This window comes from Streptomyces sp. T39 (assembly GCF_008042045.1).
Taxonomy (GTDB): Bacteria; Actinomycetota; Actinomycetes; order Streptomycetales; family Streptomycetaceae; genus Streptomyces.
Genome location: NZ_RDBP01000044.1, coordinates 40,416 through 96,065, shown reverse-complemented (window position 1 = coordinate 96,065; position 55,650 = coordinate 40,416). Strand labels below are relative to the sequence as shown.

Sequence of the window (55,650 nt, the reverse complement as noted above, 5' to 3'; positions counted from 1 at the left end):
TTCGGCCCGTCGGTGCCGCGCTCGAACCCCTGGGACGGCTGTTGCTGAGTCACGTCTTCGAGGCTAACCGCCCGGCCCGCCGCCGCGGCCGCCGCCCCCGGGCCCCGCACCTTGCTCCAGGCGGGTTGAATCCGCCGGGTCCCCGTGTCGGTTGTACGTACGGGGCGACGGCCGTGCCGGTGCGTTCGGTGGCCAGCAGACCCCCCAGGACCGCGGCGCCGGAGAGCGCGGCGGCGACACGCAGCACGGAGCGGCGCGGAACGAGCAGCTGATCCTTTTTCATGGCCCACTGCTCGCACGGCCGTCGCCCCGTACGTACAACCGACACGGGGACCCGGCGGATTCAACCCGCCTGGAGCAAGGTGCGGGGCCCGGGGGCGGCGGCCGCGGCGGCGGGCCGGGCGGTTAGCCTCGAAGACGTGACTCAGCAACAGCCGTCCCAGGGGTTCGAGCGCGGCACCGACGGGCCGAAGGTCATCGTCGCCGGTCTGGACGGGTCGGACTCGTCGCTGCGGGCCGCCGCCTACGCGAGCGGGCTCGCCCGTCGTCAGGGGGCGCTGCTGGCGATCGTGTACGTCCAGCCGGTGATGCCGGCGGGCGCGGCGCTCGGGATGCCGGTGGCCGGCACCACCGAGGAGATCGCCGAGGGGCTGGCCGCCGAGATCCGGACCGCGGCCGAGCGCCTGCGGGGCATCTGGGACGTCCGCTGGGAGTTCCACACCTTCCGCGGCGACCCGTACACGGGGCTGGTCACCGCGGCCGACGAGCTGAAGGCGGACGCCGTGGTGGTGGGCGCGTCGGAGTCGGCGGGCCACCGGATCATCGGGTCGGTCGCGGTCCGTCTCGTCAAGGCGGGCCGCTGGCCGGTGACGGTCGTCCCGTGACCGGCGGGCTCAGCGGCCCATGACCAGGCCGTCCTCCGCGGCGCCGCGGCCGAGCACGGCCGTGGTGACGGCGGCGAGCGCGGTGCGGTGCTCCGCCCGGGCCGAGCCGCGGGCGATGACGTCTGGGAGGTTGACGACCCGGCCGGCGGCGGTGTCCATCCACTGCGGGATGTACTCGGCGCGGGTGACCTCCCAGCGCGCGCCGGGCTTCGCCGGGGGCGAGAACGTGAAGCGCGCGATCGACCCCTGGTTGCCCCGGGGATCCTGCGCGCCCTCGTAGTTGATCATCGCGCCGGCGATCTGGTCGCCCATGCCGTAGACCACCCAGGTGCCGCCCACCTTCTCGTACGCCTGAGGCACATGGGCATGGGTGCCGAGGACGAGATCGATGTCGGGGCGGCCGCCGGTGGCGGAGGCGGTGAGGGCGCGGCCGAGGGCGAGCTGCTGTTCGTCGGGCGCGGTCTGCCACTCGGTGCCCCAGTGGAGGCTGACCACGACGACGTCGGCCCCTGCGCGCCGGGCGGCGCGCGCGTCGTCGAGGATCCGCTGTTCGTCGATGAGCGCGACGCTCCAGGGGCGGTCCTCGGGCAGGGGGATGTCGTTGGTCCCGTAGGTGTAGGCGAGCTGGGCCACCTCGGCGCCGCCCGCCGAGAGCAGGGCGGGCCGGCCGGCCTCCTTCTCGGTGCGGGCCGAACCGGCGTGGGCGATGCCTGCCCGGTCGAGGGCGTCGAGGGTGCGGGCGATGCCGGGGGCGCCGTCGTCGAGGGTGTGGTTGGAGGCGGTGGAGCAGGAGTCGTAGCCGGTGGCCGCGAGGGCCTCGGCGATCTCGGGCGGGGACTTGAAGGAGGGGTAGCCGCTGTAGTCGCCGTTCTCGCCGTACACGGTCTCCATGTGGCAGATGGCCAGGTCGGCGCGGGAGACGACGGGGGCGACCCCGGCGAGCATGGGGCGGAAGTCGTAGCCGGTGGCGCCCGCGTCGGCGGCCGCCTGCCGGATCACCGACTCGTGCGGGAGGACGTCGCCGCTGGCGACCAGGGTGAAGGGGCGCTCGGCGGCACCCGCGCCGCTCGCGGCCGAGGGGGCCTGCCCCGAGGGGGGCGCCTGCCGGGGCGGGCTCTGCTCCGCGGCGCAGCCGGCGGCGCAGGCCACGGCCGCGAGGGCCGCGCACACGAGGGCCGGGCGGCCGGGCCGCCGTCCGTGCCGGGTCAGTGGGGTCCAGGACATCGCGAACAGCCTCCGAATTATCGTATTTACCGCATATCGGACTGCTGACGACACAGGGGAGGCCGGGCCGAGTCAAGCGACGCAGCCGCCACGTCGCTGCAACGGCCCCTCGCACCAGCCGCACGGGCGCGGGCCCGCCCCCGAGGGCGGCGCCGGGGCGCTGCCGCCCGCCGCACGGCCACCGTCCGCCACCCCGGCCGACCGTTCACCGCACCACTCGCCGCCCGGTGCGACCGTTCACCGACGACCCCGGTACGGCGTCTGTCGCCGCGCCGCCCGATGCGTTCGGATACGCCACGTGACGGCGACCTGTGGATGAAGGGGTGTTGGCAATGGCGACGGCGACCGCGACCACCGACGAGAGGGCCATGGCGGAACTCCAGCGCGAGCACGGGCCCGCGCTGCTGAGCTTCCTGCTCGGCCTCACGTACGGGGACCAGCAGCGCGCCGAGGACCTCCTCCAGGAGACGCTGGTACGCGCGTGGCAGCACCCCGAGGCGTTCGACGGGCCGTACGAGTCGATGCGCCCGTGGCTGTTCACCGTCGGACGCCGCCTCGCCATCGACGCCCGCCGCTCCCGGCTCGCCCGCCCCGCCGAGATAGGCGACGGCGTCCTCGCCACCACGCCCGACCCCTCGGACCGCACCGAGAGCGCGGTCGCCGCGATGGACGTCAGGGCCGCCGTCGGCTCCCTCAGCCCCGAGCACCGCGCCGTACTGGTCAAGATCTACTTCCACGGGATGAGCGTCAACGAGGCCGCCGAGGCGCTGGGCATCCCGCCGGGCACCGTGAAGTCGCGCTCCCACTACGCGCTGCGGGCCCTCGCCCGCTGCCTGCCCGGCTACAGCAGGCGGCCCGTCACAGCAGCCACGCGGACCACGCTCGTGCGCGACTCCCCCTCGGGACACGGCCGCGGGGCCTCCGTATGCCGAACGTCACGCCGTAGTTGAGCCAATACGGGCTCCCGGCCGTGAGGGACGGAGGAGGCTCGTGAACGAGACCCGGAGAACCGACGTCGAGGGTGAGGGGACGGCATGCGGCCCGAGAGCACCGGAGGGGCGGGGCTGGCCGTCCCCATGGCCTGGCTGTGCGCCGAGTACACGGCCGACGTGATACTGCGCACCGGCGGCCTGGTGTCCCCCGGGTCCCTGGAGTTCCGGGCCGGACACCGCGCTCTCGCCCTCACCGTCCACCTGTGCGACGGCGCCGCCGCCGGCACCTTCGCCGCCGGCGGCGCGCCGGACACCGACCACTGGCTGTCCCTCACCGCGTACGGCCACCCCTGGCCCGAGTGGGTCGAGGAACGGCTCGCCGCCCGCGCCGCACGCGAACGGCACGGCGGCCCCGACCCCGACCTCGCGCTCGCGACGACGACCTGGCACTGGCTGCGGACGACCGAGGTGTACGCCGCAGACCTCGGGGACCTCGAACCCTGGCACCCCTCCCGCCCTCCCGCCGCCACGGTCGACGAGGCCAGCAAGGTGTGGACACCGGCCTGGGAGCTGGGCCTCCCCCTCGGCCATCTGGCGGTCCACCTGTGGTGAGCGCGCCGGGCGGGCGGCTCAGCCCACGACGCGCCGGCCGGACGACGAGTGCACGCCCGCGCGGTACTTGGGAATCCTGACGGTGATCTTCATCCCGGCCCCGACGGCCGTCTCGATCACCAGCCCGTGGTCGTCCCCGTACACCTGACGCAGCCGCTCGTCGACGTTGAGCAGCCCGATGCCCGACGCCGTGGTCCCGCGGCCCGCCAGGATCGCGCGCAGCGCCTCGGGGTCCATGCCGACGCCGTCGTCCTCGATGGTCACCACCGCCTCGGCGCCCGCGTCACGGGCGGCGATGGTGACCCGGCACTCGGTGCGGGAGTCCTCCAGACCGTGCTTGACGGCGTTCTCGACCAGCGGCTGGAGGCACAGGAAGGGCAGCGTCACCGGCAGCACCTCCGGAGCCACCTGCAGCGTGACCTGGAGCCGGTCGCCGAAACGCGCCCCGGCCAGGGCCAGGTACTGCTCGATGCAGCGCAGCTCGTCCGCGAGATGCGTGAACTCGCCGTGCCGGCGGAACGAGTACCGGGTGAAGTCGGCGAACTCCAGCAGCAGTTCCCGGGCGCGCTCCGGATCGGTGCGCACGAACGACGCGATGGCCGCCAGCGAGTTGAAGATGAAGTGCGGCGAGATCTGGGCCCGCAGGGCGCGGATCTCGGCCTCGATCAGGCGGGTGCGCGAACGGTCCAGCTCGGCCAGCTCCAGTTGCACCGAGACCCACCGGGCGACCTCGGTAGCCGCCCGCACCAGGACCGCCGACTCCCGCGAACCGTAGGCGACCAGCGTGCCGAGCACCCCTTCCTCCCCGCTCAGCGGGGCGATGACGAACCAGCGCAGCGGACACTCCAGGTCGGCGCACTCCGAGCGCACGCTCTGGCTGCGGCCGGAGGCGAGCACCTCGGCGACCCGCAGCATCACCTGCTCCCGGTGGTGGTCACCGCCCGGCCCGTCCCAGGCCAGCACGCGAGCGCGGTCGGTCAGGCACAGCGCCTCGGTGCCCAGCAGCGACCGCAGCCTGCGGGCCGCCTTGCGGGCCGTGTCCTCGGTGAGCCCCGCCCGCAGCGGCGGCGCCGCCAGGGACGCCGTGTGCAGCGTGTGGAAGGTCGCCCGCTCCACCGGTGTGCCGAGATCCAGGTCCGCCTTCGCACCGCGCCGGGCGGAGACCCTGCCGCACACGAACCCGACGGCGAGCAGCACCGCGCCCGCCGCCGCGAGCGCCGCCGCCTCCGTACCCGTCATCGCTCCACCCCTTCCGTCTGCTGCCTGCCGGCGAGGTCCTCGGGAAGATGCAGCCGGGCGAGGATCGCAGCGGCGCCGGGGGGTATGTGCCGGGCTGTCGCCAGCGACACGGCCACCATGGTCGAGAAGCCGAGCGGCACCGACCACACCGCGGGCCACGCCATCAGGGTGTGCGCCCAGCCCCCGGGCGGCAGCCCCGCCCGGGTCGCCATCACGGCCGTCAGCGCGGCCCCGCCGCCCACCACCAGTCCGGCCGCGGCGCCGGGCGGCGTCAGCCGCCGCCACCAGATGCCGAGCACCAGCAACGGGCAGAACGACGACGCCGACACGGCGAACGCGAGCCCGACGGCGTCGGCGACCGGCACATTGCTCGTCACCACGGACAGGCACAGCGGCACGGCCACGGCCACCAGCGTCGCCAGGCGGAAGTGCCGCACCCCGCGGGACGGCAGCACGTCCTGGGTGATCACCCCCGCCACGGACATGGTCAGCCCCGAGGCCGTCGACAGGAAGGCCGCGAACGCCCCGCCCGCCAGCAGCGCGCCCAGCAGTTCCCCGGCCAGTCCCCCGATCACCCGCTCGGGCAGCACCAGGACGGCCGCGTCCGCGGCGCCGGTGAGCGCGAGCTCCGGCGCGTACACCCGGCCCAGCGCGCCGTACACCGGCGGCAGCAGGTAGAACGCGCCGATCAGCCCCAGCACCATGAGCGTGGTCCGCCGGGCCGCGCGTCCGTTGGGACTGGTGTAGAAGCGGACCGCGACATGGGGCAGCCCCATCGTGCCGAGGAACGTCGCGAGGATCAGCCCGTACGTCGCGTACAGCTGGTAGCCGTCCCGGCCGCCCGACAACGGCTGCGACCAGCTGACCGGGTCGGTGCCCGACACCGTCCGCTCCGGCACCGGCGCCCCCTTGGGCAGGCCGAGCTCCGTGCCCGCCTCGATCCGGTGGGTGCCTTCGCCGAGGGTGAGGCGCTCGCCGCGGTGCCGCTCGCCGTCGACCGTGCCGGAGACCGTCACGGTCAGCGGGGCGTCGAGATCGACCCGCACGGTGTCGCCGACCCGGATGTCGGTGTGCTCGCGCAGCACGGCGGGCGCGTCGAAGCGGGCGCGCGGTGCGTCGTCCCCCGCCCACGCGGCCACCAGGAAGAGCGCGGGCACCAGCAGCGCCGTCAGCTTCAGCCAGTACTGGAACGCCTGGACGAAGGTGATGCTGCGCATCCCGCCCGCCGCGACCGCCCCGGTGACGACGACCGCGACGACCAGGGACCCCAGCCAGTCCGGCGCACCGGTCATGATCTCCAGCGTCAGTCCGGCGCCCTGGAGCTGGGGCAGGAGATAGAGCCAGCCGATCCCGACGACGAAGAGGCTCGCCAGCCGGCGCACCACCGCGGACTCCAGACGGGCCTCGGCGAAGTCGGAGAGCGTGTAGGCCCCGGAACGGCGCAGCGGGGCGGCGACGAGGACCAGCAGGACGAGATAGCCGGCCGTGTACCCCACGGGGTACCAGAGCATGTCCGGCCCTTGGAGCAGCAGCAGGCCGGCGATACCGAGGAAGGAGGCGGCGGACAGGTACTCGCCGCTGATGGCCGCCGCGTTCAGCCCCGGCCCCACGGTCCGGGAGGCCACGTAGAAGTCCGAGGTGGTGCGGGATATGCGCAGCCCCAGCGCGCCGATCAGGACGGTGGCGAGGACCACGACGGTGACGGCGGTCACCGCGTAGGTCTGGTTCACGTGTCAGCGGCCTTCGACGAGCCGGGTGAAGTCGCGTTCGTTGCGCTCGGCCCGGCGCACGTACCAGCGGGCCGTCAGCCACATCACCGGATACGCCCCGAAACCGAGCGCCGCCCAGACGAAGGGGGCCGGCGACCCGGGGGAACCGCCCAGCGCGGCGGGCAGGGCGAACAGCAGCGGCAGCGAGCCGACGAACAGCGCCAGGGTGCCCAGCGCGTAGAGCGCCGCGCGCAGCTGGCTGCGCATGAGGGACCGCACGTACGTGGCGCCCAGCGTGGTCTGCTCGGTGATCTCGGAGCGCGCGGGCGCGTACCCCGGCGGACGGCGGGTGCCGCGGGGCACACCGGTGACCACCTCGCGGCGCGGGGTTTGCTCTGCAGACATCGGCGTCCGCTCCAGCGTCTGTCGGAGGACGGGGACGGGGGCGTCGGGGACGGCCCAGGGAGGGGAGTCTACGCAGCGGTGATCAGCCGACGGTAGAGACGGAGGGCGCCGGATCGTGCCCGCCCGGGTGCGGTCAGGGGCCGCTGGGCCGGGCGCAGTCGCTGAGCGCGATCTCCAGTTCGACGTACGACTCCTCGGCCCGCCGGAACGCGACCTCCAGCGCGGCCTCCGCGCGCGGGCCGGCGAGGCCGCGGGCGGACTCACGGATGTCCTCCAGCACATCGGCCCAGCGGCCCGCCGCGCTGCGGGCGGCCGCCAGCAGCGTCTCCAGCTCGACCGGGCCCTGCGGTCTGGCCGAGGGGAGACCGCGCAGCTCGTCGAGGAGTGCTTCGATGTCGGACATCAGGCCCCCTTCCCCGGAACGGTCCGGCGCGCTCCGGAGTGATCAAGGTTAGGCCCCCGGCAGCCGCCGCGGCCCGCGGTCCCGGCCCCTGCTCGCCCAGCGGCGCACTCCGTCGCCGTGCGGCGCCCCCGGCACGACGAACGGGCGCGGTGAGGGGGTGAACGGTCACCCGCGCCGGTGCCGCTCCGGCGTGACCCGTTCCCGGCGGAGGTACGTCGCCCGCGGGCCGGCCGTGGGCCGAGGCACGGCCTGCGGCCGCGCTCTCGCCCGCCGGACGGGCTGACCAGGGGCATCGGGGCCGGTCACGGGCACATGCCCGGTTCGCTGCCGCCCCACCCGCCCGCGCGGAAGCGGGCCGCGCGGCGTCAGGAGGTCCGGGGCTGCATCAGGAGGTCGCGGAGCTGGCGGGCGTGGCGGCGGCTCACCGCCAGCTCCGCCGCGCCCACGCGGACACTGGTGGCCCCCGCGTCCAGGCGCAGCTCGTCGATGCGGCCGAGGGCGACCAGGTGGCTCCGGTGGATGCGGACGAAGCCGCGCGACGCCCACCGCTCCTCCAGCGTGGAGAGCGGGATGCGCACCAGGTGGGAGCCGTCGGCCGTGTGCAGGCGCGCGTAGTCGCCCTGGGCCTCGACATAGGTGATGTCGTCCACGGGAACGAAGCGGGTGACCCCGCCGAGCTCGACGGGTATCTGCTCGCCGGCCGGCCCGGGCACCACCGCCGGTCCCGCCGCCCGGTCCGCCGCCGTCCGCCCCGGCTCGGCGGTCCCCGGGGCCGGCTGTCCGGCGGCCCCCCGGGCCGCCTGGCCGCCCGCGTGCTGGGCGACCACCAGTTCGCGCGCCCGGCGGACCGCCTCGGCCAGGCGCTCGCGGCGGACCGGCTTGAGCACGTAGTCGACGGCCTTGAGGTCGAAGGCCTGGACGGCGAACCCCTCGTGCGCGGTGACGAAGACGATCTGCGGCGGTCTGGCGAACCCGGCGAGCAGGCGGGCGACGTCCAGCCCGGTGAGCCCGGCCATGTGGATGTCGAGGAAGACGACGTCGATCCCGTCGTCGCCCTCCGGGTCGGCGTCGATCGCCCGTCCGATGCGGCGCAGTGCCTCGGTGGCGTCGGTCGCGCCCTCGGCGCTGCGGATCCGCGAGTCGGCCCGCAGCAGGTAGAGCAGTTCCTCGAGGGCCGGTTTCTCGTCGTCGACAGCCAGTACGCGCAGCATGCTGCGGAGTGTAGAGGCGCCTGCGCGGACAGGCCACGGCCCGGCCGGCGTCCCGGTTTGCGATCGCGTCCGAAGCGTGACCCGCGGGTTGAGCAGAGCGCGTCCGCGCCGCGTATAGCAGGGTGACCGCCCGTAACACCAGGAATCGAGGACCCCCGATGAGCAGCCAGCAGCCGCACCGTGATGTGGCCGCCTATGCGCTGGGCGTCCTGGAACCGGGTGACGCGCTCCGTTTCGAGGAGCATCTGGGCGAGTGCGCGCGCTGCACGGCGCACCTGTCGGACTTCACGGGGGTGGCCCGCGCCGTGGCGGAGCTCGCGGGGCCCGGCCGTACCGAGGCGCTGCCCTCCGCGGGCCTGCTGGAGGGGCTGACGCAGGGGGTCCGCGCCCGGCGGCGGCGCGACGGCAGGCGGCGGCTGCGGCTCGCCGCCGTGGCGGCCGTACTGGTCGTGGGGACCCCGGTCGCCGTGGTGGCGGCCCGGGACCCGGCCCCTGTCGCCGTGCAGCGGGTGGTGGCGAAGGATCCGGTGTCCGGGGTGCGTGCGTCGGTGGCGCTGGAGGACCACAACTGGGGCACGGAGGTGGCGATGCGGCTGACGGCACTGCCGGGTCCGCGCGTCTGCCGTCTCGTTGCGATCGGCAAGGACGGGGCGGAGCATCCGGTGCTCAGCTGGTGGGTGCCGGACGGCGGCTACGGTGTGGCCGACGGCCCGGGACGGGCGGGCCCGCTCGACGTCACGGGCGGCACCGACCTGCACCCCGCCGAGATCGGCCGGTGGGAGGTACGGGGCGAGAACGGCGAGCGGCTCCTGTCGATCGGCGGCTGACCCGGCGCAGGACCGGACGGCTCACTTCAGCAGCCGCGAGAGCCTGCGGTCGGCCAGCGGCTTGCCGCCGGTCTGGCAGGTCGGGCAGTACTGGAGCGAGGAGTCGCTGAAGGACACCTCGCGCACGGTGTCACCGCACACGGGACAGGGCAGGCCGGCGCGGCCGTGCACCCGCAGCCCGCTCTTCTTCTCGGACTTGAGGCGTCCGGCGGCGAGGCCGCGGGAGCGTTCGACGGCGTCGCTCAGCGTGGTCCGCAGGGCTTCGTGAAGGACGTCCATGTCGTGCTCGTCGAGGTTCTGGACCGGTTTGAAGGGGGACATCCGGGCGGCGTGCAGGATCTCGTCGCTGTAGGCGTTGCCGATGCCGGCGATCAGCTTCTGGTCCCGCAGGGCGCCCTTGATCTGCCGCCGTTCGCCCTTCAGCACGGCGGCCAGCGCCGCCCGGTCGAAGCCGTCGGCGAGCGGGTCGGGCCCCAGGGCGGCGATCTGCGGCACGTCGGCGGGGTCGTGCACGAGGTGGACGGCGAGCCGTTTGGTGGTGCCCGCCTCGGTCAGGTCGAAGCCGGCGCCGTCGGCGAGGACCGTGCGCAGGGCCAGCGGCCCCTTGCCGGGGCGCGGGGGCGCGGCGGGAACCTCGTCCGTCCACCGCAGCCAGCCGGCGCGGGCGAGGTGGACGGTGAGATGGAGCCCGGCCGCGCCGATGTCGAGCCACTTGCCGTGGCGTTCGACGGCGGTGACCCGGGCGCCCTCCAGGGCGCTCAGCGGCGGGTCGTAGGTCTTGAGCACGCTGATGGCCACGGGCGTCACGCGGGCGATCTCCCGGCCGGTGAGCCGGTCGTCGAGGAACTCGCGGAGTGCTTCCACCTCGGGCAGTTCTGGCATGGCTCCACCTTGCCGCACCGGACCGCCGGTCGCGAAGCGGCGGCCGGGCACGGCACGGGACCGGGGGCTCAGTCCCTGCCGAGCAGGTCGTCGAGTGCGGCGAGTTCCTCGCTCAGGGCCGTCGCGAGGCGGCCGACGTCGGGCACGGCCGCGCCGTCCGCGACCAGTCCCGCGTGGACCCGCCCGCCGTACGTCGAGAGGGCGACGGCCAGCGACTGGCCGCGGGCGAGGGGCGCCATCGGGTAGAGCTCGCGCAGCGGCCGGCCGCCGAGGGAGAGTGCGGCGCGCGGCAGCGGGACGCTGGTGACCAGGATGTCGAAGAGCATCCGGGCGGCGCCGCCGGCGAGCGGCGCCCCGAAGCGGTGGGCCAGGGGCGGGAGCTGGTCGGCGAGCAGGGCCACGGCGCCGGCGCCCCGGGCGGGGCCGGCGGCCTTGTTGCGGTCCATCGCCGTCCGCACGGCGGCCAGCCGCAGGCGGGGGTCGGGTTCGGCGACGGGGAGTTCGAGCAGGTACGCGGAGAGCCTGTTGCCGGAGCCCGCCGGCTGCCCCGGGCGGCGGCGGGACACGGGGACGAGGGCGCGCGGCCCGCCGGCGGGCAGCAGGTCGCCGCGTTCGCCCATCCAGCGCCCGAGGGCTCCCGCGACCACGGCCAGCAGGACGTCGTTGGCGGTGCCGCCGGCCGCGCGGCGCACCCGGTGCACCGTGTCGAGCGGCAGCACGGCGGTGGCGAGCCTCCGGGTGCCGCTCGGCGCGGCGGTGAGCGCGGGAAGCCCCCGGGGGTCCAGGCGGCCGGCCCTGACGATCGAGGCGCCGACGCCGACGGCCCGGCCCATCTCCTCGATCCGGGACTGTGCGAAGCCGAACAGCCGGCGTGCCCCGGCCTGCCAGGAGTCGCCCGGGGCGGGGCGGGGGCGGCGCGTCGCGACGGCCCGGGCGTCGGCGATCTCGTCGAAGATCCCGGCTCCGATGGCGACGGCCCGCATGCCGTCCGCGAGTGCGTGGTGGAGCTTGACGAGCACCGCGCACCGCGCGTCGTCGGCGGAGCGCAGCAGATACATCTCCCAGGGCGGACGTCCCCGTTCGAGGGGCCGTTCCATCAGCTCGCCCGCCGCGTCGGTGACGGCCCGGCCGAAGTCGTCGCCGTCGAGCCGGACCTCCCGCACGTGCCGCCGGACGTCGAAGTCCTGGGCCGTGGTCCAGGCGGATCCGCCGATGGGCAGCAGCACGTCGGCCACCCGCACGCGCAGCCGGGGGATCGCGGCGGCGCGGGCGGCCAGCAGGTCCGTGAGGTCGTCGTGGCCGCCGCCCGCGGGCCCGGGGCCGAAGACGGCGAGGGCGCCCAGGTGCATCGGGTGCCCGGCCGACTCCAGGTGCCAGAACGCCAGATCGAGCGGGGCGAGTAGCTCAGGGCTCACGGGGTCCTCATGTCTCCTGGAAGCCGGGACTCCGCAGTCAATCGCCTGCGATCGGTCACGGTCAAGCACGAATCATGCACATACGGTCAACATCGTGTTTCGGTCAGCGTGCGCTCCGGTCCGGGACGGCGAAGTCGCACCACACGCTCTTGCCGCTCCCCCGCGACTCGACGCCCCAGGCGTCCGAGAGCCGGTCCACCAGCAGCAGCCCGCGGCCGGAGACGCCGTCCTCCCCGGCGTCCCTGCGCCGGGGCAGGGCACTGGAGCGGTCCTCCACCTCGACCTTGAGCCGCCGCCGGGCACCGGTGAGGACCCGCACGGTCACCACGGCTCCCCCGTCGGTGTGCATCAGCGCGTTGGTGATCATCTCGTCGGCGACCAGTTCGATCTCGTCGGCGCGTCCTCCGGCGCCCCAGGCGCGCACCGCGGCCCGCACCATGTGCCGTGCCGAGCGCAGGCCCTCCGGGTCGTTCTGTGCGACGTGCTGCCGGAGCCGGCCGCCCGCCTGCGGGGCGAGGGCGCCCTTGCGGCGCAGGAGCAGCAGGGCCACGTCGTCGTCGCCGCCCCGGTCGTCGACGACCTCGCAGAGGTGGTCGGCCAGCAGCTGGAGATCGCGCGGACCGTCGTGCACGAGCGAGGTGAGCAGCTGCATCCCGTCGTCGAGATCGGCGCCGGGCTGCTCCACGAGTCCGTCCGTGTACAGGAGCAGCGTCTGCCCGGGGTCGAGTTCGAGGGTGCTGACCGGGTACTCCAGCCGGCCGAACTCCGCCGAGAGCCCGAGCGGCAGTCCGCCGGGCACCGGCAGCCTGCGGCAGCTGCCGTCGTGGTCCCTGATCAGCGGGTCGACATGACCGGCACGGACGATCTGCACCACCCCCGTGGTCAGGTCGGCCTCCGCGTAGGTGCAGGTGGCGAAGCGGTCGGTGTCCAGCTCGTCGAGGAAGACCGAGGCCCTGGCCATCACGGTCGCGGGCGTGTGCCCCTCGGCGGCGTAGGCCCGCAGCACGATGCGCAGCTGCCCCATGACGGCCGCCGCGTGGGTGTCGTGGCCCTGGACGTCACCGATGACGGCGCCGACCCGTCCGCTGGGCAGCGGGATGACGTCGTACCAGTCGCCGCCGATGTCGCGGCCGAAGCGCGCGGAGCGGTAGCGCACGGCGATCTGCGAACCGGGCACGTCGGGGATGCGGCGCGGCAGCATCGCCTGCTGGAGCCCCTCGGCCAGGTCGTGCTCCTGTTCGTAGAGGACCGCCCGCGCGAGGCTCTGCGCGATGCTGCTGCCGAGCGCGACGAGCACATTGCGCTCGTCGGCGGTGAACCCGTGCTTGTCCCGGTACAGCAGTCCCAGCGCGCCGATGGGCCTGGCCTGCGCGATCAGCGGGAGATACGCGGCGGAGGAGATGCCCAGCCCGCTGATGTGCGGCCACAGCACGGGGTAGGAGTCGGCGAAGTCCTGGGCCGACTCGATGAACCGGGGCGCGAGGGTGCGGACCACCTCGCTCATCGGGTACTGCTCGTCGACGCGGGTGTAGCGGGTGCCGGGTACGAAGGAGCCCTCGGGGCCCTCGGCGACCAGGTGGATCCGGCCCGATTCGAGCAGTCCCATGACGAGGCTGGCCGCACCGAGCAGCTTCAGGCCGCGGGCGCCCTTGAGCAGTTCGATGATGTCCTCGACGGTCCTGGCGTGCGCGAGGGCGGCCGTGGTGGACTCCACGACGCTCGTCTGCCGGCGGCGCTCGTCGTCGACGTCCATCCGGGCGGCGGCGTCCTCCAGCTCCTGGGTGGCGTCGCGCACGATGCCGATGATGCGCACGGGGCGGCCGCCCTCGTCGCGCTGGACGTTCCCCTGGGTGTGCGTCCAGCGCAGGGTGCCGTCGCGCCGGCGGATGCGGAAGTAGGCGCCGTAGTGCTCGACCCCCCGCTTGAGGGCCTGGGCCACCATGGTGTCCAGCCGCACGCCTTCGTCCGGCGGCACCCGCACGCCGAGCGTGGCGGGGCGGCCGTCGTACTCGTCGGGACGCAGGTCGAAGACGTCGAGGCCGAGCGCGTCCATGTGCATGAGTCCGCTGGTGAGGTCCCAGTCGAAGCAGCCCATGCGATTGAGGGTCAGACTCGTGTCCGCGTGCGCCGGCCAGTCGTCGGGAAGCGACAGGGCACCCGCTGCCCGCTCAGCCATGGGGCCACTCTGCCATCATTCACCGCATCCCACGACCGGATGGCGCCCGGCCCCGTCAGCCCTGGTAGGGGTCGGGTGCCATCCGGTCGTGGGATGCGGTGAATGATGGCAGAGTGGCCCCAAGTGGCCCCAGGCAGCGGGTGCCCTGTCGCTTCCCGACGACTGGCCGGCGCACGCGGACACGAGTCTGACCCTCAATCGCATGGGCTGCTTCGACTGGGACCTCACCAGCGGACTCATGCACATGGATGCACATGGAACGCGCCGCCGTGCCGCGGCGGGCCGCGATACTGGGAGGGATGGAGTGGTTCGGCGACAACGCCTACTGGCTGAGCCGGCTGGTGTTCCAGCGGGCTCTCGCCGTCGTGTACGTGATCGCGTTCGTGTCGGCCGCGCTCCAGTTCCGGGCGCTCATCGGCGCCCGGGGCATGCTCCCGGTGCCGGACCATCTGCGCCGGGTGCCGGCCCGGACGGCGCCGACGCTGTTCCGGCTCCACTACTCGGACCGTTTCTTCGCCTCCGTCGCCTGGACCGGCGCGCTGCTGTCGGCCGCCCTGGCGGCGGGGGCAGCGGACCATGTTCCGCTCGCCGTGGCGATGGCGTGGTGGGCGGTTCCGTGGGCGCTGTACCTGTCGATCGTCAACGTGGGGCAGACCTGGTACGGCTTCGGCTGGGAGTCCCTGCTGCTGGAGACCGGCTTCCTCGCGATCCTGCTCGGCAACGAGCGCACCGCTCCCCCGGTGATCGTGCTGTGGCTGCTGCGCTGGGTGCTGTTCCGGGTCGAGTTCGGTGCGGGGCTGATCAAGATCCGCGGCGATGCCTGCTGGCGGGACCTGACGTGCCTGTACTACCACCACGAGACCCAGCCGATGCCGGGGCCGCTGAGCTGGTGGTTCCACCATCTGCCCCGGCCCGCGCACCGGGCGGAGACGGCCGCCAACCATGTGGTGCAGCTGCTGGTGCCGGTGCTGCTGTTCACCCCGCAGCCGGTGGCGGGCGCCGCCGCGGGGCTGATCGTCGTGACGCAGCTGTGGCTGGTGCTCTCGGGGAACTTCGCCTGGCTGAACTGGCTGACGATCGTGCTCGCGCTGTCCGCCGTCGACGCGTCGCCCCTCGTTCGTCCGCCGGACCTCCCCGGCGCGCCGCTCTGGTACGTGGTCCTCGTGTCGGCCGTCGCGGCCGGGCTGCTGGCGCTCGGTTACCGGCCGGCGCGCAATCTGTTCTCCCGGCGCCAGGCGATGAACCGGTCCTACGACCCGTTCCATCTGGTGAACGCCTACGGTGCGTTCGGCAGCGTCGGACGGGTCAGGTACGAGCTGGTGGTGGAGGGCACCGACGACGCGGTCGCCCACGAGGGCACCGTGTGGCGGGAGTACGGCTTCCGGGGCAAGCCGGGCGACGTGCGCAGGCTGCCGCGTCAGTACGCCCCGTACCACCTGCGTCTCGACTGGATGATGTGGTTCGCCGCCCTCTCCCCCGCGTACGCCCGCTCCTGGTTCCTGCCGTTCGTGGAGCGGCTGCTGGAGGGGGACCGGGACACGCTGCGGCTGCTCGCGCACAACCCCTTCCCCGGCGCCCCTCCCGCCCAGGTGCGGGCCCGGCTGTACCACTACCGGTTCACGACGAGGGCCGAGCGCCGGGCCACGGGCGCCTGGTGGCACCGGACACCGGTACGTGACTTCCTGGCGCCGACCCGGCTGCGCTGACGCCGGGGGCACACGGCGCCGTGCCCCCGCCCGGGGTGGGCGGGGGCACGGCGTCACAGCCCATATCAGCCGGTGCGGGAGGTCCGCCGTGGCGGGGCCGCACCTCGCACGTCAGTCGATGCCGGGCAGGATGTGCGGCTCGGCGAGGTCCTCCTCGTATCCGGCCAGTCGAATCGGGGCCGAACGGGCCCAGACCTCGAGGTTGCGAATCTCATCGGCCCTGCGGGGGCGTTCGCCGCCGCGATCGGACGGCCGCGTTTCGTGCTTCACCTCTGGTGTCACCGCGCACTCCTCTGTGTCGCGTAACAGGGACGGGGGTCGGTTGGGTCGCGGTGGCGCCGTCAACTCGGGCGGGACCGCGGCCGGGTACGGACCTGTCCCAGGGCGGCCGGAGGGGACCGAGTAGGTCCCTGGAGGCCGTCCATTCACCCCAGCGTAACCATATGAGCGGGCCCATGCTCGATGGGGCCCGGAATTCAGCCCAATTCAGGCCAACGACCCCCTCCAAATGGACAACGGCCGGCGCGCCTGCTGGCGCACCGGCCGAAAATACCTCAAGAAGGGTGAAGTTGTCCTCATATGCCGGATTCCGAATCCGGCGGAGGGTCACCAGTTGGCGGGGGCGTAGTCCTTGAGGAAGCATCCGAACAGGTCCTCGCCCGACTCGCCCCGCACCACCGGGTCGTAGACCCGGGCGGCGCCGTCCACGAGGTCGAGCGGGGCGTGGAAGCCCTCCTCCGCCAGGCGCATCTTGTCGGGGTGCGGCCGCTCGTCGGTGATCCACCCGGTGTCCACGGCCGTCATCAGGATGCCGTCCTTTTCGAACATCTCCTGGGCGCTGGTGCGGGTCAGCATGTTCAGCGCCGCCTTGGCCATGTTGGTGTGCGGGTGGCCCGCTCCCTTGTAGCCGCGGCTGAAGACGCCCTCCATCGCGGAGACGTTCACCACGTACTTGCGACGGCCCGCGGCCGCGGCCATGGCCGGGCGCAACCTGCTGATCAGGATGAACGGCGCGGTGGAGTTGCAGAGCTGCACCTCCAGGAGCTCCACCGGGTCGACCTCCGAGACCGTCTGGATCCAGCTGTTGGTGTCGTGCAGGTCGGGTACCAGCCCGCCCGCGTCGATCGCGGTGCCCGCGGCGATGCGCTCCAGCGAAGCGGAGCCGCTGACGAGGGCGAGGTCGGTGATCTCCTGGGCGCGCAGCCCTTCACCCGCGGACGACGGGAGGGCGGCCACGGAGTCCACTGCGCCGCTGCCGAAGGTGCCGATGACCTGGGCGGGCGGGAGCTCGCCCGCGGGCAGCGGGGCGGACTCGGCGGCGACCAGCTCGCTGTACGCCTGGGGCGAGCGGCGCACGGTCTGGGCGGCGTTGTTGATCAGGATGTCGAGCGGACCCTCGGCGGCCACCGAGTCCGCCAGGGCGACGACCTGGGCGGGGTCGCGCAGGTCGATGCCGACGATCTTGAGGCGGTGGATCCAGTCGCCGCTGTCGGGCATCGCCTTGAAACGGCGGATGGCGTCGTTCGGGAACCGGGTGGTGATGGTGGTGTGCGCGCCGTCGCGCAGCAGCCGCAGCGCGATGTACATGCCGATCTTGGCACGGCCGCCGGTGAGGAGCGCCCGCTTGCCCGTCAGGTCGGCACGGGCGTCGCGCCGGGCGCGGTTCTCGGCCGCGCAGGGCTGGCACAGCTGGTGGTAGAAGGCGTCGACCTCGACGTAGCGGGTCTTGCAGATGTAGCAGGAGCGGGGGCGCCGCAGTATCCCCGCGATCTCCCCGGCGACCGAGGAGGAGGGCAGCAGACCCTGCGTCTCGTCGTCGATGCGCTCCGCGGAGCCGGTCGCGGTGGCCTCGGTGACCGCGCGGTCGTGCGCGGTCTTGGCGGCCCGCCGCTCCTGCCGCCGCCGCTGCTTGACCGTGCGGTACACACCGGCGGTCGCCCTGCGCACGGCGATCGCGTCGGGGTGGTCGATCTCCAGCTTGTCGAGCTCGTCGAGCACGCTGAGGCAGACGGCGAGACGCTCGGGGTCGATGCCCGGGCCGTAGGCCACGGGACTGTCGTCGGTCAGGGTCATCGCCGTCTTGTTCCTCGATCACTCGAATGCGCGGTTTCAAAAGCGCGATTTTACCGAGGGAGGGGGTGCGGACCAAATGACGTCGGTCACTGCGGGGACGGGATCATGAGCCCTCGGCGGTGCTGGCCGAAAGCAGCGGGCCGAACGGACGGCAATTGGTGTAGACCTATGGCGGCTACGGAGGGGCGGCAACCGCTTGTCGCCCTGTGCCGCACGGAACGTCACAGGACCCGCCGCCACCTGGGCCGAGAAGTCGCCCCTTCCCTTCATCGGCACGATGCATGCGTTTCACGCCAGCTTTCACGGAGCCCTCACATACCGGCCCGCCGACAGCCCACTATGTGTCCCGGCAGAGCCACTGCACAGGGGAGTAGGGCATGCCGGATGGGGGTCCGGCATGCCCTACCGGGGCGGGCGCGGGCAGCGCTCGGGGGGATGACCGGCGGGCCGTCCGCCGTGCGGACGGCGCACGACGGACGGCCCGCTTCCGCCCTCCCGGCCCCAGGTCGGCCGCAGACCGGCCGGAGAGCCGCCACGGCCCTCGGGTGTCGCCCCCCGCACCGCGGCAGATCGCCGCGACTCCCCGGGCGGCGCCCTCCCTCGCTCCCGGCCGCAGACCGCCGCGGCAGACGGGCCGCCCCTGCCGCCGGCGGCAGGGGCGGCGGCGCACCCGGCCGCCCCTCCGCACCGACCCCAGACCGCCGCGGCGCATCGGGCTGCTCCGCCCCTCGCACCGGCGGCAGCGCTGCCGCGACACCCCGGGCACCCTTCTTCGCACCGGCGACAGCCCGCCGCGGCACATCCGACCGCCCTCCCTCGCACCGGCCGCAGGGTCGCAGCGGCGCCCCGGGCCCTGCCCCGCGGCGGCAGGGGCGCGGCGACGCACCCGGCCGCCCCTCCCGCACCGACCTCGCCGCGCGTCTTCGCGCGGCGACGCGGCGACGCGCGGCAAGCTCGGGCAAATCGGATACTGGGTGAGGAAAGATGCGCGTCGTGCCGTCCGCCCCTCCCCCGGGCGCCGATGCGCCCGACCGGAAGAGGGACCTGAGGCGTACTCCCGTACTACCGCAGCAGTACGGACAAGTGCCTGCTCAAGAACGACGACGCGAACGCAGAAGGGGGACAGGGTGGTCACATGAGTTCCCTCGCGCTGTCCGTGCTCCTGTCACTGGTCTCCGCGGTCGCCTACGCGGCCGGGGCGATCCTCCAGGAGCAGGTGGCGACCACGACGCCGTCCCGTCCCTACGCCCCGCTGCACCACACGGGCTGGTGGATCGCCGTGGGGCTCAACAGCGTGGGCGCCGTGCTGCACGTGGTCGCCCTCGCCTACGGACCGCTGAGCCTGGTCCAGCCGCTGGGAGCCCTCACCATCGTCTTCGCGCTGCCGATGGCCGCGGTCTTCGTGCGCCGCAGGGCGGGCGCCACCGCCTGGCGCGGCGCGGTCATGGCCACCGCCGGGCTCGCCGGACTGCTGGCGCTGACCGGGGGCAACGGCTCCCACTCGCTCGGCACCGGCGAGCGGGGCGTCCTCGCGGCCGCGACGCTCGGCGTCGTGGCCCTCCTCTTCCTGACGGCGCAGGGCGTCCACCGGCCGATTCTGCGCAGCGTGCTGCTGGCGGGCGGGGCGGGCGTCGCCTTCGGCATCGCCTCGGTCTTCACCAAGACGGTGGCCGTCGACTGGCAGTGGGACCTGCCGTTCGGGCAGTGGCCGGCCATGTCGGTGATCGCGGTGCTGGCCGTCGCGGGTCTGCTGCTCTCCCAGGCGTCCTACCGCGGCTCCGGGCTGGCGGCCCCGCTCGCCACGGTGACCGTGGTCAACCCGGTGGTGGCGGCCGCGGTCGGGATCACGCTCTTCGGCGAGGACTTCCGTTACGGCGTGACGGGGACGGTCCTGGCACTCGGATGCGGCGCCCTCGCGGCGGGCGGCCTGGTGCTGCTCACCGTCGAACGCCTCGGCTCCGACGGGGACACGCCCCGCGAGGACGCCCCGGACGTCCGCTCAGACGCCCGGGGCGGCACCACCCCCGGAGGGCTGGTGGCCGCCCAGCGTGTCCGCCGCGGCACGTCAGATCGACACACCGCCGGACCGGAGGTAGGCGAGCGGGTCGATGTCGGAGCCGTACCCCGGCCCGGTCCGGATCTCGAAGTGCAGATGCGGGCCCGTGCTGTTGCCGGTGGATCCTGAACGGGCGATGCGCTGCCCCGGCGACACCTGCTGGCCCGCGCGCACGTTCAGGGCCGAGAGATGGGCGTACTGGCTGTAGCGGCCGTCGTGGTGCCGGATGACGACCTCGTAGCCGTACGCGCCGGCCCAGCCGGCCGAGACGACCTTGCCGGAGGCGACGGCCTTCACGGAGGTCCCGGTGGGGACCGGGAAGTCGACGCCGGTGTGGTAACCGCTGGACCAGGAACTGCCCGCCTTGCGGTAGGCGGTGGAGGGGCCGGAGGAGACGGGGGCGCTGAAGCCGGATCTCTTCTCCTCCGTGCGCGTCTTCGTCTGCTGGGTCTTCGGCTTCGGCTTGGGCTTGGGGGCCGCCTCGGTGTCGGGCTTCGGGGCCTGCCGCTTCGGCTCGGCCTCGGGCTTCGGCTGGGGCTTCGGCGCCTGCTGCTTCGGCTTCGCCGCGGGCTTGGGGGCGGGTTTGCCGGCCGCGGGGCGGCCGGTGTCCGGCCGGGCCGCCGTGGCGGGGGCGCGCAGCACCAGACGCTGGCCGGGGAAGATGAGATCCGGGTCGTCGCCGACGGTCTCGCGGTTCTGCTGGTAGAGCCGCTGCCAGCCGCCGTCCACGCCCTGCCGCTCGGCGATGCCCGACAGCGAGTCGCCACGCGCGACGGTGTACCCCTCGCGCTGGGTGGGCACCGTGGTCGGGGACGCCTGGGGCCGGGCCGCCGGGCGCTGGGCGGTGTGGGAGGCGGGCACGACACCGGGCGCGTCGCCGCCGCGCGCGAGACCGGCTCGCTGCGAGCACGAGGGCCACGCCCGGGGGCCCTGGCCCTCCAGGACCTTCTCCGCGACGGCGATCTGCTGGTCCTTCGTGGCGAGGTCGGCGCGCGGGGCGTACCGGGTGCCGCCGTAGGCCTCCCACGTGGACTGGCTGAACTGGAGCCCGCCGTAGTACCCGTTGCCGGTGTTGACCGACCAGTTCCCGGTCGACTCGCAGGCGGCGACCTTCTCCCAGGTGTCGACGGACGCCGCGTCCGCGGTGCCGGCTCCGACCAGCGGCAGGGCCATGCCCGCTCCGCCGGCCGTGACCGTGAGTGACGCCCTGTTGAGGCGACTCGGCTGATATCGACGGTGTCGACCGGTTCCGGCCATGTTGCTCCCCCACCACCTGTAGGTCACGCATTGCAGGTCATGCCGCAAGCGGCCAACGTAGGGCGCGAGCACGCAGGGTGACAAGGGCTCACGCCCAGAGTGACCGGATCCCGCCCTCCCAGCCGGGTGCGGGGGGCGCACTCGGCGGCCTGCGGCTGCCGCCGCGGCTGAGGAAATCGGACAGCGGCAGCGTCGCCGCTCCCACCGTCACCGCGTCCGGGCCGAGTCTGCCCAGCTCGATCGTGGTGCGGGAGACGGCGTGGCGCAGCGCGTACGCCTCGGCGTGACGGCGTACGCCGGGGAGCAGCCGGGGCCCGAGGAGCAGTCCGGCCCAGCCGCCGAGCAGGACGCGTTCCGGACAGAAGAGGTTCACGAGGTCGGCGACGGCGGCGCCCAGGTACTCGGCGGTCTCGTCGAGCAGGTCGACGGCGCGGGCGTCCGGCGCGGAGCCGTCGACGGGGGACGCCGCCGCGAGAAGTGCCGCGAGGACCGCCTCGTCGTCGGCGTCCGCGGCAAACTCCCCACCCGCCTCCCGCCAGCGCTCGCGCAGTGCCGCCGCGCCCGCGTACGCCTCGAGGCAGCCCGCGGCGCCGCACCGGCAGCGGCGGCCCCGGACGCGCACGGTGGTGTGCCCCCACTCCACGGCGCGCGGGCGGGCGGCCCCGGCGGGGCCGCCGGCCTGGACGACGGACGCGCCGACCCCGGAGCCGATCAGGGCGACGGCGGCGGTCGACGCGCCGCGTCCGCCGCCGAACCACATCTCCGCCTGTCCGAGCGTCTTGGCCCCGTTGTCGATGAACAGCGGCACGTCGTCCGGGATGTCCACGGCCTCGCGCAGCAGCCTCTCGAAGGGCACGGCGTCCCAGCCGATGGTCTGCCCGTGGACGACGGCCCCGCCGGCGCCGGGGTCCTGTTCGACGAGTCCGGGCACGCCGACGCCGATGCCGAGCAGCCGTGCGGCGTCCGCCTCGGCGTCGGCGAGCACCCGGCCGACGGCGGCGCGCACATGGGCCACCACGCGTTCCACGTCGTAGCCGTGCCGGTCCAGAGGGCGTTCGGCACGGGCGAGTTCGGCGAGCGCGAGGTCGAAGAGTTCGACCCGGACGCGGGTCTCGCCGATGTCCACGCCGACGAGCAGCCCGCTCGCGGGGGCCACGCGCAGCAGCGTGCGCGGGCGGCCGCCGTCGGAGTCGACGACACCGGCCTCCTCCAGCACCCCCTCGGCGACGAGTTCGGAGACGACGTTGGTGATGGATCCGGAGCTGAGGCCGGTGGCCGGGCCGAGCTCCTGCCGGCTCGCCGGGCCGCCGAAGTACACGCGCTCGAGGACCCTGGCCCGATTCCCCCGCCGCAGGTCACGCACTGTCCGTCTGTCGCGGTCCGCCATCGTGCTCCTTCCCTCGGAGCAAGATACCCAGTGCCCGGCGGGCGATCCGCCCGCCCTCCCCCGAGGATCGGGTGAGGTGGACGGGCCCGTGCGCACGTATGCACCGGCACGGCGTCCGCCTCCCGGCAGCGGGAGGCGGGAGCGGCGGGGGTTCCCGCCGCGCACCGTGGGCACCCGCCCCGGACGGCCCGCACGGCCGGCACGACTGCACGGCCGGTACGGCCCGCAGCAAGGCAGCACCCGACGACTCCAGGAGCGATCGCATGAGTGGAACCGCCCGGATCGGTGTCACCGGACTCGCGGTGATGGGCCGCAACCTCGCCCGGAACTTCGCGCGCAACGGGCTCACCGTCGCCGTGCACAACCGGACGGCGGCCCGTACCCGTGCGCTGGTCGAGGACTTCGGCGACGAGGGGACGTTCGTCGCCTGCGAGTCGGCGGAGGACTTCGTCGCGGCCCTCGAACGGCCCCGGCGGCTGGTGATCATGGTCAAGGCCGGGGCCGCGACGGACGCGGTGATCGACGAGTTCGTCCCCCTGCTGGAGGAAGGAGACGTCGTCATCGACGGGGGCAACGCCCACTTCGAGGACACCCGCCGCCGGGAGAAGGCGCTGCGCGAGCACGGCATCCACTTCGTCGGGGCCGGGGTCTCCGGCGGCGAGGAGGGCGCGCTCAACGGGCCGAGCATCATGCCGGGCGGCTCGGCCGAGTCGTACGACTCCCTCGGGCCGCTGCTGGAGAGGATCGCCGCCCGGGCGCCCGACGGTTCGCCCTGCGTCACCCATGTCGGCCCGGACGGCGCGGGCCACTTCGTGAAGATGGTCCACAACGGCATCGAGTACGCCGACATGCAGCTGATCGCCGAGGCGTACCACCTGCTGCGGGCGGTCGCCGGGTACTCCCCCGCCCGGATCGCGGAGACGTTCCGGACCTGGAACACCGGACGGCTGGACTCCTATCTGATCGAGATCACCGCGGAGGTGCTGGCGCACACGGACGCCGCGACGGGCAAGCCGTTCGTCGACGTCGTCGCCGACCGGGCCGAGCAGAAGGGCACCGGCCGGTGGACCGTGCAGACCGCGCTGGACCTCGGCGTACCGGTGTCGGGGATCGCGGAGGCGGTGTTCGCCCGCTCGGTGTCGGGTCACGCCGAGCTGCGCGAGAGCTCCCGCGGGCTGCCGGGGCCCGAGCCGGCGGCGCTGGACGAGCGGGAGGCGGCCCGCTTCGCCGACCGGGTGGAGCAGGCGCTGTACGCGTCCAAGATCGTGTCGTACACACAGGGCTTCCACCAGGTGCGGGCGGGGAGCGAGGAGTACGGCTGGGACATCGACGCGGGAGCGGTCGCTGCCATCTGGCGGGCCGGGTGCATCATCCGGGCGGCCTTCCTCGACCGCATCCGCGAGGCCTTCGACGCGCGGCCCGACATGCCGAGTCTGCTGACGGACAAGCGGTTCGGCGAGGAGATCGGGGCGGCGCAGGACGACTGGCGCGAGGTGGTGGCCACCGCGGCGCGTCAGGGGGTGCCGACGCCCGGCTTCTCCGCGGCGCTCGCCTACTACGACGCGCTGCGCGCCGAGCGGCTGCCGGCCGCGCTGACACAGGGGCAGCGCGACTTCTTCGGGGCGCACACCTACCGCCGGACCGACCGTGAGGGGGCGTTCCACACCCTCTGGGCGGGCGACCGCTCGGAGGTGGCGGCGGACTGAGCGCTTCCGCGCGGGCGAACCGGCCGCGGGCCAAGGTCGTCACCACGTTCCTTGGCGTGCGGGGTCGGGATACGGGTGGGTCATGCCGGACCTCCAGGGTGCGAAGTCGTGCGGTCCCGTTGTCTACCGGACCGCGTTCCCGCCTGCGCCCGATCCAGTCACCCGCGGTGCCGGCGGGTGCCGTGAGCCCCCGGCGGGACGATCAGGCGGCGTGCCCGGGTTCGAACGCGGCGAGCATCTCCTCCAGGGCTCGCTGGTCGGGCCCGACCCACGGGTCCGCGCCGGGTGCGAGGGCGATCGTGTCGATCATCTGCCGAACGAGCCCGGCGGCCGGCGGGAGGTGGGTGCTGAGCACGATCTCCGGGTCCATCGCGCGCAGCGGGGCCAGCGTGTCCGCGTACCGGTGGGGGTCGACGAGGTGGACCCAGGGACTGTCCACGGTCGCCCAGAGGAGCTGCGCCGCGCGCAGGTCGCCGTCCTTGACGTCACCCGCACTGTCGCCCTCGGCGAACTCGGCGGAGGCCATCGGCGCGCCGAAGCAGTCGGAACTGAAGCAGGCGGCGGACTTCTCGTCGTGGAAACCCATGGTGGCCGGGCTGTCGAAGAGCGGCGGCCGGAAGGCCTGGAGCAGGCGGTCCCCCACGTCGAGGGACTGGCCCGGGTTGAGGAGGTGGACGCGGTCGGGCGGCAGCGGGCGCTCCGTCGACATGATGCCCGCGCCAAGGAACGTGGTGACGACCTTGGCCCGCGGCGCGGACGCCAGCAGCGCGAAGAGGCCGCCGGTGTGGTCGCGGTCCGGGTGGGTGAGCCAGATCCAGCGGACGTCCTCGGGGTCGACGACGGACCCGAGGGTGTTCACGAAGTCGCGGTCGGGCAGACCGAGGCCGGTGTCGACGACGACGGGCTCGGCGGCGTGCAGGACGAAGGCGTTCACGGGGAGGCATCCGATGCCGGGGACCTCCAGGTGGTCGCCGAGTACGGAGATCTCGTGTCCTATCCGGTGAATGGTCATGACAGCTCCGGGGACCCCCTGGAACGACGTCGCGCCGCATCCCGGGTCCGGCCCGCGCGTCCGGCGGGCCCGTGCCCTGACGACACACCCCGCGCCGGGCCGGCACCTTCCTCTGCTTCCAGTGTCGCCCCGGCGCGGAGTCGGCGCTCCCGGCCGCGTGCGGCGGGCACGGGAAGCGCCGGATGTCTAGACCACGGCGTGCGGGCTACGGGCCGTGTCGCCGCCGGGCACCGGCTCGGACGCGTCGCTGCCGAGTGCCACGATCCTGTTCTCCGCGTCCACGTGCACGACGCTCGGGACGAGGGAGCGCGCCTCGGCGTCCTCGACCTGGGCGTAGCTGATGAGGATCACCAGGTCACCGGGGTGCACGAGATGCGCGGCCGCCCCGTTGATCCCGATGACGCCGCTGCCGCGCTCGCCCTCGATCACATAGGTCTCCAGGCGGGCGCCGTTGGTGATGTCGACGATGTGCACGAGCTCACCGGGCAGCAGGTCGGCGGCGTCCATCAGATCGCGGTCGACGGTGACGGAACCGACGTAGTGGAGGTCGGCCTGGGTGACGGTGGCGCGGTGGATCTTGGACTTGAACATGGTGCGAAGCATCGAGACTACTCCCACGATTCGGCTCCCTGCCTGCGTTCTTGCAGGTCAAGGGCTGTTTCCATACCCTACAACGAGACGCGCGCCCGGGCGGATTCCCCGGGCATTCCAGGGCCTGTGCCGGCCACGTGCGTGCCGGCTCTTCCACGAACCGCCGGGAAGTCCGGGAACTCCCGGCCCACCCTCCCCGACCGCCGCGACGGCGTCACCAGCGTACGCATCACGCCGGGGCGGGCACGCGTGATCACCGTCACGCCTGCGGTGCGAGACGTCCTCGGTCACACCAGGTCCTTCCGGCGGTACCCGGGGGCTACTTCGTGTAGTTGTAGACGGTCGCCCGGGAGACGCCGAGCAGGTCGGCGATGAGCTGTGCGGAACTGCGGGTCTCGAAGAACCCCTCGCGATGCAGCTGTCGGACCAGTTCGCGCTTCTGGTCGCGGCCCAGTCCGCGGGGGGTGCTGGAGCGCTCGGCGGCGAAGGAGTCGATGGCCGAACGGAGTTCGCGTCCGGTGCGGTCGCCCAGCGTCTCCAGGGTCTCACCCCGATGTACGGCGTCCGTGGCGACGAGGTTGGCCAGGGTCAGCGCCAGCGGGGACAGGGTGCTGACGTCCAGGTTCAGGCAGAGGGCCGCGATGTAGCGCCCCTCGGCGTTCTTGATCCCGATCGAGGTGCTCTTGGCCGGGCGCCCGTCGGGGAACCGGTTGCTGTAGTTCTGGACCACGCTGGGATGGCCGGGGTCCGCGATACGGCGCAGACCCAGTTCGGTGGCGGGATCGCCGACCTGCCTGCCGGACAGGTTGTTCTCGATGACGCGGATGGCGTTGTCGGGCCGGCGCAGGTCGTGCAGGACGACTTCGCACAGGCCCGGCAGCATGCGCCCGACGGCGACGGCGATCCGCTCGGCCTCCCGCAGGAGGTGCTCGTCCTCCGGTACGGGGTGTTCGCCCTTCGGTACGGGGTGTTCGGCGGTCGGTACGCCGTGTTCGGCGGTGGGATCGCCCTCGGAGGGGTGGGCCATCGCGTTCTCCTCTCCCGGTGCGGGCTCAGGCGGCGGGCCCGGCGAACACCGAGGCCATCGTCTCGGCGGACTTCAGCCCCGCGCCGGTGAGCACGACCACGGTCGTCTCGTCCCGCGCGATGGCGCCCGTCGCGATGAAGTGGTCCAGCGTCGCCGCGGCGACGCTGCTGGTCGGCTCGGCGTACAGACCCCGCGCGCCCAGTGCGCGGACCGCTGCGTGGATCTCCGCCTCCGGTACGGCGTAGGCGGCGCCGTCGGAGCGGCGGATGGCCGCCACCGCCTCGGGCAGCCGGACCGGGTGGGCGATGGACGCGCCCTCGGCGATCGTCGGCACCCGCTCGCCGCGCACGGCCGGGTCGGTCCCGTTGAAGGTGTCGGCGATGGTCGCCCAGTGTTCGGGCTGCCCGACGAACAGGCGCGGGCGCCTGTCGATCCGGCCGGCGCCGAGCAGCTCCCCGAAGGCGATGTCGCACCCGATGACGGTGCTGCCCGCCCCGGCCACCAGGACGACGTTGTCGGGCGCGGTGAAGCCGAGCGACTCCCACATCTCGTAGGCGATGGTCTTGGTGCCCTGGATGAACATGGGGTGCCAGTTGTGGCCGGCGTAGGGGATCCGCTCGGACTGCCGGATCGCCTCGTCCGAGACCTCTTCGCGGGTGCCGCCAACGAATTCGATCTCGGCTCCGTAGGCGCGGGCCTGGAGGATCTTGGCCGCCGAGGTGGCGGCGGGGACGAGGATCCTGGCACGGACACCGGCGGCCGCGGCGTAGGCGGCCACCGCGGAACCGCCGTTGCCCGAACTGTCCTCGAGGACACGCTCGGCACCGTGCGCGGCGAGGTGGGACATCATCACCGACACCCCCCGGTCCTTGAAGCTGGAGGTCGGGTTGAACCACTCCAGCTTGAAGTGGACGCGCCGGCCCGCCCAGTCGACCGGAACCATCGGCGTACACCCTTCACCCAGGCTCACCCGGTGGGCGAACGGGACGGGCAGGGCCGCGTGGTAGCGCCACAGGGACCGCTCGGATGTGTCGATCTGCTCGGGACGCAGGCCCGGCATCGCGCTGACGGCGAGAGGGGTGCCGTCCGCGCCCCGCCACCGCGGATCGTCCAGGGAGTAGTGCCGTCCTGACCGGTCGTACAGGTCGGGGGCGGTGACGGCTGCGTGCTGTTCGGCGTCCATGGACGGTTCCGGCCTCTCCTCGCTCGACGTGCCGTCGCCGGGTCTCACGACGCAGCGGGCGTACTGCCCTCCCCATCTTAGATGAACAGTCCAGATCTGAACAATAAGTCTAACGATTCGGGTACGGCAGGAGGGCCATCTCGCGTGCGTTCCTGACGGCGGTGGCGAGTGCGCGCTGCTGCCGGGCGGTCACCCGGGTGATGCGGCGGCTGCGGATCTTGCCGCGGTCGGAGAGGAACCTCCGCAGCAGGTCGGTGTCCTTGTAGTCGATGTACGTGATCCCGGCCGCGTCGAGCGGGTTGGGGCGGGGCGCGGCGGGCTTGCGCAGCTCGGGGCGTCGAGCCATGGCGGCTTCTCCTCGGGGGTTCGCGTCGGACGCGTCGGACGCGTCGTTCGGTTCGGACGGACGGGACGGACAGGACGGACGGAACGGTGGTCAGGCGGTGTCGAGGAGGGTGTCGAAGGCGGCGGGCAGGTTCTTCCACGCCTCGGGGCCCGACGCGTATTCGGCGTCGGTCAGCAGACAGGAGTCGAGGAGGTGTTCGAGCCCGTCGCGGTCCAGCCCCGGCGAGGTGAAGACGAGGTGCTGGCAGCAGTCGCCGTGGTCGGGGTGCCAGTCGAGCGCGGCCGCCGCCCGGCGCACGGGTGGCACCATCTCCCAGGCGGCGTCGGGCAACGACGCCAGCCACGGCCCGGCGCTCTCCACGCACAGCGCGCCGCCGGCCGCGTCCCAGGCGAGCAGCGTGTCCGGACGGTCGGCGAGCCAGAAGCGGCCCCGGCTGCGGGCGGCGGCACAGCACAGGTCCTCGAGGGCCCGGTGCAGCCGTTCCGGATGGAACGGCCGTCGGCGGTGCCAGACGAAGGTGGTGACGCCGGCCTCCTCGGCGTCCTGGGGCAGGAGCGCGCACGCGGGGTGCTGCGCGGCCGCCGCGGCCTCGACGTCGAAGCCGGCGAGAGCGGCGTGCGCCAGTTCGGCGGAGGCGGCCGGCACCCGCCGTGCGGTGGGGTGCAGTTGGGCGAGCAGGGCACGGTCCTCGTGGTCGGCGTCGTCGTTGTCGACGACGGCGAGGACGGGCGCGTATTCCAGCTGGCGGGCCCAGGTGTCCCCGACGGTCCGCCGGTCGGTGGGGGCCGCGGCGAGTCCGGCCTCGGCCAGGTCGTCGCCGTTCGCGAGGTACGGCAGGACGAGTGCGGGGTCCACGGCGGTGATCACGCCCGTCACGGTCATGCTGTCCGCGCCGTGTGCCGCGATGACCTCCGCCATGGCCTTCGGCTCGACCGAGTCCCACAGCTCGACGACCGCGAGCCGGGTCAGGCCGCTGTCCGCCATGCGCTCCAGCTCGGGGACGAGGTCCTGGCGCAGAGCGCAGCACGCGCAGTCGTTCACCAGGGGCGTCTCGGCGCCGGAGAGGGGACCGGAGGCGTCCCGCACGAGGCGGACCACGGTCCCGCTCGGGGCCGACGACAGGTCGTGGTGCAGGGCCACACTGCCCGGCACGGCCCGAAGGAGGCGTTCGACGACCTCCTTGCGGGCCTCGGAGTGGAGCCCGGCGACGATCGCCACGGAGAGCCGGCGGTCTCGCTCCATCAGCGGGCTCCGTAACGGCGTTCGAAGCGTTCGACGCGGCCGGCCGTGTCGAGGACGCGGGCGGTGCCCGTGTAGAAGGGGTGGCTCGCCGAGGAGATCTCGACGTCGACGAGCGGGTAGGTGGTGCCGTCCTCCCACTCGATGGTCTTGTCGCCGGTCATCGTGGAGCGGGTGAGGAAGGTGGCGCCGGACGCGGAGTCGCGGAAGACGACGGGTCCGTAGGCGGGGTGGATACCGGGCTTCACGGCAGGAACCTTTCGACGGTGTGCACGGGTCGGGGATGCGGAGCGGTCAGCGCTCTTCGCGGAAGTCGACGTGGCGGCGGGCCAGGGGGTCGTACTTCCGCAGCACGAGCCGGTCCGGGTCGTTGCGCCGGTTCTTGCGGGTCACATAGGTGAAGCCGGTGCCGGCGGTCGAGCGGAGCTTGATGACGGGGCGGATCTCGTTGCGTGCCATGGACGCTACTATATGGGAACGATTTTCATTTCCAAAAACCGCCGATCGAGAGAGGCACCACCACACATGTCGGCCCACTGCCAACTGACCGGCGCGAAGCCGGGATTCGGCAACTCCGTGTCCCACTCCCACCGGCGCACCTCGCGCCGCTTCGATCCGAACATCCAGCGCAAGCGCTACTGGCTGCCCGGCGAGGGCCGCCACGTCCGGCTGACCCTGAGCGTCAGGGCGATCAGGACCGTGGACACGATCGGCGTCGAGGCGGCCGTGGCCCGGATCCGGGCGCGAGGGGGAAAGGTCTGATGGCGAAGAAGAGCAAGATCGCGCGGAACGAGAAGCGCAAGGAGGTCGTCGAGCGGTACGCACCGCGGCGAGCGGAGCTCAAGGAGATCATCCGCCGCCCGTCGACGGCCCCGGAGGAACGCCGGGCCGCCCGGGCAGAGCTCCGCCGGCAGCCGCGTGATGCCACCGCCACGCGCCTGCGCAACCGCGACAGCGTCGACGGCCGCCCCCGCGGCTACCTGCGCAGGTTCGGGCTCTCCCGCGTCCGCATGCGACAGCAGGCACACGCGGGGTTCCTGCCGGGAGTGACCAAGTCCTCCTGGTGAGACCCGCGTTCTCCCGGCCGCGGGTGACCGCGGCCGGGAGAGCCCCCGTACCCGGCCCGCCCTCGCGGGCTCCCCGCCACCGTCCTGGGCCGGGCCGGTGGCGCGCCGGGCGAGGGGCAGGGGTACGCGTGCGGGCCCGCTGGGCAGGATGGACCACGACCGCCGCCGCGACGAACCCGTCCGGCGGCCAGGCCCCTTGCCCGCACACCGAAAGAGGCCCACCGTGACCGAACAGCGGCTCCTCGTCCTCGATCCCACCGCCTCCGACCCGGACTCGGAACACCGGGACCTCCGGGAACGCGGGGCGGCCACACCGGTCGACATCCTCGGCGTCCGCGCCTGGTCCGTCTCCGACCCCGCGCTCCTGAAAGAGCTCTTGACGAGCAAGGACGTCTCCAAGGACGGACGCGCCCACTGGCCGGCGTTCGCCGAGACCGTCACCACCTGGCCGCTGGCGCTGTGGATCGCGGTGGAGAACATGTTCACCGCCTACGGAGCCGATCACCACCGCTTACGGCGCATGATCGCCCCCGCCCTGTCGGCCCGGCGGGCCGCCGCCCTCCAGGCGGACATCGAGGTGATCGCGACCGGCATCCTCGACCACCTCGACACTCTCCCGGCCGGTGGGACGGTCGACCTGCGCGAGCAGCTCGCCTACCCGCTCCCGATCGCCGTCATCGGCCGGCTCATGGGCGTCCCGTCCGGCCGGCGCGCCGAGTTCCGCACCGTGGTGGACAACGTGTTCGCCACCCACCTCACCGCCGAGGAGCAGGCCGCCAACACCGCCGCGCTCTACGGGCTGCTGGACGGACTGATCCAGGTCAAGCGGGCCGAGCCCGGCGAGGACATGACCTCGCTCCTCATCGCCACCCGCGACGAGGAGGGCGACGGTTCCGGCCTCGGCGACGCCGAACTGCGCGACACCCTCCTGCTGATGATCAGCGCCGGATACGAGACCACCGCCAACGTCATCGACCAGGCCGTCACCGCCCTGCTGTCGGACCCGCGGCAGCTCGCCCACGTCCGGGAAGGCCGCTGCACCTGGCAGGACGTCGTCGAGGAGACCCTGCGCCACCAGCCCGCGGTGAAGCACCTCCCCCTGCGCTACGCCCGCGCCGACATCCCCCTCCCCGACGGGCGGATGATCAGGGCCGGCGAGGCGATCCTCGCCTCCTACGCCGCCGCCAACCGCCACCCCGACTGGCACCGGGACGCCGACCTCTTCGACGCCACCCGCCCCGGCAAGGACCATCTCGCCTTCGGGCACGGTGTCCACTTCTGCCTCGGCGCTCCCCTCGCCCGGCTCGAAGTGGCCACCGCCCTGCGCCTGTTCTTCGAGCGCTTCCCCGACGCCCGGCTCGCCACGGAACCCGACCGGCTGGAGCGGATGCCGAGCCTGATCAGCAACGGACACACGTCCGTCCCCGTGCACCTGCGCCCGGCGCCGGCCGGCTGAACGCCCTCGGGGCCCGGCGGGGCCGTCGCGCGGGTCAGGGCGGCGAGGCAGTGGAGCGGGCGGGGCGGGCGATGAGTTCCGCCTCCCGCTCCGGTCTGCACTGTGAGCTGCCTTCGCCGACAAGGAGAGAGTCATGCTGCTGGCCGACAGGACCGCGATCGTCCACGGCGGTGCCGGAGCGGTGGGGTCGGCGGTCGCCCGCGGCTTCGCGCGGGAGGGCGCCGTCGTCCACCTCACGGGACGGACGGTCGTGCCGCTCGAGGCAGTGGCGCACCGCATCCGCGACGACGGTGGAGTCGCGCACGTCGCCGAGCTGGACGCGACCGACCGCGACGCCGTCGATCGCCACGCCGACGCGGTGGCCGCACAGGGCCGCGGGATCGACATCTGCTTCAACGCCACGTCCAACGACGATCTCCACGGGACTCCGCTCCTCGACATGGACGTGGCGGATGTGCTCCGCCCGGTCACGAAGGCGGTGACGACCACCCTCACGACGGCCGCGGCAGCGGCGCGGCACATGGTCCGGGGCGGCAGCGGCGTCATCCTGGTCATGGGCGGCGGACGCGAGGCCATCCCCCGCCTGGGCGGCTCGCAGATCGCCTGGTCCGCCCTGGCCGGTGCCTGCCGCCAGCTCGCCTCGGAACTCGGCCCGCAGGGTGTGCGCGTCGTCTGGCTCCTCTCCCCCGGCTCTCCTGCTCCGGGTGACGAGAACCGGGCCGCCGACGGCGCGCTGCTGACCGAGCGCCCCCGCTACGACGATGTCGCCAACGCCGCCGTCTTCGCCGCATCCGACTGGGCCCGGACGATGACGGCCTCGGAACTCAACCTCACCGGCGGCCTGGTGGTCGACTAGGCCGTGTTGTAGGACTGGGGTCCGCGTCTCGCCTCGTGCCGGATGATCTCGGTGTGGGGCGAGGGGACCTTTCGGAGGACCAGTGGGCGGTGCTGGAGCCGTTGTTGCCGGTCGCGGGGGTGGGCAGGCCGTCCGTCGGCCGGCGGCGGTTGATCGACGGGACCCGTCGGCGGGTGCGGACCGGGCCCCGTGGCGCGATCTGCCACCCGGGCACGGGCAATGGCAGACGGTTCATGGGCTCTTTCGACGCTGGCAGCGCGATGGGAACCCCTCTTCGTTGCTGACCGGGCTGCAGGCCCGGGCCGACGCAGCCGGGCTGATCACCTGGAAGGTGAACGCGGACTCCACGATCTGCCGGGCCCATCAGCACGCGGCCGGTGCCCGGCGGGACCCAGAAGGAACCGCCTGGCGGCCATCAGGACGAACCCGACGATCACGGCCTGGGCCGTTCCCGCGGCCGGCTGGACCACGACGATTCACCTGGCGTGCAAACAAGGGCAAGCCGTTATCGCTGCTGGTCGCAGCCGGTCAGCGAGGAGACCGCCCGCAGTTCACGGCCGTGCTGGAGGCCATCCGGGCTCCGCGTTCCCGAACACTCCGTCGGCATTCTGGTCGGCTCGTCCAGGAAGGTACGGCGGCCTGGAAAGGTTCCTGCGTGAGGCAGGTGGACGCGACAGCGCCCTGTCCCTGCGGGCGGGGAAAGCCCTCATGGCCCTCCCGCCGGGAGGCACGGTGCGGGCCGAGACCAGGATGGCTGGCACTCAGTGTCAGTTCGTCTCCTGGGTAAGCGTCCGCCAGAGATCGTTCTGGGCGCCTGCCTTCTCCCAGAGTCGGCCGACTCCTTCCGGCCCGAGGTCCTCGAGCGGAACGAGGAACCTTTCCGAGAGCGTCGTGGCGAATTCGTCCACGTCCCTGATGGCCCTGGAGCTCCTGCCGTCGGCGCTGTACTGCCGCACCGTACGTGACAGCAGCAGGGAAGTGCTCCCGGCGGCGGGCCGTGCGGCGATCAGCGTGGTCACGTAGGGAGATCCCGGAGACGTGGAGAGCTCGTGCGAGCGGGCTGCGAAATCGGCGGGCTCGCGCGGCTGGAGACGGAAGTCGTAGGAGGCGATCGTCGCGCCCGGGTGGTGGTGGAAGCGCCAGGTGTCAGAGGTCAGGCGCTCCAGTCGGTAGGTGAACTCTCCTTGCGTGTGGACCCCTTCCCGCAGTGGGAGCGGTTCGAGGAACCCGTCTCCGATACCGGCGTCGGCAACCCATTGCCTGCCGTCGACGTCGACGATCAGCGCATTGTGGTTGCCCCACATCGCATCCCCACGAGCCTGGCGCAAGACGCCGCCCTCGACCATCGACACCTCGAATCCGGCCAGGCGGAGCAACATGGCGAGGCCGGCGTTCTGTTCGTAGCAATAGCCGCCGCGCCGCCGCCGTATGAGCTTGTCCCACAACGCGTCGGGATCGAGGCTGACCGGCCTGCCGAGCTGGATGTCGAGGTTCTCGTACGGCACCATGCGCCGCCACGATCGGTGCAGGGCGAAGAGCGTCTCCCGGTCAGCCGCCACGCGACCTCGGTGCCCGATCCGGTGCAACATCGCTTCGAGAGTCATCCAGGCCCTTTCTGAGAGAAGATCCGCCACTTAACTCGACTATAGGGAGGATGTTCGCTCACATATAGTGCTGGGATGACACCTTCGACTGCCGGGCGCGATCTGCGGGCCGATGCGCGGCTCAACCGTGCACAGATCATCGAGGCGGCCCGGGCGCTCTTCGCCGAACGAGGGCCCGACGTACCGACGGAGGAGGTGGCCCGCCGCGCCTGCGTCGGAACCGGCACCCTCTACCGTCGATTCCCGGACCGGCAGGCGCTGATCAGCGCGGTGGCGCTGGACGGGTTTCACCGCGTGGTGGCCATCGCTCGCACGGCCGAGGACGAAGAGCCCGACGCCTGGCGAGCACTGACGCGATTTGCGCACCAGGCCGGAACCGAACTGCGGTTGGCAACCTGGCTGTCGGTCTGGTTCGCCAGCACCTGGGCGGACCTTCAAAGAGACCCCGAGAACCGCCGACTGCGCGAGATCCTGCTGAAGATCCTCGACCGCCTCGTCCGCCGCGCCCAGTCCGACGGCGACATGCGCCGGGACGTGGACACCGGCGACCTGGCACTGTTGATCGCCCTGCTGCTGCGACCGATCCCCGGGCTGCGCGCCGAGCTCACCCAGCGCAGCGCGGATCGCTCTCTGGCCCTCATGTTCGACAGCCTGCGAGCCCGCGACGATGCTCAGCAGCTACCCGACCGGGGGATCACCACCGCCGACCTCGATCCCCACAACTAGGCCGTGTATCGGAGGACGCCCTGTGCGTCCTGATCGAACACCTCAGCACCTCGCACAACACCTTCGTCGTCACCCAGCCCGACGAGGACGACCCGGTCCGGTTCACCTCCGCCGTGCTCCTGGACGAAGGCGGCTACGAGGTCGTCCGACGCGACACCAGCCGCAGCGAACACGATGTCATCACCGAGACCGACATCGGCCGGGTCGCCCGCGACCTCACCATCTGGATGGCCGCTCGCGGCTTTCCCGGACGGTCCACCCAACACGCCGGCAACTTCTCAAACACGGCCTGGGCCACCGGGCCGTGGTCGTCCGACCCGGCGCCGTCCGGTGAACCGCCGCCGGGCGCCGGGGCCGATGCCCGGCCGGTGGGGGCGCCCCGGGATGTCGGGCCCGTGCCCCCGTTCACCGGCACGGCGTACGAGAAGAACATCGACGCGCAGGGCGGGCAGTTCCGCAACGAGTACCTCGACGACACGGGGTGGTGGGGCCTGGCCTGGATCGCCGCGTACGACCTGACCGGTGACCGGCGCTACCTCGACACCGCGCGGGCCGACGCGGACCACATGTGGGCGAACTGGAACGACACCTGCGGCGGCGGGGTGCGGTGGAACACCGGCGGCAACTACAAGAACGCCATCGGACAGTGCCTACGACCGCAACCGCAACGCGCTCGACCAGTACGGACCGCACTGGAGCGGAGGCGGCACGACCGTCGGGTACGGCTGCCGGCAGAGTGTGCTCGACCTGCTCAACGCGGCCACGGGCTGAGCAGGGGGCCGGTATCCGGCCCGACCGGATCGCCTGCCCCGGTTCGGGCGGGAGTCGGGGGCACGGGGCGTCGCCGGGGCAGGGGCGGCTCGGTTCGCGTCCGGAGTATTGACGCCCTATGAAACAACTCAATAGTTTCAGTATCTTCGACTCACCGGGGCGGGTCCGCGGGTCCCCGGCGCGCCGCCGGCACCGCGGACCGCTCCGGTGACGTGCTGTTCCCGAGCAGTCGTCCGCCTCCCTGCACTCCGTCAGGAGCCCCGATGACCGACACCACCCCGGCCGTCGCACCACACGTCCCGGTCTTCACCACGCACTCCCCCGCGACCGGCGAGCCGCTCGCCGAGCACCCGGCGAACGGGCCGGAAGAGGTCTCCCGGGCCGTGGCCCGGGCCCGGACGGTCCAGGCCGGGTGGGCGGCGCTGCCGGCGGCCCGGCGGCGGGAGCACCTGCTGCGCTGGAAGAAGGCGCTCGCCACCGAACTCGACGCCCTCGCCCGCACGGTCGCCGAGGAGACCGGCAAGCCGGCCGGCGACGCGGCGCTCGAGGTCGTGCTCACGCTGGAGCACCTGGGGTGGGCCGCACGCAACGCCGCACGCGTGCTGCGCCGGCGGACGGTGGGCACGGGGCCGTTCACCGTCCACCAGCGGGCCTCGCTGGTGCACCGGCCGCTGGGCGTGGTCGGCGTGATCGGCCCGTGGAACTACCCCCTGTACACGCCGATGGGCTCCATCGGTTACGCGCTGGCGGCGGGGAACGCCGTGGTCTTCAAACCGTCCGAACTGACCCCCGCCACCGGGGTCCTGCTGGCCCGGCTGTTCGATGCCGCCGTGCCCGGCCACGCCGGGCTGCTCACCACCGTCACCGGCGCGGCGTCCACCGGGGACGCCCTGGCCCGCTCGGGGGTCGACAAGCTGGCGTTCACCGGGTCCCCGGGGACGGCCCGCAAGGTGATGGCGGTGTGCGCCGAGTCGTTGACGCCGTTCCTCGCCGAGTGCGGCGGGAAGGACGCCGTGATCGTCGCCGCGGACGCGGACCTGGAGGCGGCCGCCGACGCGATCGTGTGGGGTGCGCTGAGCAACGCCGGGCAGACCTGCGCGGGCGTGGAGCGCGTCTACGCGGTGCGCGAAGTCCACGCCGAGCTGTGCGAGCGGGTCGTCGCGAAGGCCGGGGCACTGCGTCCGGGTGGCGAGGCGGACTCCGCCTACGGCCCGATGACGCTGCCGGGCCAGGTCGCGGTCGTCGAGCGGCATGTGACCGGTGCGGTCTCGGCGGGTGCGCGGGCCCTGCTGGGCGGGCCGGAGTCGGTGCGCGCCCCGTATGTCGCGCCGGTCGTGCTGACCGGGGTCCCGGAGGACGCGGCGGCCATGACGGAGGAGACCTTCGGGCCCGTCGTGGCGATCAACGCGGTGGCCGACGTGGACGAGGCGGTGGAGCGGGCCAACGCCTCGCGGTACGCCCTGGGCGCGGCGGTGTTCTGCCGCAGCGGGCGGGCGGGGGCGGCGATCGCGGCGCGGCTGCGCGCGGGGGCGGTGTCGGTGAACTCGGTGCTGGGCTTCGCGGCGGTGCCGGCGCTGCCGTTCGGCGGGTCGCAGGACTCCGGCTTCGGGCGGATCCACGGCGAGGAGGGCCTGCGCGCCTTCACCTCCGTGCAGTCGACGACGGTGCAGCGGTTCACCCCGCCGATCGCGCTCACCTCGTTCGAGGTCCCGGCGGCCGCACGGGAGCGCGCGGTGCGGCTCGCCCGGGCGCTGCACCGGCGTCGCTGAACGGCCGCCGCGGGCCCGGCCGCGTGGGCGGCCGGGCGTCAGGCGGTCAGCAGGGGGGCCAGGTAGCGGCGGGCGAAGGCCCGCGCCTGGTCCTCGTCGTCCATCTCGATGCAGCCGGCGGGGTTGAGCAGGAACGACACGGCGACGCGCACCATGAGTTCGGCGACCGGCCGCGGGTCCTCGTCGGGGCGGCCCTCCGCCTGCTGGGCGCGGCGCAGATGGCCGGTCAGGTAGGCGGCGGTGGCGGAGAGCGAGGAGCCGCCCTGCACGGTCAGGTAGGGCAGCACGATCTCGGGTTCGAGGCGCAGCAGGCCGCCGAAGAGCGGATGGGCGCGGGTGTGGCGCAGGGCGACCACGAACCCCTCGACGACCCGCTCCTCCATGGTCGGCAGCGCCGCCACGGCCGCATCCAGCTGCTCGAAGAAGCGGCCGAGTTCGCGCAGCAGGGTGGCCTCGACGAGCTTGTCCTTGGACTGGAAGCGCCGGAAGACGGTGACGCGGGAGACCCCGGCGCGCTTGGCGACGTCGTCCACGGAGGAACGGCGCAGGCCCAGCAGGGTGAACTGCTCCAGCGCGGCGTCGAGGATCTTCCGCGCCGTGCGGTCCTCCGTCTCCGGCGGGGCGATGGCCCGGGCGGTCCCGGAGTCGTCCGTGTCAGTTCTCATGGTGCTCACGATACCGGCGAACACCTCCCGAAGAGACGCTGGAACGCCTATCGTATCTTCGTAACGCGACACGATCCCCGGAGGGACCTGATGGGCAGTCGCCTCACCGAAGAACAGGCCGATTTCGTCGCGGCCGTCCGCGATTTCGCCAAACGGGAGTGCGGCACCCGGGAGCAGCGCGACGCGCTGACCGCGGGCGGCCGCGAAGCCCACAACGCCGAGCTGTACGGCAGGCTCGCCGACCTCGGCTGGCTCGGGGTCTGCCTGCCCGAGGAGTACGGAGGCGCCGGCGGCGGGCTGGCCGACGCCTGCCTCCTCCTGGAGGAGACCTCGTACGGAATGGTCCCCGCCGGTGGTTTCATCACCACCGTCATCGCCGCGAAGGCCTACGAGAAGTTCGGCACCGAGCGGCAGCGACGGGAGGTGCTGTCCGGGGCCGTGCGCGGTGACGTGCTGTCCATCGCCATGTCGGAGCCGGGTGCCGGGTCGGACGTCGGCGCGCTGCGCTGCCAGGCCCGGCAGCAGGCGGACGGCACCTGGGTGATCGACGGCCAGAAGACCTGGATCTCCAACGCCCACTGCGCCGAGCACACGCTGCTGGTGGCCCGCACGGGCCCGGACAAGCACGGCGGCCTGACCATGTTCCATCTGCCGGCCGGCACCGCGGGCGTGGACGTGCGGCGCATCGACACCATGGGGGGCCGGGAGGTGAACGACGTCTTCCTCACCGGCGTGACGCTGCCCGCGGACGCGGTCGTCGGCCAGGTGGACGACGGCTGGCGGCAGTTGATGGCCGGGCTGAACCACGAGCGGCTGTTCCTGGCAGCGAACATGCTGGGTCTGGCGCGCCGCGCCTTCGACGACGCGGTCTCCTACGTCCGCGAGCGCGAGCAGTTCGGCCGGCCGGTCGGCTCCTTCCAGGCGCTGCGGCACCGGATCGCCGACCTCGCCACCGAGATCGAGTGCACCCGGCTGCTGGTGCGCGAAACGGCCCTGGACTGCGACGCGCAGCCGGACAGGCTGTTCCCGCGCGAGGCGTCGATGGCCAAGCTGAAGGCGACCGAGCTCGCCAAGAGGGCCGCGCTGGAGGGCATGCAGATGATGGGCGGCTACGGCTACACCACGGAGTTCGACATGGAGCGCCATCTGCGGGCCGCCGTGGTGTCCACGGTCTACGGCGGGACCAGTGAGATCCAGCGGGACGTCATCGGCAGGACGTACGGCCTCTGAGACGGCCGAAACGGTCAGGGCGGCTGCCCTCCCCCGGCCGGGGGAGGGCAGCCGCCCTGACCGTTTCGGCCGTCTCAGAGGCGGCGGGCGCCGCGAAAACGCACGTCACCGACGACGACAGGCCGGTGCTGCCGTCCGCCGTCACACGGTCCGTGACCGAGGTCCTCACGGCGGAGGTCCTGCGCCGGGCCGGCCGCGGTGCCCCGGTCGGCGTCGCCGTGGTGGACGCCGCCCTGGACGGGGTGATCGCGCCGTTCACCGAACGGACCGCGTCCCGTGCCCTGGTGACCCTCCCGCGCGGCAGTGAACTCGCGCTGCCCGACGGCCGGTCGCTGCGGCTGTTCCTGACCTGGACGGAGAGCGAGGCCTCCGGCCGGACCGATCTCGACCTGTCCGTCGCGCTGTTCGACGCCCACTGGCGGCACATCGGCGTCTGCGACTACACCCACCTGCGGTACGCGCGGCAGGCCGCCGTGCACTCCGGAGACCTGCAGTCCGCGCCGCCGCCGCTCGGTGCCACCGAGTTCGTCGACCTCGACCTCGACCTGCTCGCCGACACCGGAGCCCGGTACGCCGTCGCCGTCGTCTTCTCCTACAACGACGTGCCGTTCGGCGAGCTGGCCGAGGCGTTCGCCGGTCTGATGCTGCGGGACGGGCCGGGCGGGGCCGGCCCGCTGTTCGACCCGCGCTCCGTCGAGCAGCGCTTCGACCTCACGGGCACCAGCCGTGCCTGCGTGCCGCTCGTGGTCGACGTGCGACACCGCACGCTGCACTGGCTGGACGTCGTCAAGGGCGTCACCGGCACCCACCACGCGGTATGGCGTCACGCCGACGCGCTGGCCACCCTCGCGCACCGGCTGACCGAGCTGTTCGCCTCCGGCGCGCGGGTCCGGCTCGGCGAACTGGCCGTCTGGCAGGCCGCCGCACGGGCCCGGACGGTGGTCGTGCGCCACCGGGACGGGTCGCGCGACGTCTACGCCCGCCGCGACGGCGAGGACGTACCCGGCTTCGCCGCACGCATCGGAACACCGGACGCGGACGGCGGCGAGCCCGCCGAAGCGCCCGGCCTCGTCCACCTGTTGCGGGGCGACGTGCAGCCGGCCGACGGCGCCGAGGCGTACGCGCTGTATCCGCTCGCACTGGACGCCGCCCGGGTGCGCCTGCTCGCGGCGCCCGACCTGGTGACGGCCCTGGCCCCCGCCTGACGGTCCGCCCGTACCGTGTGGCCCGCGCACGGTACGGGCGGACGACCTGTGCGAGGGGGAAGTCCGCCCGCGTACGCGCAGGACGTGGCCCACCCTCACCTCCGGGTCGTGGCTCTCACCGCCGTCGCCCCGTACGCCGACCGCGAGGATCCCGGCGCCGCGCTCTGGCGCCTTCCCGAACGGCGGGGATACGGCGCGCGGAGGAGTACCGGACCGAGGCGGCTCGGGCCAGGGCATGTTCCGAGCGCGCCGGCGGCGGCCCCGGCTCGACCGTCCTGAACGGCGCCGGCCGAGCGGGGTGGTCGACCAGTGCTCGCCGGAGGCGGCAGACGCATGCCGCACGGCGTCCAGAGCTGCTTCGAGCGGGGCAGGGGCGACGGTGTCGGCGTTTCGGCCATCAAAGGACCGGGGCCGCGGCGGGACACACCAAGGCCCCCGGGCACGCGGGGTCCCTTCGCCCAGGAATCGCAGGCGCTCCGGCACGACCGAATGACGTGTGTTCGATATCGCGGCCGAGTCGTTGGGCATCACGACCTCACCGGAGCGACCGTCCCAGGGGGAACGATGACCTCGGCCGTCACACAGGACCAGCCACTTCATCCACCGAACGGCACCTCGCGGGACGACGAACCGCGGCGGGCCGGTGTTCGAGAGGACGACGTTGTCCAGGGCGCGTCACGCCCCCGGGCCGGGAGACGGCAGCCCTCGCGCAGGCCCGTCTCCGGCAAGCTCACCCCCAGGGCCTCCCACCGGGCGGTCGACCGGCCCACGGGAGGCGCCCGGTGAGGAGATTCTTCGGCCCCGTCACCATGGCCGAACCGCAGGTGTCCGAGGCCGAACACGAGCTGTTCGGCGGGCCCCTGCGCTACGACATGGGATGGTCGCAGCACGAGCACGCGTCCTTGGACCTGACCATGATGTCGGCGCTGCGCTCCATGCCCGGACTCGTCGGCACCACGCTGCGCATGGCGTGGCAGGCGGACCGGCGTGCCCTGCTCTCCGTCGGAGTCAGCGAGATCGGCCAGGGCATCGCCGCGGCCGCCGGACTGCTCGCCGTCAACGCCGTGATGCACGCGCTGCTCGCCGGCAGCGGGAGCGCCGCCGAGCGGCTGCACGCACTGTTGCCCGGCCTGCTGGCCGCCGCCGCCGTCGGCGTCGTCAACTCCGCCCTCTCGGCCTGGTCCACCTCCCGCGCGGGGCGGCTGGAGCCGAAGGTCGAGCGGATCGCCACCACCCAGTACCTCGCCGCCGCGGCCGGCGTCGAACTGGAGGCCATCGACGACCCCGACTTCCGGCGGCTCGTGGACGTCGCCCAGCACGGCCCCGGCTCCGCCCGCCGCATGATCAGCGCGTGCGTCGCCGCGCTGAACGGACTCATCTCGCTGATCACCACCGCCGGCGTGCTTCTCGTGCTGCATCCCCTGCTGCTGCCCATGCTCATCCTCATCGCCGCCCCCCGGGGCTGGGGCGCCATGCGTGTGGCCCAGGAACGGTACGTGTCGGTGATGAGCTGGATCGAACACGTACGCGCCGGCCGGCTGATCGGCAACCTGCTCACCGAACGCACCGCCGCCCAGGAGGTCCGCCTTCACGGCGTCGGCACCTTCCTCCTGAACCGCTACGAGCGGATGGCCGAGAGCGCCGAAGCCGAACAGGAGCGCCTGGCATCCAGCAAGGCGCTGACCGAGTGGGTGGCCGCCGCGCTGTCCGGACTGGCGATGGCCGCGACCTACGGGGCCATGTTCTGGCTGATCATGGCGGGGCACATGAGTCTCGCCGTCGCCGGCACCGCCGTCATCGCCGTGCGCACCGGCTCGGCGAGCCTGGGCGCGCTGGTCATGAACATCAACCAGCTGCACGAGGAGAGCCTCTACGTCCGCGACCACGGCCGCTTCCTCACCCGGGCCGCCCGGCGGACGCTGCCCGCCGGCGGCGCCCCCGTCGCCGAGCGGGTCGAGGAGATCGTCCTGGACCAGGTCACATACCGCTACCCCGATCGGGACACCGCGGCCCTGGAGGGGGTGTCGCTGACCCTGCCCATGGGATCGGTCACCGCGGTGGTCGGTGAGAACGGCTCCGGCAAGAGCACCCTGATGAAGATCCTCTCCGGCATGCTGCTGCCCGACACCGGCACGCTGCGCTGGGGCGACGACGATGTCACCGGCCTCGACCGCGCCCAGGTCTTCGAGCGCGTCTCCCTGCTCACCCAGGACTTCCAGCGCTGGCCGGTGACCGCCGCGATGAACATCCGCCTCGGCCGCCCCGACCACCCCGCGACGGACGAGGACCTCATGCCCTCCGTCGAGTACGCCGCCGCCGGCCCCGTCGTCGCCAAACTCCCCGACGGCCTGCGCAGTCTGCTGGCCCGGATCTTCCGCGGGGCCATCGAACTGTCCGGTGGCGAATGGCAGAAGATCGGTCTGGCCCGCACACACTGGCGCAGTGCGACGTCACAGGCCGACGGCGTCCTCATCGTCGACGAGCCGACCTCCGCCCTCGACCCGGAGGCCGAGATCGAAGCCTTCGACCGCATCCGCCGCCTCGCCGCCCCGAACCGGGCCGTCGTCCTGGTCACCCACCGCATGTCCGGCGTCCGGCACGCCGACCACATCTACGTCCTCAGCAACGGTCACCTCGCCGAACACGGCACCCACGACGAACTCCTCGCCGCCCGCGGACGCTACGCCGCCATGTTCGACGCCCAGGCCGCCCAGTACGCCCCGACCGCCACCATCCCGCACCCCGCCGCGCCCGCCGTCCCCGACCAGGTATGAGAAGGCTCCGGGCGGAACGTCCTGCACGCCGCGGTCGTATCCGTTCAGGTGGACGAGGTGTTCTGTGTGGCCTCGCGTGCCTCGGTGAGGGCGCGCTGCCCGAGCTCGCCGAACAAGTGCATCGTGACGGCGGCCAGGACGTCGTCCCTGCCGATGGTGCGCCGGTCCCCGCGGCGGGTGGCGAGGGCCAGGAGGGGATCCTCGAGGGGCGGGGATGGAGCCGGTTCGCCCGGTGTCACCAGGGCGACCGTCCCGAAGCGTTCGACCCCGCCCTCACGGACGATCATGGCGGCGTCTCGTGCGAGGTCCGTAAGGAACACGCTCCCGATGCCGTCCAGGTCACGGACCATCGACGGGACCGCTGTCACCCCTCGGCTTCTCAGCAGCCTCCTGACGCCGGCCTCGAAACGGTGGGCGCCGGCCACACCGCTCGGTTTGCGTGCCCCGCGCCGCTGACGAAGAGGCACCGGGACACCCTCGGCGTCGTACATCTCGCCCATCAGGCCATGAAAGGTCGGGCTGTGGAGGTACCACGTGGACCCCACCTCCACCTCGACGTTGCGGTCTATCGCCGAGATGAGGTCCCGGGGCGCCAGTTGCTTCCGGGCCTCCGCCGCCGCCGCTCTCCTCGCGCCGTCGACGATTTCCGTCAGCACGGTCCGCGTCACCGACGCGGCGGCCCACGCGGCAGAACGGGAGACGTGCAGCGTCGTCACGTCCCTGAACACCGCCTTGACGAGTGGCGGTGCGAACGGCGGGACGTCCCTGACCGAGGCGGTCCGGGGACCGCCGCTCCCAGGGCGTGCGGGCTGTGCAGTCATCGGAGGAAACGCTCCTTGCTCTCGGAGTTGCCGGATTCTCACACGTCGCCACGCGGCAGGCAGGAGAACGCACCCAGGACGAACCGGCCACCACCGGTGCCGACGAGGGCACCGGGCAATCCTGCGCACCATCGACCAGGCCGCGGACGGACCGGCGGCGCGCGGAGAACGGCGGGCCGGCTGACCGACTGCGGCAGCGTGCCACGCAGCGGCTCGTGCCGCCGGGGCGGACGGGCCATGCAGTCGCCAGGGGACGTCCTCCTCTTCAGTTGCTGCAGAGGCGAGTCGAGGACGCGGGAGGGCGTCCCCATCGGTGATGCTGCCATCAGGGTCTGACAATGGCCCTGCCCCGCTGCGGTCGCAGGGCGACCTCGTGGCGGCCTCGTCGCTGTGGCCGTAGCCAGGGCTCCCACGGCGGCGCAGCGTCACGACGCGCGGCCTCGACCGCGGCTCGTGGCTGTCGGGGCGTGAGCGGGGCGGCTGGGTTTCGCGGGGCGTCGTGGCGTGGGCCCGTGCCTGTCCTGGTGCGCGTCGGGAGTCCGTCCTGCCCGCCAGGACTGGGGCGGGCCGGGGCAGCGGGTCGTGCTGCGGCACGGCCGGTCGTGCGGTTGGAGGGAGGCGGTGGCCTCGCGTCCGGCTTCCCGGCGGCGGGTCGTCGCGGTCGATCAGCGCGGGCGCGGCGCCGGTGAGCGCCTGCGGCGGCGTGGGGCCAGGCGGGCCGGGTGCCGACGTCGGCCGCCCTCCGGCGGCGGCCGTGCTGCCGCTCCGACCGGCGGACGGGGCGTCGTCACGCAGGGACGCCGAGCGGCGGGTGTTCGAGTACGCGGGGCTTGTACTCCACCAGCTGGATGCGGCCGTCGAACGTGCGGTGCTCGATCATCTCCAGGGCAACGTCCGGGTAGCCGTCGTAGATGCGTTCCTCACCCGTGGCCCCGGTGATCACCGGGAACATCACGACCCGGAAGCGGTCGACGAGTCCGGCTCGCAGCAGGGACCGGCACAGGCTGAGGCTGCCGATCGTGCTGAGGAGCCCCGAGCCGCTCGACTTCATGGCGCGGACCGCCTCGACGGCGTCGTCGCGGACGAGCGTGCAGTTGGCCCAGGTCAGCGGCTCCTCGAGAGAGGAGGAGAACACCGTCTTGGATGCTTGCGTGAGCTCGTCGACGGACGCCTCCTCCTCGGGCCTGAACTCGTCCTGCCCACTCGGGACCTCGCCTGCGGCGAAGCCCGACATCAGGCGGTAGGTGTTCGCTCCCATCAGGTAGGTGGCCTCGGGCTGCTCGCCGAGCCAAGCGAGGTACTCCGGGCCTTCGAGGCCCCAGAATCCGGGCCATCCCTCTCCTGATGCGTAGCCGTCGAGCGAGGTGATGAAGTCGACGAGAAGCTCCGACATGGCGGTGTCCTTTCCGGGGTGTCACGAGCTTGGACCGGCCGGGAGCCGTAAACTCATCGGCCACGCCGTGGAGCGGGAGAAAACGGCCCTTCCTCCCGCCCGGGAGCCGTCTCCGGCAGCTGCTCGCCGGCCGTCTCGGCGGCGCCTTGCGCGAACGCCCGGGCGGCGGTCCTCGCCGCGGGCGATGGGTGACCCCGCTGCGCGTGACCCGGGCCCAGCACCTCCTGGAGACCACCGACCCGCCCGTCGACGACATCGCCGGACGGGTCGGCTCCGCCACCGGGACCTCCTTGCGCGAGCACCTGCACACCGCGATCGGCGTCTCACCGATGGCGTACCGGCGCACCTTCCGGGAAGCTGCCGCCCCGCTGGGGTGAGCTCCGCTGGGCCCGCACCCCGCCTGCGTCGGCGGTGTGGTGACGGAACATCCGGGAGTTCACCGGGCGCCGGCTAGAGCCAGGGCCGCCGGCCCGGTCCGGTCGGGTGCGTGCCGGTGACTCCCATGACCACCGAGTACAGGCTGGTCTCCGCGGTGATGAAGAGGCGGTTGCGCTTGGCGCCGCCCCAGGAGATGTTGGCGACCGCCTCGGGCACATCGAGGCGGCCGAGCAGGGTGCCGTCCGGGTCGTAGCAGTGCACGCCGTCGTCCATCGCGGCGACCCAGAGCCTGCCGCCGTCGTCGAAGCGGAGGTTGTCGAAACGGGCCCTCTCGCGGGCCGCGGCCTCGGCGAAGACCTCGCCCTCGGACAGGGTGCCGTCGTCGCGCACGTCGAAGACGCGGATGAGGCCCGCCCGGGTGTCGGAGACGAACAGCTGCCGCTCGTCGGGCGAGAAGACCAGCCCGTTCGGCGCTCCGAAGCAGTCCGCGACCAGCCGTACGTCGCCCGTGGCCGGATCGATCCGGTAGACGTTGTTGGAGCCGATCTCGCTCTCGGCGCGGTACCCCTCGTAGTCGCTGGTGATGCCGAAGTCCGGGTCGGAGAACCAGATCGATCCGTCGGACTTCACGGCCGAGTCGTTCGGGCTGTTCAGGCGTCTGCCCTCCCACCGGTCGGCCAGCACGGTGAGGGTGCCGTCGTGTTCGGTCCGGGTCACCCGTCGGTTGCCCTGCTCACAGGTGATCAGCCGCCCCTCCCGGTCCAGGGTGTTGCCGTTGGTGTGCCCGGCGGAGCGGCGGAAGACGGCGACCGAGCCGGTCTCCTCGTCCCACCGCAGCATCCGGTCGTTGGGGATGTCGCTCCAGACCACCTGGCGCCAGGCGGGCACGTAGATCGGCCCCTCGGCCCAACGGCAGCCGGTGAACAGGACCTCCAGCGCGTCATCACCGTTCATGCACCTTCCGGTACGGAACCGGTCGTCAAGCATCTCGTACAGCCCCGGGCGCTCACCGCTCATGGGGTCCACTCCTCACGAAGCCATCAGGTGCCGAATCTCAATCGGTCTGAAGCGAAGACTGTAAGATGACATACGGTGTTAGCAAGGATTTTCCGAATGGAGAGCTGTGGATCACATCGATCGTGAGCTGCTGGCCCGGCTCCAGCAGGACGCCACCCAGTCCTACGCCGCGCTCGGTCAGGCCGTCGGCCTCTCCGCCGGTGCCGCGCACGAGCGCGTACGCAAGCTGCGTGAGCGCGGCGTCATCCGGCGCACCACGGTCGAGGTCGACCCGGCTGCCGTGGGAAGCGCCGTGCTGGCCTACGTGATGGTCGACTCGACGTCCTGGATGGGGGATTCGGCACAGGACTTCGCCGCGCTTCCCGAGATCCTGGAGGCGCACGTCATCGCAGGCAGCGCCTCGGTCCTGGTGAAGGTCAGGACCGCGACCACCGAGCAACTGCAGGACGTCCTGCGCCGCCTGTACGCCATCGACGGGGTCAGCGGCACGCAGGCCACCGTGGTCCTGGAGACCTTCTTCGAGCGGCCGCTCTCCCCTGTGACCGGCGACCAGCCATGATCCCCGCGCACTCCGGCGCCGCCCCGGGGTGCGACCACCCCGAGCGTCGACTGCCGGTCGACGGAAACCGCCGTCGTGAAGGCGAAACGTCGTTCGTGCTCCGACCGGCACAACACCGTCCGGCGGGATGTCGTTCCCCGGGCTTCGGTTTCAGGCCACCGCGGAGGACGGCCGCGGCACCGTTTCGGGGGTCTCCGAACTGTTTGCACGGTGCCCCGCCGAGGTCGCCGGCCGTACAAGGGGCACAGCACTGCCCGGCCATGCCGACGACAGGGCGACCAGCATCATCGAGGTCCTGAGGAACCGCGCCCCACAGCCGCTGCGCGCCGGGACGTGAGCGCGGCGTTCGCCGGAGGGCTTCGGCGTCGGACAGGACGACTTCCGGCCGGCGACGGCGCGGCTATGCGGCGCCCGCCGCCGTCAGCGCCGCGACAGGCAGGAGCAGAATCCACTGCGGCAGGCGGAGCAGCGGGCCGGGCCAGCCGACGGACAGGGTGACGACCAGAAACACTGCTGCGTACGCGAGGAAGTGCGCGGCGACGAACCATGCCACCATGCCGGCTCCCGGCGTACCGTCCTTCAGGGAGAGGTGGAGCAGGACGAGTCCGGAGAACACCAGGTCGATGCTCACCATGTGCCACACGGCGTGCAGGACACGCTTGGGTTCGTCTGCGACCCCGCAGGACAGCAGCGGGCGGACGACGTCGCGGTGTCCGGCGACGATGTGCACCATGGCCACGATCAGCGCGGTGATTCCTGCCGCGAGGAGCCAGCCGTTCATCGGACCTCGATTCCTTTGGCCACCACAGAGGCCAGCAGTCCGGCCAGTTGCGGGGCGGGGTGTTCGCCGACCAGTCCCACGTGGAAGAACACGGCTCCCGCGAGCGTGTCCAGGACCAGGTCCACCGGCGTCTCGGCCGCGATCTCCCCGCGCAGCAGGGCTCGTTCGAAGACGACCAGCAACCGTTCCTTCGACGGGCCCAGGAAGTCGCCGCGGATGCGCGCCTTCAGTTCCGGATCGGCTGCGAAGTCGGCGAGCAGCCCAGGGAGTGCCACCGCGGCGGCAGGTGCATGGAACTCGTCGACCAGACCCTGCAGCAGTACGGTCAGATCTCCGGCCAGCGTTCCGGTGTCGGGGGCCGGAGCATCGTCGGTGGTCGTGAAGACGGCCTCGAAGACCAACTCCGGCTTGCCCGGCCACCGCCGGTAGATCGTGTCCTTGCCGACACCGGCCCGCGCAGCCACCGCCCCGATCGATGTCGCGGCGTAGCCGACCTCGACCAGCAGCCGTGCTGTCGCGTCGATGATCGCCGCGTGCGAGCGAGGATCCCTGGGACGCCCTCTGGAGGACGGAAAGGAGCTCATGATGTTTACCTTACGGGTCGACCCGTAAGGTAAACAAGGCTCGTTCGCCCCGCTCGCCGTCGGCGACGACGCCGCGGTTGCCGAACGCGGTGCCGCCGGGAGAACCGGTTGACATCCGGTCAGGAAGTGCGCGGCCGGCGGGCCGTCACCGACGTTCCCGTGGCACGAGCGGGGCGGGTCCGGGGCGGAGCAGCGAATCGCCGCGCGCTGTCCGCCCCGCCGGTCCCGGGGCGGCGGGGCGGACAGCGTGCCGGCTCCTGACCGGCGGCGGTTCTGAACCGCGAACCGGACCTCTCCGCCTCAGCCTGAGGTCAGCCTGAGGTCAGGCTGACGACCCGCTGTCGACGACCAGGTCGGTGCCGACGACCGAGGCGGCCGCGGGCGAGGCGAGGTAGAGCACTGCGGCCGCCACTTCCTCGGCCTCCGCGACCCGGCCGAGTGGGTTCTCGGACTTCATCCGCTCCGCACGGGCGGCCTCGTTCTCCCCGGGCCGCAGCGACATCGGGGCGGCGGAGGCGCCCGGGCTGACCGCGTTGATGCGGATGCCCTGGTGGATGTGGTCGAGTGCGGCGGCGCGGGTCAGCGCGGAGACCGCTGCCTTGGAGGTGATGTACGCCGCGGCGTTCGGGATGCGGAGGTGTGCGCCCAGGTTGGAGGAGATGTTGACGATGACTCCGCCGCCGTTCTCCTTCATGTGCGCGATCTCGTGCTTCATGGCCAGCCAGACGCCGGTGACGTTGGTTCGCAGGACCGCGTCCCAGTCCTCCTCGCTGACCTCTCCGACGGGCACGGTGCCCCGGAGTATCCCGGCGTTGTTGACCGCGATGTCCAGTCCGCCGAAGCGGCTGACGCTCTCCCGCACGAGGTCCTGGACCAGGGCCGAATCCGTGACATCGGCGGTGACGGCCACGGCGGTACCGCCGTCGGCCTCGATGAGGCCCACCGTCTCGTCCAGGGAGGCAGCGGTGCGCCCCGCGGCGACCACCGACGCGCCCTCGGCGGCGAAGGCGAGCGCGATGGCGCGGCCGAGTCCGGAGCCTGCGCCGGAGACGAGCACGGTCTTTCCGGTGAAGCGGTTCATTTCTGCGTCCTCTTCGATCGATGGATCAGTCGGTGCGGTGGTTGAGGAGTGCGGTGACGGCCAGGGCCGCCCCCGCGGCGGCCAGGGACCAGGCGTCGCCGTCGAGTGTGAGCAGGAGGGCGAACAGGACGGTGGGGCCGAGTTCCATCGCGCTGTTCATCACGCCGCCCGCGAGCCCGATCTGCTGCTGCGGCACGTCCTGGGTCGCGAGCACGGCGGCTCCCCCGAAGGCGGCCGCGGTGCCGGCCGGCAGCAGGACGAGACCGGGCAGCAGTCCGTACGCGTACGGGATGTGTGCATCGAGCCCGGTGGAGGCGAGGAGAGCGAGCCCTGCCGCGGCGGTGCCGAGCCCGGCAGTCGTGAGCGCCCGGGCCCCGTAGCGGACGATGAGCGGCCCCGTCGCGCGTCCGGAGGCGAGCAGCGCGAAAGCGAACGGCACGAAGGCTGCCGACGTCTGCAGCGGTGACCAGTCGCGTGTCTGCTGGAGGTGAAGCGAGAGGACGATGAAGGTCATCGATGTCCCGCAGGCGCTCAGTGCAATGGAGGCGAGGGCGAGGGCTCGCCTCCGGTCGAGCAGGAAGCGGGTCGGCAGCAGGGGGTCGCGGACGCGACGCTCGGAGTACAGGAACGCGGTCAGCAGCGCGGCTCCGCCGAGCAGTGGCACGAGCACGCCCCCCGAAGACCAGGGCCGGGCGTCGGTGAGGACGAGCCCGTAGCTGGCCAGGGCCGTTCCAGCGGCGGCGAGAAGGGCGCCGGGCAGGTCGAGAGCCCTGCCAGGGTTCGGCGCGGTGGGCGGAAGCAGCCGGCGCGTGAGGGCGAGCGCCCCCGCGGCGACCGCGAGCGGCACGACGAAGGTCCAGCGCCACGAGAGCAGCGACAGGATGACGCCGGCGAGCAGATTGCCGGCGGTCGCACCGAGCACGGAGAGCCCACCCCAGGTGGCCATGGCCTTGCCGTACGCGGTGGGGGACGGGAACGCGGCACGCAGTACCGCCATCGCGGCGGGTGCCACGAGGGCCGCGCCGGTTCCCTGGGCGAAGCGGGCGGCGAGCAGGGCTTCGAGGCCGGGAGCGAACGGTGCGGTGGCCGAGCCTGCGGCGAAGAGTGCCAAGCCCGCGACGAGGGCGCGCCGCCCGCCGTAGCGGTCGGCAAGCCGGCCCCCGAAGAGCAGCAGCCCGGCGAACGCCAGTCCGTACGCGGCACTGAGCAGGACCAAGTCGTGGCGTTCCAGGTCGAGTTCACGCCCGATCTGCGGCAGTGGCACAGCGATCGCGGTGAGCGTGAAGATGAGCGTGGTCTGGACGCTGCCGAGAAGGACGAAGGCGTGTCGGTGCCGCACTTCGACAGCGTGGGTGGCTCCCCCGGCGGTCAATGCCTCTCCTTTATTGGATCGATCGGTCAAATATCTGGGCATGCGACACGAGGCGTGCGGGCAGGGAGAGAGCCGGCGTCTCCGGGCGGCCGGCAGGGCTCCGTCCCCGTCGCGGGGGACGTCGACCCGGCCGCCGCCCCGGGGATTCAGTCCAGCAGGGTGAGCGCCTGCTCCGCCGCGTCCTGCACCCGGGCCGGATCGCTGGACGCCTTGCCGACGACTCGTATGCCCTGCATCAGGACGAGCAGCGTGCGGGCGAGAGCGCGCGGGTCGCGGTCACGGGGCAGTTCGCCCTGCGCCTGGGCCCGCACGAGTGCGGAGTGCAGGGGGGTTTCGACGTGCTCCCAGCTGATCTCGACCCGGCGGGCCACCGCGGCGTCGTGGGGAGCGAGTTCGGCCGCGGTGTTGGTGATGAGGCAGCCGTACAGCCTGCCCTCGGGGGAGGCGGCCTCCGAGGCGAAGCGGCGCACCACCGCCCGCACGGCGGGCAGTGCCGGGCCCGGCTGCGACAGCTCGGCAAGGAGGGAAGGGTCGCGTCCCTCGGTGTAGAGGTCCATGGCCTTCAGGTACAGCTCGTGCTTGTTGCCGAAGGTGGCGTAGATGCTGGCGCGACCGATGCCGAGGTGCTCGACGAGGTCGGCCATCGACGTCGCCTCGTAGCCGCGCCGCCAGAACAGCTCGAGGGCCGACCGCAGCGCGGCCTCCGGATCGAATTCCTTGGTCCTGGCCATGCCGTGAACCTTAGACCTATCCAGAACGATCGGTCAATAAAGCCTGCTGTCGATGGGCACCATCACTGGTCACTCGGGTGGGACCGACGCGAAGCGGCACTCGCGGGCCGGCGAGCGCAGATGGTCCAGTTCGCTGCTGATCGCCTCCCGCAGCGCGTCATGCCGCGGGCCGAGCCTGAACTGCTCGTCGCTCCACCGTTCGCGGGGGTGGAACCACACGGGCCTGCCCACCACATCAGCCGGCTCCCAGTCGAACCGCGGCCAGACATGGGCATGCAGGAACGGGTCCGTGTTTCCCAGGATCTCCAGGTTCACCCGGCGGAAAGCTGCATCCAGCCGCCGACAGGCCCGCTCGACCGCTTCGCCGAGCTGCTCCATGTCGGACAGGAACGACAGCCGTTTGGCTCTCGGCAGGTCGGACAGCCGCTGCACATCCGGCTCGTCCACGAGCAGAACCGAGTAGCCAGGCAGGAACTGAACGTCCCCGATCACCGCGAACCCCGACGTCAGGCGTCGTAGCACGGTCGGGTTCTCTCCCCTCAGCGCGGCCCCGATCCGGTCCGTCCGCCAGTCACCAGTCATGGCCAGAACCTATAGTCCGGGGATCACGGACCGCTCCTTCCTCGCACAGTTCACAGAGCATGCGAGGAGCCACGAGCGGCCCGGCCGTTGGTAAGGATTCCCATCGGGCAGCGGGTCGAGGTGCGCGTGGACAGTGCGGCCGCGCTGCCCCCGCTGCGCTCCTGCGCACGTGCAGCGCGCCGCGCCGCTCGGCCAGGTCCCGTTCCGGCTCACCGCCGGCCGGCGCGCACGGGCGGCTCCGAACGAGTGGACTCGGCCGGAATCCCAGGAGCACGCGCGCCCAGCCGGGGATCCGGGTGGTGACGTGGCAGTCCGAGAGCCCGTGACCTGGAAGAGGCACCCCCGCATGCGACGTTTCTCCTCCCGCCGCCTGTCCGCCGCGGCACTCCTTGTGGCGTCCGTGCTGGCCCCTGTGACGACGGCTCCCGCCGCGGCCGTGCCCGCCGCGGTCGCCGATCGGCATGGTCCGCAGGACGACTGCCCGCCGAACGGACTGGGCCCCGAGGTGGCGGCCCGGCTGGACAAGGCGATCGAGGAGGTCCGGCAGCAGGCCGGCATCCCCGGCGTCGTCGTCGGGCTGTGGATGCCGGGCAAGGGCAGCTACGTCCGCGCGAGCGGCGTCGCCGACACCGCTACCGGCCGGCCGATGTCGAAGAACGGATTCGTCCGCATCGGCAGCGAGACCAAGACGTTCACGGTCACCGCGCTCCTCGAACTCGTCGACGACGGCCTGGTCGGCCTGGACGACCCCATCGCCGACTACATCGACGGAGTGCCGGACGGCGAGAACATCACCCTGCGCCACCTCGCAGGGATGCGCAGCGGCCTGTTCCCCTACACCGCCGACGCCGAGTTCCAGCAGGCCCTGCTCCGCGACCCGAGCCGCTCCTTCACGCCGCAGGAGGTGCTCCGTTACGGCTACCGGCACGACAACACCTTCGCGCCGGGCACCCGGTTCCAGTACTCCAACACCAACCTGGTCCTGCTCGGCCTGGTCGTCGAGAAGGTCAGCGGCCGACGCCTCGCCGACTTCCTCGGCCGGCGGGTGCTGCGCCCGGCGCGACTGCACCACACCCTGCTCCCTGCTGACGCCTCGTTCCCCGCACCGCACCCCCGCGGCTACACGAACCAGACGCTGACGGGGGCGATCGAGGACTCCACCGACTGGAACCCCAGTTGGGCCTGGGCGGCGGGTGCGATGATCTCCGACCTGCACGACCTGCGCCGCTGGGCCAGGATCGTCGCCACCGGCGAGCTGCTGAGCCCGCAGACGCAGGCGGAGCGCCTCAGGACACTGCCGACCGGGTTTCCCGGTACGAGCTACGGCCTCGGCATCTTCGAGACCGGCGGCTGGATCGGCCACAACGGCAGCATCCCGGGCTACGAGACGGTGACCGTGTACCTGCCCTCGCAGAAGGCGACCCTCGTGCTCATGCTCAACACCGACATCACCACCGGGGGAGTGGAACCGAGCACCCCGCTCGCCCGGGCGATCACCGAGATCGTGACGCCGGGCAACGTGTACGACCGCCCGACCCCGCCGAGGTGACGTGCCTCCGCCCTGACCGGACCCCGGGCGACGGGCCGGGCCACCTGCGAGGGGGCTCCGGCAGCAGGGAGGACCCGGACAGGGCGTCGCCACCGTGGCTCCCGCGGCCGTATCCGGGCCGGGCGCCGGTCTCGTCCGCCCCCGACGACGGTCGTCGGCGACGAGCGAGCGGCGGGGATGGCGGCTCGACCGGAAGCACCGGGATGGTCACCTCAGGCACCGGGATCGTCGTCATTCGACCGGCTGGCCGAGAACCTTCTCCGCGTCCGAGCGCCGCCGGGTGATCAGGTAGCCGAAGGCGGTCGCGAGGACGTACATGAGGACGGAGTAGACGGCGCTGGGGATGGCGACCTCGGTGCTGTCCAGCACGCTGAGCGCGATGGTGAGTGCCACGGTCGTGTTGTGGATCCCGACCTCCATGGAGCTCGCTATCGCCTGGCGCTCGTCGAGGCGGAGCAGCCGGGCACCGCCGTATCCGAGAGTGAGGCTGGCGAGGCAGAAGAGGCCGGTCACCCATCCGACCTGCTGCATGTAGTCGGCCAGGTTCTCCCGCTCGCCCAGCAGGGCGCCGACCGAGACGAACACCAGCACCGTGACGGAGAAGATCCGGACCGGGCGGTCGGCGCGTGCGGCGAAGTCGGCGGAGCGCCGGCGGACCGCCATGCCGATGCCGACCGGGATGAGCACGATCGCGATGACCTGCACCACCTTGCCCAGCTGCAGGCCGAGGTCGCCCTGAGCGTCGAAATGGTCGATGGCGAGGTTGGTGACCAGGGGGATGGTGAGGGCGGCGAGCACCGAGTTGACCGCGGTCAGCGTGATGTTGAGGGCCACGTCTCCGCGGAAGAGGTGGCTGAACAGGTTGGCCGTCGTCCCGCCGGGAGAAGCGGCCAACAGCATCACGCCGACGGCGAGCAGAGGGTCGAGGCCGAAGAGGCTGACCAGCCCGAACGCCACGAGCGGGAGCACCAGAACCTGCAGCACCAGCGCGACGAGCACCGCCTTCGGTGTCCGGGTCACCCGCCGGAAGTCGTCGGCGGTCAGGGACAGCCCGAGACCGAACATGATGATCGCCAGGGCGATCGGCAGGCCGGTGGTGACGAGTGCTGAGTCGTTCATCGGTGTCCTTCGAATCGGGAAGGGGCGGGGACGGCGAGCGTTTTCCGTCCCACGCGGG

At 72.9% G+C, this 55,650-nt stretch carries 51 protein-coding genes and 3 pseudogenes; 21 read left to right on the top strand and 33 right to left on the bottom strand.

Features of this window, described 5'->3' with window-relative positions:
* Positions 1-419: 419 nt before the first annotated feature.
* Entirely contained in the window at positions 420-884 is a 465-nt protein-coding gene (locus EAO77_RS29440; protein WP_147991371.1) for a universal stress protein, read from the top strand.
* Positions 885-893: 9 nt separating this feature from the next.
* Here EAO77_RS29440 and EAO77_RS29435 read toward each other — a convergent pair whose 3' ends face one another.
* Positions 894-2,108, bottom strand: coding sequence for a CapA family protein (locus EAO77_RS29435; protein ID WP_147991370.1), 1,215 nt, complete (start codon positions 2,106-2,108; stop codon positions 894-896).
* 332 nt (positions 2,109-2,440) lie between these two features.
* On the opposite strand from EAO77_RS29435, the gene EAO77_RS29430 reads away from it, so the two are divergent.
* The gene (locus EAO77_RS29430; protein ID WP_147991369.1) at positions 2,441-3,058 is read left to right on the top strand and encodes a sigma-70 family RNA polymerase sigma factor; all 618 of its coding nucleotides are present in this window, start codon (positions 2,441-2,443) and stop codon (positions 3,056-3,058) included.
* Between the two features lie 84 nt (positions 3,059-3,142).
* The gene (locus EAO77_RS29425) at positions 3,143-3,652 is read left to right on the top strand and encodes a hypothetical protein (protein ID WP_147991368.1); all 510 of its coding nucleotides are present in this window, start codon (positions 3,143-3,145) and stop codon (positions 3,650-3,652) included.
* Between the two features lie 18 nt (positions 3,653-3,670).
* On the opposite strand, the gene EAO77_RS29420 is transcribed toward EAO77_RS29425, so the two are convergent.
* From EAO77_RS29420 to EAO77_RS29400, 5 genes are all read right to left on the bottom strand, one after another.
* A complete protein-coding gene (locus EAO77_RS29420; protein WP_147991367.1) occupies positions 3,671-4,891 on the bottom strand; it encodes a sensor histidine kinase in 1,221 nt (406 codons plus the stop codon).
* Entirely contained in the window at positions 4,888-6,621 is a 1,734-nt protein-coding gene (locus EAO77_RS29415) for a cation acetate symporter (protein ID WP_147991366.1), read from the bottom strand. The genes EAO77_RS29420 and EAO77_RS29415 overlap by 4 nt, the downstream gene beginning before the upstream one ends.
* A 3-nt stretch (positions 6,622-6,624) precedes the next feature.
* On the bottom strand, positions 6,625-7,005 hold the full coding sequence (locus EAO77_RS29410) for a hypothetical protein (protein ID WP_147991365.1): 381 nt from the start codon (positions 7,003-7,005) through the stop codon (positions 6,625-6,627).
* Positions 7,006-7,138: 133 nt separating this feature from the next.
* Entirely contained in the window at positions 7,139-7,408 is a 270-nt protein-coding gene (locus tag EAO77_RS29405; protein ID WP_147991364.1) for a hypothetical protein, read from the bottom strand.
* Between the two features lie 365 nt (positions 7,409-7,773).
* Positions 7,774-8,619 (bottom strand): LytR/AlgR family response regulator transcription factor, encoded by an 846-nt coding sequence (locus EAO77_RS29400; protein ID WP_147991363.1) that lies wholly within the window; start codon positions 8,617-8,619, stop codon positions 7,774-7,776.
* A gap of 158 nt (positions 8,620-8,777) precedes the next feature.
* Here EAO77_RS29400 and EAO77_RS29395 point away from each other — a divergent pair, with 158 nt between their 5' ends.
* A complete protein-coding gene (locus EAO77_RS29395) occupies positions 8,778-9,446 on the top strand; it encodes an anti-sigma factor family protein (protein ID WP_147991362.1) in 669 nt (222 codons plus the stop codon).
* 21 nt (positions 9,447-9,467) lie between these two features.
* On the opposite strand, the gene EAO77_RS29390 is transcribed toward EAO77_RS29395, so the two are convergent.
* The 3 genes from EAO77_RS29390 to EAO77_RS29380 all read right to left on the bottom strand — a co-directional run bounded on the left by EAO77_RS29390 (position 9,468) and on the right by EAO77_RS29380 (position 13,919).
* Complete coding sequence (locus tag EAO77_RS29390) at positions 9,468-10,328, bottom strand: Fpg/Nei family DNA glycosylase (RefSeq protein ID WP_147991361.1); 861 nt, start codon at positions 10,326-10,328, stop codon at positions 9,468-9,470.
* Positions 10,329-10,396: 68 nt separating this feature from the next.
* Positions 10,397-11,743, bottom strand: a complete 1,347-nt coding sequence (locus EAO77_RS29385; protein WP_147991360.1) for a wax ester/triacylglycerol synthase family O-acyltransferase — start codon at positions 11,741-11,743, stop codon at positions 10,397-10,399.
* 103 nt (positions 11,744-11,846) lie between these two features.
* Positions 11,847-13,919, bottom strand: coding sequence for a SpoIIE family protein phosphatase (locus tag EAO77_RS29380; protein ID WP_147991359.1), 2,073 nt, complete (start codon positions 13,917-13,919; stop codon positions 11,847-11,849).
* Between the two features lie 299 nt (positions 13,920-14,218).
* Here EAO77_RS29380 and EAO77_RS29375 point away from each other — a divergent pair, with 299 nt between their 5' ends.
* Positions 14,219-15,625: a lipase maturation factor family protein gene (locus EAO77_RS29375; RefSeq protein ID WP_147991439.1), complete on the top strand. Its 1,407-nt coding sequence runs from the start codon at positions 14,219-14,221 to the stop codon at positions 15,623-15,625.
* Positions 15,626-15,736: 111 nt separating this feature from the next.
* Here the strand turns inward: EAO77_RS29375 and EAO77_RS38970 are convergent, their stop codons facing one another.
* On the bottom strand, positions 15,737-15,907 hold the full coding sequence (locus tag EAO77_RS38970; RefSeq protein ID WP_187283473.1) for a hypothetical protein: 171 nt from the start codon (positions 15,905-15,907) through the stop codon (positions 15,737-15,739).
* Between the two features lie 324 nt (positions 15,908-16,231).
* Positions 16,232-17,698, bottom strand: coding sequence for an SDR family oxidoreductase (locus EAO77_RS29370; protein WP_147991358.1), 1,467 nt, complete (start codon positions 17,696-17,698; stop codon positions 16,232-16,234).
* 1,135 nt (positions 17,699-18,833) lie between these two features.
* Here EAO77_RS29370 and EAO77_RS29365 point away from each other — a divergent pair.
* The gene (locus EAO77_RS29365) at positions 18,834-19,883 is read left to right on the top strand and encodes a DMT family transporter (protein ID WP_147991357.1); all 1,050 of its coding nucleotides are present in this window, start codon (positions 18,834-18,836) and stop codon (positions 19,881-19,883) included.
* On the opposite strand, the gene EAO77_RS29360 is transcribed toward EAO77_RS29365, so the two are convergent.
* Together EAO77_RS29360 and EAO77_RS29355 are read right to left on the bottom strand one after the other, a co-directional pair.
* Positions 19,764-21,011, bottom strand: a complete 1,248-nt coding sequence (locus tag EAO77_RS29360; RefSeq protein WP_147991356.1) for a transglycosylase family protein — start codon at positions 21,009-21,011, stop codon at positions 19,764-19,766. The genes EAO77_RS29365 and EAO77_RS29360 overlap by 120 nt on opposite strands.
* Before the next feature lie 88 nt (positions 21,012-21,099).
* A complete protein-coding gene (locus EAO77_RS29355) occupies positions 21,100-22,398 on the bottom strand; it encodes an ROK family protein (RefSeq protein ID WP_147991355.1) in 1,299 nt (432 codons plus the stop codon).
* A 263-nt stretch (positions 22,399-22,661) separates the two neighbouring features.
* Between EAO77_RS29355 and gndA the strand changes: the two genes are divergently transcribed.
* The gene (gene gndA / locus EAO77_RS29350; RefSeq protein ID WP_147991354.1) at positions 22,662-24,104 is read left to right on the top strand and encodes an NADP-dependent phosphogluconate dehydrogenase; all 1,443 of its coding nucleotides are present in this window, start codon (positions 22,662-22,664) and stop codon (positions 24,102-24,104) included.
* Between the two features lie 202 nt (positions 24,105-24,306).
* Here gndA and EAO77_RS29345 read toward each other — a convergent pair whose 3' ends face one another.
* The 8 genes from EAO77_RS29345 to rpmG all read right to left on the bottom strand — a co-directional run bounded on the left by EAO77_RS29345 (position 24,307) and on the right by rpmG (position 29,961).
* Complete coding sequence (locus EAO77_RS29345) at positions 24,307-25,116, bottom strand: MBL fold metallo-hydrolase (RefSeq protein ID WP_147991353.1); 810 nt, start codon at positions 25,114-25,116, stop codon at positions 24,307-24,309.
* 186 nt (positions 25,117-25,302) lie between these two features.
* Complete coding sequence (gene panD, locus EAO77_RS29340) at positions 25,303-25,719, bottom strand: aspartate 1-decarboxylase (protein WP_147991352.1); 417 nt, start codon at positions 25,717-25,719, stop codon at positions 25,303-25,305.
* 307 nt (positions 25,720-26,026) lie between these two features.
* The gene (locus EAO77_RS29335; protein WP_147991351.1) at positions 26,027-26,734 is read right to left on the bottom strand and encodes a transcriptional regulator; all 708 of its coding nucleotides are present in this window, start codon (positions 26,732-26,734) and stop codon (positions 26,027-26,029) included.
* A gap of 25 nt (positions 26,735-26,759) precedes the next feature.
* Positions 26,760-27,917, bottom strand: a complete 1,158-nt coding sequence (locus EAO77_RS29330; protein ID WP_147991350.1) for a pyridoxal-phosphate dependent enzyme — start codon at positions 27,915-27,917, stop codon at positions 26,760-26,762.
* A 109-nt stretch (positions 27,918-28,026) separates the two neighbouring features.
* Positions 28,027-28,263, bottom strand: a complete 237-nt coding sequence (rpsR, locus tag EAO77_RS29325; RefSeq protein ID WP_147991349.1) for a 30S ribosomal protein S18 — start codon at positions 28,261-28,263, stop codon at positions 28,027-28,029.
* A gap of 90 nt (positions 28,264-28,353) precedes the next feature.
* Entirely contained in the window at positions 28,354-29,505 is a 1,152-nt protein-coding gene (locus EAO77_RS29320; protein WP_147991348.1) for a CobW family GTP-binding protein, read from the bottom strand.
* A complete protein-coding gene (locus tag EAO77_RS29315) occupies positions 29,505-29,750 on the bottom strand; it encodes a type B 50S ribosomal protein L31 (protein ID WP_147991347.1) in 246 nt (81 codons plus the stop codon). Before EAO77_RS29315 ends, EAO77_RS29320 begins: the two co-directional genes overlap by 1 nt.
* Positions 29,751-29,796: 46 nt before the next feature.
* Complete coding sequence (gene rpmG / locus EAO77_RS29310; RefSeq protein WP_147991346.1) at positions 29,797-29,961, bottom strand: 50S ribosomal protein L33; 165 nt, start codon at positions 29,959-29,961, stop codon at positions 29,797-29,799.
* Positions 29,962-30,027: 66 nt separating this feature from the next.
* On the opposite strand from rpmG, the gene rpmB reads away from it, so the two are divergent.
* The 4 genes from rpmB to EAO77_RS29290 all read left to right on the top strand — a co-directional run bounded on the left by rpmB (position 30,028) and on the right by EAO77_RS29290 (position 32,881).
* Positions 30,028-30,264: a 50S ribosomal protein L28 gene (rpmB, locus tag EAO77_RS29305; RefSeq protein WP_147991345.1), complete on the top strand. Its 237-nt coding sequence runs from the start codon at positions 30,028-30,030 to the stop codon at positions 30,262-30,264.
* On the top strand, positions 30,264-30,569 hold the full coding sequence (rpsN, locus tag EAO77_RS29300) for a 30S ribosomal protein S14 (RefSeq protein WP_147991344.1): 306 nt from the start codon (positions 30,264-30,266) through the stop codon (positions 30,567-30,569). Before rpmB ends, rpsN begins: the two co-directional genes overlap by 1 nt.
* A 223-nt stretch (positions 30,570-30,792) precedes the next feature.
* Positions 30,793-32,025: a cytochrome P450 family protein gene (locus EAO77_RS29295; protein WP_147991343.1), complete on the top strand. Its 1,233-nt coding sequence runs from the start codon at positions 30,793-30,795 to the stop codon at positions 32,023-32,025.
* A 133-nt stretch (positions 32,026-32,158) separates the two neighbouring features.
* Positions 32,159-32,881 (top strand): SDR family NAD(P)-dependent oxidoreductase, encoded by a 723-nt coding sequence (locus EAO77_RS29290; protein ID WP_147991342.1) that lies wholly within the window; start codon positions 32,159-32,161, stop codon positions 32,879-32,881.
* Between the two features lie 767 nt (positions 32,882-33,648).
* On the opposite strand, the gene EAO77_RS29280 is transcribed toward EAO77_RS29290, so the two are convergent.
* Positions 33,649-34,515 carry an arylamine N-acetyltransferase family protein gene (locus EAO77_RS29280; RefSeq protein WP_147991341.1) on the bottom strand — a complete coding sequence of 289 codons (867 nt, stop codon included), beginning with the start codon at positions 34,513-34,515 and terminating at the stop codon, positions 33,649-33,651.
* A 45-nt stretch (positions 34,516-34,560) separates the two neighbouring features.
* Here EAO77_RS29280 and EAO77_RS29275 point away from each other — a divergent pair, with 45 nt between their 5' ends.
* The 4 genes and pseudogenes from EAO77_RS29275 (at position 34,561) to EAO77_RS29260 (ending at position 37,751) form a co-directional block, all read left to right on the top strand.
* The gene (locus tag EAO77_RS29275; protein WP_147991340.1) at positions 34,561-35,211 is read left to right on the top strand and encodes a TetR/AcrR family transcriptional regulator; all 651 of its coding nucleotides are present in this window, start codon (positions 34,561-34,563) and stop codon (positions 35,209-35,211) included.
* Between the two features lie 8 nt (positions 35,212-35,219).
* Positions 35,220-35,471 (top strand): annotated as a pseudogene (locus EAO77_RS29270) (hypothetical protein); the annotation flags it as partial.
* Between the two features lie 159 nt (positions 35,472-35,630).
* Positions 35,631-35,852 (top strand): annotated as a pseudogene (locus tag EAO77_RS40505) (glycoside hydrolase family 76 protein); the annotation flags it as partial.
* A 393-nt stretch (positions 35,853-36,245) separates the two neighbouring features.
* Positions 36,246-37,751, top strand: a complete 1,506-nt coding sequence (locus EAO77_RS29260; protein ID WP_147991339.1) for an aldehyde dehydrogenase family protein — start codon at positions 36,246-36,248, stop codon at positions 37,749-37,751.
* A 38-nt stretch (positions 37,752-37,789) separates the two neighbouring features.
* Here the strand turns inward: EAO77_RS29260 and EAO77_RS29255 are convergent, their stop codons facing one another.
* Positions 37,790-38,416 (bottom strand): TetR/AcrR family transcriptional regulator, encoded by a 627-nt coding sequence (locus tag EAO77_RS29255; RefSeq protein ID WP_147991338.1) that lies wholly within the window; start codon positions 38,414-38,416, stop codon positions 37,790-37,792.
* 90 nt (positions 38,417-38,506) lie between these two features.
* Here EAO77_RS29255 and EAO77_RS29250 point away from each other — a divergent pair, with 90 nt between their 5' ends.
* The 3 genes from EAO77_RS29250 (at position 38,507) to EAO77_RS29240 (ending at position 43,625) form a co-directional block, all read left to right on the top strand.
* Positions 38,507-39,646 (top strand): acyl-CoA dehydrogenase family protein, encoded by a 1,140-nt coding sequence (locus tag EAO77_RS29250; protein WP_147991337.1) that lies wholly within the window; start codon positions 38,507-38,509, stop codon positions 39,644-39,646.
* Positions 39,647-39,798: 152 nt separating this feature from the next.
* The gene (locus EAO77_RS29245) at positions 39,799-40,851 is read left to right on the top strand and encodes a TerD family protein (protein ID WP_147991336.1); all 1,053 of its coding nucleotides are present in this window, start codon (positions 39,799-39,801) and stop codon (positions 40,849-40,851) included.
* 782 nt (positions 40,852-41,633) lie between these two features.
* Positions 41,634-43,625, top strand: coding sequence for an ATP-binding cassette domain-containing protein (locus EAO77_RS29240; RefSeq protein WP_147991335.1), 1,992 nt, complete (start codon positions 41,634-41,636; stop codon positions 43,623-43,625).
* A gap of 44 nt (positions 43,626-43,669) precedes the next feature.
* Here EAO77_RS29240 and EAO77_RS29235 read toward each other — a convergent pair whose 3' ends face one another.
* Positions 43,670-44,446, bottom strand: a complete 777-nt coding sequence (locus EAO77_RS29235; RefSeq protein ID WP_147991334.1) for a hypothetical protein — start codon at positions 44,444-44,446, stop codon at positions 43,670-43,672.
* 787 nt (positions 44,447-45,233) lie between these two features.
* Entirely contained in the window at positions 45,234-45,839 is a 606-nt protein-coding gene (locus tag EAO77_RS29230) for a dihydrofolate reductase family protein (RefSeq protein ID WP_147991333.1), read from the bottom strand.
* A 167-nt stretch (positions 45,840-46,006) separates the two neighbouring features.
* On the opposite strand from EAO77_RS29230, the pseudogene EAO77_RS29225 reads away from it, so the two are divergent.
* Positions 46,007-46,216 (top strand): annotated as a pseudogene (locus EAO77_RS29225) (helix-turn-helix domain-containing protein); the annotation flags it as partial.
* Positions 46,217-46,289: 73 nt separating this feature from the next.
* Here the strand turns inward: EAO77_RS29225 and EAO77_RS29220 are convergent.
* Positions 46,290-47,234, bottom strand: a complete 945-nt coding sequence (locus EAO77_RS29220) for an SMP-30/gluconolactonase/LRE family protein (RefSeq protein WP_147991332.1) — start codon at positions 47,232-47,234, stop codon at positions 46,290-46,292.
* A 106-nt stretch (positions 47,235-47,340) separates the two neighbouring features.
* On the opposite strand from EAO77_RS29220, the gene EAO77_RS29215 reads away from it, so the two are divergent.
* Positions 47,341-47,793, top strand: coding sequence for an Lrp/AsnC family transcriptional regulator (locus EAO77_RS29215; RefSeq protein WP_147991331.1), 453 nt, complete (start codon positions 47,341-47,343; stop codon positions 47,791-47,793).
* 400 nt (positions 47,794-48,193) lie between these two features.
* Here EAO77_RS29215 and EAO77_RS29210 read toward each other — a convergent pair whose 3' ends face one another.
* From EAO77_RS29210 to EAO77_RS29185, 6 genes are all read right to left on the bottom strand, one after another.
* Positions 48,194-48,574, bottom strand: coding sequence for a hypothetical protein (locus EAO77_RS29210; protein ID WP_147991330.1), 381 nt, complete (start codon positions 48,572-48,574; stop codon positions 48,194-48,196).
* Entirely contained in the window at positions 48,571-49,158 is a 588-nt protein-coding gene (locus EAO77_RS29205) for a TetR/AcrR family transcriptional regulator (protein ID WP_147991329.1), read from the bottom strand. The genes EAO77_RS29210 and EAO77_RS29205 overlap by 4 nt, the downstream gene beginning before the upstream one ends.
* 322 nt (positions 49,159-49,480) lie before the next feature.
* Positions 49,481-50,239: an SDR family NAD(P)-dependent oxidoreductase gene (locus tag EAO77_RS29200; protein ID WP_147991328.1), complete on the bottom strand. Its 759-nt coding sequence runs from the start codon at positions 50,237-50,239 to the stop codon at positions 49,481-49,483.
* Between the two features lie 25 nt (positions 50,240-50,264).
* Complete coding sequence (locus EAO77_RS29195; RefSeq protein ID WP_261994187.1) at positions 50,265-51,578, bottom strand: MFS transporter; 1,314 nt, start codon at positions 51,576-51,578, stop codon at positions 50,265-50,267.
* A 179-nt stretch (positions 51,579-51,757) separates the two neighbouring features.
* Positions 51,758-52,342 carry a TetR/AcrR family transcriptional regulator gene (locus EAO77_RS29190; protein ID WP_147991326.1) on the bottom strand — a complete coding sequence of 195 codons (585 nt, stop codon included), beginning with the start codon at positions 52,340-52,342 and terminating at the stop codon, positions 51,758-51,760.
* Between the two features lie 69 nt (positions 52,343-52,411).
* Positions 52,412-52,924, bottom strand: a complete 513-nt coding sequence (locus EAO77_RS29185; protein ID WP_147991325.1) for a diadenosine tetraphosphate hydrolase — start codon at positions 52,922-52,924, stop codon at positions 52,412-52,414.
* A 346-nt stretch (positions 52,925-53,270) separates the two neighbouring features.
* Here EAO77_RS29185 and EAO77_RS29180 point away from each other — a divergent pair, with 346 nt between their 5' ends.
* Positions 53,271-54,473 carry a serine hydrolase domain-containing protein gene (locus tag EAO77_RS29180; RefSeq protein WP_147991324.1) on the top strand — a complete coding sequence of 401 codons (1,203 nt, stop codon included), beginning with the start codon at positions 53,271-53,273 and terminating at the stop codon, positions 54,471-54,473.
* A gap of 231 nt (positions 54,474-54,704) precedes the next feature.
* On the opposite strand, the gene EAO77_RS29175 is transcribed toward EAO77_RS29180, so the two are convergent.
* Positions 54,705-55,592, bottom strand: coding sequence for a bile acid:sodium symporter family protein (locus EAO77_RS29175; protein ID WP_147991323.1), 888 nt, complete (start codon positions 55,590-55,592; stop codon positions 54,705-54,707).
* Positions 55,593-55,650: the final 58 nt, after the last annotated feature.

Bases quoted from the DNA above. Each gene is read 5' to 3' on its own strand.
- EAO77_RS29435 (WP_147991370.1), bottom strand. From the start codon at position 2,108: ATGTCCTGGACCCCACTGACCCGGCACGGACGGCGGCCCGGCCGCCCG.
- EAO77_RS29430 (WP_147991369.1), top strand. From the start codon at position 2,441: ATGGCGACGGCGACCGCGACCACCGACGAGAGGGCCATGGCGGAACTC.
- EAO77_RS29425 (WP_147991368.1), top strand. From the start codon at position 3,143: ATGCGGCCCGAGAGCACCGGAGGGGCGGGGCTGGCCGTCCCCATGGCC.
- EAO77_RS29420 (WP_147991367.1), bottom strand. From the start codon at position 4,891: ATGACGGGTACGGAGGCGGCGGCGCTCGCGGCGGCGGGCGCGGTGCTG.
- EAO77_RS29410 (WP_147991365.1), bottom strand. From the start codon at position 7,005: ATGTCTGCAGAGCAAACCCCGCGCCGCGAGGTGGTCACCGGTGTGCCC.
- EAO77_RS29405 (WP_147991364.1), bottom strand. From the start codon at position 7,408: ATGTCCGACATCGAAGCACTCCTCGACGAGCTGCGCGGTCTCCCCTCG.
- EAO77_RS29400 (WP_147991363.1), bottom strand. From the start codon at position 8,619: ATGCTGCGCGTACTGGCTGTCGACGACGAGAAACCGGCCCTCGAGGAA.
- EAO77_RS29395 (WP_147991362.1), top strand. From the start codon at position 8,778: ATGAGCAGCCAGCAGCCGCACCGTGATGTGGCCGCCTATGCGCTGGGC.
- EAO77_RS29390 (WP_147991361.1), bottom strand. From the start codon at position 10,328: ATGCCAGAACTGCCCGAGGTGGAAGCACTCCGCGAGTTCCTCGACGAC.
- EAO77_RS29380 (WP_147991359.1), bottom strand. From the start codon at position 13,919: ATGGCTGAGCGGGCAGCGGGTGCCCTGTCGCTTCCCGACGACTGGCCG.
- EAO77_RS29375 (WP_147991439.1), top strand. From the start codon at position 14,219: ATGGAGTGGTTCGGCGACAACGCCTACTGGCTGAGCCGGCTGGTGTTC.
- EAO77_RS29370 (WP_147991358.1), bottom strand. From the start codon at position 17,698: ATGACCCTGACCGACGACAGTCCCGTGGCCTACGGCCCGGGCATCGAC.
- EAO77_RS29365 (WP_147991357.1), top strand. From the start codon at position 18,834: ATGAGTTCCCTCGCGCTGTCCGTGCTCCTGTCACTGGTCTCCGCGGTC.
- EAO77_RS29360 (WP_147991356.1), bottom strand. From the start codon at position 21,011: ATGGCCGGAACCGGTCGACACCGTCGATATCAGCCGAGTCGCCTCAAC.
- EAO77_RS29355 (WP_147991355.1), bottom strand. From the start codon at position 22,398: ATGGCGGACCGCGACAGACGGACAGTGCGTGACCTGCGGCGGGGGAAT.
- gndA (WP_147991354.1), top strand. From the start codon at position 22,662: ATGAGTGGAACCGCCCGGATCGGTGTCACCGGACTCGCGGTGATGGGC.
- EAO77_RS29345 (WP_147991353.1), bottom strand. From the start codon at position 25,116: ATGACCATTCACCGGATAGGACACGAGATCTCCGTACTCGGCGACCAC.
- panD (WP_147991352.1), bottom strand. From the start codon at position 25,719: ATGCTTCGCACCATGTTCAAGTCCAAGATCCACCGCGCCACCGTCACC.
- EAO77_RS29335 (WP_147991351.1), bottom strand. From the start codon at position 26,734: ATGGCCCACCCCTCCGAGGGCGATCCCACCGCCGAACACGGCGTACCG.
- EAO77_RS29330 (WP_147991350.1), bottom strand. From the start codon at position 27,917: ATGGACGCCGAACAGCACGCAGCCGTCACCGCCCCCGACCTGTACGAC.
- rpsR (WP_147991349.1), bottom strand. From the start codon at position 28,263: ATGGCTCGACGCCCCGAGCTGCGCAAGCCCGCCGCGCCCCGCCCCAAC.
- EAO77_RS29320 (WP_147991348.1), bottom strand. From the start codon at position 29,505: ATGGAGCGAGACCGCCGGCTCTCCGTGGCGATCGTCGCCGGGCTCCAC.
- rpmG (WP_147991346.1), bottom strand. From the start codon at position 29,961: ATGGCACGCAACGAGATCCGCCCCGTCATCAAGCTCCGCTCGACCGCC.
- rpmB (WP_147991345.1), top strand. From the start codon at position 30,028: ATGTCGGCCCACTGCCAACTGACCGGCGCGAAGCCGGGATTCGGCAAC.
- rpsN (WP_147991344.1), top strand. From the start codon at position 30,264: ATGGCGAAGAAGAGCAAGATCGCGCGGAACGAGAAGCGCAAGGAGGTC.
- EAO77_RS29290 (WP_147991342.1), top strand. From the start codon at position 32,159: ATGCTGCTGGCCGACAGGACCGCGATCGTCCACGGCGGTGCCGGAGCG.
- EAO77_RS29275 (WP_147991340.1), top strand. From the start codon at position 34,561: ATGACACCTTCGACTGCCGGGCGCGATCTGCGGGCCGATGCGCGGCTC.
- EAO77_RS29260 (WP_147991339.1), top strand. From the start codon at position 36,246: ATGACCGACACCACCCCGGCCGTCGCACCACACGTCCCGGTCTTCACC.
- EAO77_RS29255 (WP_147991338.1), bottom strand. From the start codon at position 38,416: ATGAGAACTGACACGGACGACTCCGGGACCGCCCGGGCCATCGCCCCG.
- EAO77_RS29250 (WP_147991337.1), top strand. From the start codon at position 38,507: ATGGGCAGTCGCCTCACCGAAGAACAGGCCGATTTCGTCGCGGCCGTC.
- EAO77_RS29235 (WP_147991334.1), bottom strand. From the start codon at position 44,446: ATGACTGCACAGCCCGCACGCCCTGGGAGCGGCGGTCCCCGGACCGCC.
- EAO77_RS29230 (WP_147991333.1), bottom strand. From the start codon at position 45,839: ATGTCGGAGCTTCTCGTCGACTTCATCACCTCGCTCGACGGCTACGCA.
- EAO77_RS29220 (WP_147991332.1), bottom strand. From the start codon at position 47,234: ATGAGCGGTGAGCGCCCGGGGCTGTACGAGATGCTTGACGACCGGTTC.
- EAO77_RS29210 (WP_147991330.1), bottom strand. From the start codon at position 48,574: ATGAACGGCTGGCTCCTCGCGGCAGGAATCACCGCGCTGATCGTGGCC.
- EAO77_RS29205 (WP_147991329.1), bottom strand. From the start codon at position 49,158: ATGAGCTCCTTTCCGTCCTCCAGAGGGCGTCCCAGGGATCCTCGCTCG.
- EAO77_RS29200 (WP_147991328.1), bottom strand. From the start codon at position 50,239: ATGAACCGCTTCACCGGAAAGACCGTGCTCGTCTCCGGCGCAGGCTCC.
- EAO77_RS29190 (WP_147991326.1), bottom strand. From the start codon at position 52,342: ATGGCCAGGACCAAGGAATTCGATCCGGAGGCCGCGCTGCGGTCGGCC.
- EAO77_RS29185 (WP_147991325.1), bottom strand. From the start codon at position 52,924: ATGACTGGTGACTGGCGGACGGACCGGATCGGGGCCGCGCTGAGGGGA.
- EAO77_RS29180 (WP_147991324.1), top strand. From the start codon at position 53,271: ATGCGACGTTTCTCCTCCCGCCGCCTGTCCGCCGCGGCACTCCTTGTG.
- EAO77_RS29175 (WP_147991323.1), bottom strand. From the start codon at position 55,592: ATGAACGACTCAGCACTCGTCACCACCGGCCTGCCGATCGCCCTGGCG.